This is a genomic window from Nocardia sp. NPDC003726 (assembly GCF_053586955.1).
Genome location: NZ_JBSFNF010000006.1, coordinates 114,344 through 170,531, shown reverse-complemented (window position 1 = coordinate 170,531; position 56,188 = coordinate 114,344). Strand labels below are relative to the sequence as shown.

General features: G+C 67.2%; 55 protein-coding genes and 3 tRNA genes (2 of these 58 cut by a window edge). 31 read left to right on the top strand and 27 right to left on the bottom strand.

Annotation, left to right across the window (positions count from 1 at the left end; all coding sequences use genetic code 11):
• Positions 1-1,157 carry the 5' portion of a long-chain-fatty-acid--AMP ligase FadD32 gene (fadD32, locus tag ACWDMM_RS10760; protein WP_195079747.1) on the bottom strand. Its footprint begins 772 nt before the window's first position, so the window shows 1,157 of its 1,929 coding nt (coding positions 1-1,157); its start codon is at positions 1,155-1,157; its stop codon lies off the left edge, out of view.
• A 108-nt stretch (positions 1,158-1,265) separates the two neighbouring features.
• On the bottom strand, positions 1,266-2,516 hold the full coding sequence (locus tag ACWDMM_RS10755) for a KasA/KasB family beta-ketoacyl-ACP synthase (RefSeq protein ID WP_195079746.1): 1,251 nt from the start codon (positions 2,514-2,516) through the stop codon (positions 1,266-1,268).
• Positions 2,517-2,850: 334 nt separating this feature from the next.
• Between ACWDMM_RS10755 and ACWDMM_RS10750 the strand changes: the two genes are divergently transcribed.
• The 6 genes from ACWDMM_RS10750 to ACWDMM_RS10725 all read left to right on the top strand — a co-directional run bounded on the left by ACWDMM_RS10750 (position 2,851) and on the right by ACWDMM_RS10725 (position 8,043).
• The gene (locus ACWDMM_RS10750; RefSeq protein ID WP_195079898.1) at positions 2,851-3,984 is read left to right on the top strand and encodes a DNA cytosine methyltransferase; all 1,134 of its coding nucleotides are present in this window, start codon (positions 2,851-2,853) and stop codon (positions 3,982-3,984) included.
• Entirely contained in the window at positions 3,981-4,409 is a 429-nt protein-coding gene (locus tag ACWDMM_RS10745; protein WP_195079745.1) for a very short patch repair endonuclease, read from the top strand. Before ACWDMM_RS10750 ends, ACWDMM_RS10745 begins: the two co-directional genes overlap by 4 nt.
• Before the next feature lie 218 nt (positions 4,410-4,627).
• Positions 4,628-5,317 carry a DUF998 domain-containing protein gene (locus ACWDMM_RS10740; RefSeq protein WP_449937071.1) on the top strand — a complete coding sequence of 230 codons (690 nt, stop codon included), beginning with the start codon at positions 4,628-4,630 and terminating at the stop codon, positions 5,315-5,317.
• Between the two features lie 575 nt (positions 5,318-5,892).
• Positions 5,893-6,285: a RidA family protein gene (locus ACWDMM_RS10735; RefSeq protein WP_449937069.1), complete on the top strand. Its 393-nt coding sequence runs from the start codon at positions 5,893-5,895 to the stop codon at positions 6,283-6,285.
• Positions 6,286-6,838: 553 nt separating this feature from the next.
• Positions 6,839-7,555 carry a maleylpyruvate isomerase family mycothiol-dependent enzyme gene (locus ACWDMM_RS10730; protein WP_357108694.1) on the top strand — a complete coding sequence of 239 codons (717 nt, stop codon included), beginning with the start codon at positions 6,839-6,841 and terminating at the stop codon, positions 7,553-7,555.
• 89 nt (positions 7,556-7,644) lie between these two features.
• Positions 7,645-8,043, top strand: coding sequence for a YunG family protein (locus ACWDMM_RS10725; protein ID WP_449937066.1), 399 nt, complete (start codon positions 7,645-7,647; stop codon positions 8,041-8,043).
• A gap of 49 nt (positions 8,044-8,092) precedes the next feature.
• On the opposite strand, the gene ACWDMM_RS10720 is transcribed toward ACWDMM_RS10725, so the two are convergent.
• Complete coding sequence (locus ACWDMM_RS10720) at positions 8,093-9,298, bottom strand: helix-turn-helix domain-containing protein (RefSeq protein ID WP_449937063.1); 1,206 nt, start codon at positions 9,296-9,298, stop codon at positions 8,093-8,095.
• 154 nt (positions 9,299-9,452) lie between these two features.
• On the bottom strand, positions 9,453-10,049 hold the full coding sequence (locus ACWDMM_RS10715; protein ID WP_357108704.1) for a pentapeptide repeat-containing protein: 597 nt from the start codon (positions 10,047-10,049) through the stop codon (positions 9,453-9,455).
• Positions 10,050-10,678: 629 nt separating this feature from the next.
• Between ACWDMM_RS10715 and ACWDMM_RS10710 the strand changes: the two genes are divergently transcribed.
• Complete coding sequence (locus tag ACWDMM_RS10710) at positions 10,679-11,593, top strand: hypothetical protein (RefSeq protein WP_357108707.1); 915 nt, start codon at positions 10,679-10,681, stop codon at positions 11,591-11,593.
• Between the two features lie 572 nt (positions 11,594-12,165).
• Positions 12,166-12,612, top strand: a complete 447-nt coding sequence (locus tag ACWDMM_RS10705; protein ID WP_449937061.1) for a tyrosine-type recombinase/integrase — start codon at positions 12,166-12,168, stop codon at positions 12,610-12,612.
• A gap of 24 nt (positions 12,613-12,636) precedes the next feature.
• On the opposite strand, the gene ACWDMM_RS10700 is transcribed toward ACWDMM_RS10705, so the two are convergent.
• The 3 genes from ACWDMM_RS10700 to ACWDMM_RS10690 form a co-directional block, all read right to left on the bottom strand.
• Positions 12,637-12,709, bottom strand: a tRNA-Arg gene (locus tag ACWDMM_RS10700).
• A 34-nt stretch (positions 12,710-12,743) separates the two neighbouring features.
• A tRNA-Ser gene (locus ACWDMM_RS10695) sits at positions 12,744-12,833 on the bottom strand.
• An 88-nt stretch (positions 12,834-12,921) separates the two neighbouring features.
• Entirely contained in the window at positions 12,922-13,626 is a 705-nt protein-coding gene (locus tag ACWDMM_RS10690) for a dienelactone hydrolase family protein (RefSeq protein WP_357108714.1), read from the bottom strand.
• 117 nt (positions 13,627-13,743) lie between these two features.
• On the opposite strand from ACWDMM_RS10690, the gene hisC reads away from it, so the two are divergent.
• Positions 13,744-14,817 carry a histidinol-phosphate transaminase gene (hisC, locus tag ACWDMM_RS10685; protein WP_357108718.1) on the top strand — a complete coding sequence of 358 codons (1,074 nt, stop codon included), beginning with the start codon at positions 13,744-13,746 and terminating at the stop codon, positions 14,815-14,817.
• On the opposite strand, the gene ACWDMM_RS10680 is transcribed toward hisC, so the two are convergent.
• Both ACWDMM_RS10680 and ACWDMM_RS10675 read right to left on the bottom strand, forming a co-directional pair.
• On the bottom strand, positions 14,814-15,887 hold the full coding sequence (locus ACWDMM_RS10680) for an alpha/beta hydrolase (RefSeq protein WP_195079738.1): 1,074 nt from the start codon (positions 15,885-15,887) through the stop codon (positions 14,814-14,816). The two genes, hisC and ACWDMM_RS10680, sit on opposite strands and share 4 nt — an antisense overlap.
• Positions 15,888-15,947: 60 nt before the next feature.
• Entirely contained in the window at positions 15,948-16,979 is a 1,032-nt protein-coding gene (locus ACWDMM_RS10675; RefSeq protein ID WP_449937059.1) for a HoxN/HupN/NixA family nickel/cobalt transporter, read from the bottom strand.
• A gap of 513 nt (positions 16,980-17,492) precedes the next feature.
• On the opposite strand from ACWDMM_RS10675, the gene ACWDMM_RS10670 reads away from it, so the two are divergent.
• The gene (locus tag ACWDMM_RS10670; RefSeq protein ID WP_449937057.1) at positions 17,493-18,566 is read left to right on the top strand and encodes a nitric oxide synthase oxygenase; all 1,074 of its coding nucleotides are present in this window, start codon (positions 17,493-17,495) and stop codon (positions 18,564-18,566) included.
• 403 nt (positions 18,567-18,969) lie between these two features.
• Here ACWDMM_RS10670 and ACWDMM_RS10665 read toward each other — a convergent pair.
• The 3 genes from ACWDMM_RS10665 to ACWDMM_RS10655 form a co-directional block, all read right to left on the bottom strand.
• A tRNA-Ser gene (locus ACWDMM_RS10665) sits at positions 18,970-19,054 on the bottom strand.
• 24 nt (positions 19,055-19,078) lie between these two features.
• On the bottom strand, positions 19,079-19,579 hold the full coding sequence (locus tag ACWDMM_RS10660; RefSeq protein WP_397069289.1) for a MarR family winged helix-turn-helix transcriptional regulator: 501 nt from the start codon (positions 19,577-19,579) through the stop codon (positions 19,079-19,081).
• A gap of 41 nt (positions 19,580-19,620) precedes the next feature.
• Complete coding sequence (locus tag ACWDMM_RS10655) at positions 19,621-20,799, bottom strand: alpha-hydroxy-acid oxidizing protein (protein ID WP_357108727.1); 1,179 nt, start codon at positions 20,797-20,799, stop codon at positions 19,621-19,623.
• A gap of 117 nt (positions 20,800-20,916) precedes the next feature.
• Here ACWDMM_RS10655 and ACWDMM_RS10650 point away from each other — a divergent pair, with 117 nt between their 5' ends.
• Positions 20,917-21,906 carry an NAD(P)H-quinone oxidoreductase gene (locus tag ACWDMM_RS10650; RefSeq protein ID WP_195079734.1) on the top strand — a complete coding sequence of 330 codons (990 nt, stop codon included), beginning with the start codon at positions 20,917-20,919 and terminating at the stop codon, positions 21,904-21,906.
• Between the two features lie 7 nt (positions 21,907-21,913).
• On the opposite strand, the gene ACWDMM_RS10645 is transcribed toward ACWDMM_RS10650, so the two are convergent.
• Entirely contained in the window at positions 21,914-23,116 is a 1,203-nt protein-coding gene (locus ACWDMM_RS10645; RefSeq protein WP_195079733.1) for a cysteine desulfurase-like protein, read from the bottom strand.
• Between the two features lie 252 nt (positions 23,117-23,368).
• Between ACWDMM_RS10645 and ACWDMM_RS10640 the strand changes: the two genes are divergently transcribed.
• From ACWDMM_RS10640 to ACWDMM_RS10610, 7 genes are all read left to right on the top strand, one after another.
• The gene (locus ACWDMM_RS10640) at positions 23,369-23,971 is read left to right on the top strand and encodes a bacterial proteasome activator family protein (protein WP_195079732.1); all 603 of its coding nucleotides are present in this window, start codon (positions 23,369-23,371) and stop codon (positions 23,969-23,971) included.
• Between the two features lie 225 nt (positions 23,972-24,196).
• On the top strand, positions 24,197-25,078 hold the full coding sequence (gene wzm, locus ACWDMM_RS10635; RefSeq protein ID WP_195079731.1) for a galactan export ABC transporter permease subunit Wzm/RfbD: 882 nt from the start codon (positions 24,197-24,199) through the stop codon (positions 25,076-25,078).
• Between the two features lie 10 nt (positions 25,079-25,088).
• Positions 25,089-25,928, top strand: coding sequence for a galactan export ABC transporter ATP-binding subunit Wzt/RfbE (wzt, locus tag ACWDMM_RS10630; protein WP_195079730.1), 840 nt, complete (start codon positions 25,089-25,091; stop codon positions 25,926-25,928).
• A gap of 220 nt (positions 25,929-26,148) precedes the next feature.
• On the top strand, positions 26,149-27,156 hold the full coding sequence (glfT1, locus tag ACWDMM_RS10625) for a galactofuranosyltransferase GlfT1 (RefSeq protein ID WP_323124459.1): 1,008 nt from the start codon (positions 26,149-26,151) through the stop codon (positions 27,154-27,156).
• Between the two features lie 243 nt (positions 27,157-27,399).
• A complete protein-coding gene (rsgA, locus tag ACWDMM_RS10620; protein WP_449937050.1) occupies positions 27,400-28,446 on the top strand; it encodes a ribosome small subunit-dependent GTPase A in 1,047 nt (348 codons plus the stop codon).
• Positions 28,447-28,502: 56 nt separating this feature from the next.
• Positions 28,503-29,216 carry a hypothetical protein gene (locus ACWDMM_RS10615; protein ID WP_449937048.1) on the top strand — a complete coding sequence of 238 codons (714 nt, stop codon included), beginning with the start codon at positions 28,503-28,505 and terminating at the stop codon, positions 29,214-29,216.
• 143 nt (positions 29,217-29,359) lie between these two features.
• Positions 29,360-30,211, top strand: coding sequence for an SDR family oxidoreductase (locus ACWDMM_RS10610; protein WP_357108735.1), 852 nt, complete (start codon positions 29,360-29,362; stop codon positions 30,209-30,211).
• A gap of 60 nt (positions 30,212-30,271) precedes the next feature.
• On the opposite strand, the gene ACWDMM_RS10605 is transcribed toward ACWDMM_RS10610, so the two are convergent.
• Together ACWDMM_RS10605 and ACWDMM_RS10600 are read right to left on the bottom strand one after the other, a co-directional pair.
• The gene (locus tag ACWDMM_RS10605) at positions 30,272-32,188 is read right to left on the bottom strand and encodes a glycosyltransferase (RefSeq protein ID WP_449937046.1); all 1,917 of its coding nucleotides are present in this window, start codon (positions 32,186-32,188) and stop codon (positions 30,272-30,274) included.
• A gap of 134 nt (positions 32,189-32,322) precedes the next feature.
• Positions 32,323-32,859 (bottom strand): GtrA family protein, encoded by a 537-nt coding sequence (locus ACWDMM_RS10600; RefSeq protein ID WP_449937043.1) that lies wholly within the window; start codon positions 32,857-32,859, stop codon positions 32,323-32,325.
• A gap of 144 nt (positions 32,860-33,003) precedes the next feature.
• Here ACWDMM_RS10600 and ACWDMM_RS10595 point away from each other — a divergent pair, with 144 nt between their 5' ends.
• Positions 33,004-33,972: a glycosyltransferase gene (locus ACWDMM_RS10595; protein WP_195079725.1), complete on the top strand. Its 969-nt coding sequence runs from the start codon at positions 33,004-33,006 to the stop codon at positions 33,970-33,972.
• On the top strand, positions 33,969-35,561 hold the full coding sequence (locus ACWDMM_RS10590; protein WP_449937039.1) for a DUF2142 domain-containing protein: 1,593 nt from the start codon (positions 33,969-33,971) through the stop codon (positions 35,559-35,561). The genes ACWDMM_RS10595 and ACWDMM_RS10590 overlap by 4 nt, the downstream gene beginning before the upstream one ends.
• A gap of 18 nt (positions 35,562-35,579) precedes the next feature.
• Here ACWDMM_RS10590 and rfbB read toward each other — a convergent pair whose 3' ends face one another.
• On the bottom strand, positions 35,580-36,596 hold the full coding sequence (rfbB, locus tag ACWDMM_RS10585; RefSeq protein WP_195079723.1) for a dTDP-glucose 4,6-dehydratase: 1,017 nt from the start codon (positions 36,594-36,596) through the stop codon (positions 35,580-35,582).
• 306 nt (positions 36,597-36,902) lie between these two features.
• On the opposite strand from rfbB, the gene ACWDMM_RS10580 reads away from it, so the two are divergent.
• Complete coding sequence (locus tag ACWDMM_RS10580; RefSeq protein WP_195079722.1) at positions 36,903-37,610, top strand: hypothetical protein; 708 nt, start codon at positions 36,903-36,905, stop codon at positions 37,608-37,610.
• Positions 37,611-37,898: 288 nt separating this feature from the next.
• Here ACWDMM_RS10580 and ACWDMM_RS10575 read toward each other — a convergent pair whose 3' ends face one another.
• Complete coding sequence (locus ACWDMM_RS10575; protein ID WP_195079721.1) at positions 37,899-38,888, bottom strand: alpha/beta hydrolase; 990 nt, start codon at positions 38,886-38,888, stop codon at positions 37,899-37,901.
• Between the two features lie 225 nt (positions 38,889-39,113).
• Between ACWDMM_RS10575 and rfbA the strand changes: the two genes are divergently transcribed.
• Both rfbA and ACWDMM_RS10565 read left to right on the top strand, forming a co-directional pair.
• Positions 39,114-39,986 carry a glucose-1-phosphate thymidylyltransferase RfbA gene (rfbA, locus tag ACWDMM_RS10570; protein ID WP_195079720.1) on the top strand — a complete coding sequence of 291 codons (873 nt, stop codon included), beginning with the start codon at positions 39,114-39,116 and terminating at the stop codon, positions 39,984-39,986.
• 2 nt (positions 39,987-39,988) lie between these two features.
• Positions 39,989-40,537 (top strand): dTDP-4-dehydrorhamnose 3,5-epimerase family protein, encoded by a 549-nt coding sequence (locus ACWDMM_RS10565; protein WP_195079895.1) that lies wholly within the window; start codon positions 39,989-39,991, stop codon positions 40,535-40,537.
• Positions 40,538-40,683: 146 nt separating this feature from the next.
• Here ACWDMM_RS10565 and ACWDMM_RS10560 read toward each other — a convergent pair whose 3' ends face one another.
• The gene (locus tag ACWDMM_RS10560; RefSeq protein ID WP_195079719.1) at positions 40,684-42,150 is read right to left on the bottom strand and encodes an MFS transporter; all 1,467 of its coding nucleotides are present in this window, start codon (positions 42,148-42,150) and stop codon (positions 40,684-40,686) included.
• A gap of 85 nt (positions 42,151-42,235) precedes the next feature.
• Between ACWDMM_RS10560 and ACWDMM_RS10555 the strand changes: the two genes are divergently transcribed.
• Positions 42,236-42,664, top strand: coding sequence for a MarR family winged helix-turn-helix transcriptional regulator (locus tag ACWDMM_RS10555; protein ID WP_357207065.1), 429 nt, complete (start codon positions 42,236-42,238; stop codon positions 42,662-42,664).
• Positions 42,665-42,686: 22 nt separating this feature from the next.
• On the opposite strand, the gene ACWDMM_RS10550 is transcribed toward ACWDMM_RS10555, so the two are convergent.
• Both ACWDMM_RS10550 and ACWDMM_RS10545 read right to left on the bottom strand, forming a co-directional pair.
• Positions 42,687-43,562: a helix-turn-helix domain-containing protein gene (locus tag ACWDMM_RS10550; RefSeq protein ID WP_449937037.1), complete on the bottom strand. Its 876-nt coding sequence runs from the start codon at positions 43,560-43,562 to the stop codon at positions 42,687-42,689.
• 202 nt (positions 43,563-43,764) lie between these two features.
• A complete protein-coding gene (locus tag ACWDMM_RS10545) occupies positions 43,765-44,328 on the bottom strand; it encodes a DUF4282 domain-containing protein (protein WP_195079716.1) in 564 nt (187 codons plus the stop codon).
• Positions 44,329-44,747: 419 nt separating this feature from the next.
• On the opposite strand from ACWDMM_RS10545, the gene ACWDMM_RS10540 reads away from it, so the two are divergent.
• The 3 genes from ACWDMM_RS10540 (at position 44,748) to ACWDMM_RS10530 (ending at position 48,507) form a co-directional block, all read left to right on the top strand.
• Complete coding sequence (locus ACWDMM_RS10540; RefSeq protein ID WP_323124457.1) at positions 44,748-45,266, top strand: hypothetical protein; 519 nt, start codon at positions 44,748-44,750, stop codon at positions 45,264-45,266.
• Between the two features lie 189 nt (positions 45,267-45,455).
• Positions 45,456-47,642, top strand: coding sequence for a molybdopterin-dependent oxidoreductase (locus tag ACWDMM_RS10535; protein ID WP_449937032.1), 2,187 nt, complete (start codon positions 45,456-45,458; stop codon positions 47,640-47,642).
• Positions 47,643-47,874: 232 nt separating this feature from the next.
• Positions 47,875-48,507 (top strand): pyridoxamine 5'-phosphate oxidase family protein, encoded by a 633-nt coding sequence (locus ACWDMM_RS10530; RefSeq protein WP_449937030.1) that lies wholly within the window; start codon positions 47,875-47,877, stop codon positions 48,505-48,507.
• 21 nt (positions 48,508-48,528) lie between these two features.
• Here ACWDMM_RS10530 and ACWDMM_RS10525 read toward each other — a convergent pair whose 3' ends face one another.
• Complete coding sequence (locus ACWDMM_RS10525; RefSeq protein ID WP_357207071.1) at positions 48,529-48,969, bottom strand: MarR family winged helix-turn-helix transcriptional regulator; 441 nt, start codon at positions 48,967-48,969, stop codon at positions 48,529-48,531.
• A gap of 87 nt (positions 48,970-49,056) precedes the next feature.
• On the opposite strand from ACWDMM_RS10525, the gene ACWDMM_RS10520 reads away from it, so the two are divergent.
• On the top strand, positions 49,057-49,467 hold the full coding sequence (locus ACWDMM_RS10520; RefSeq protein ID WP_195079712.1) for a nuclear transport factor 2 family protein: 411 nt from the start codon (positions 49,057-49,059) through the stop codon (positions 49,465-49,467).
• Between the two features lie 248 nt (positions 49,468-49,715).
• Complete coding sequence (locus tag ACWDMM_RS10515; RefSeq protein ID WP_195079711.1) at positions 49,716-49,919, top strand: hypothetical protein; 204 nt, start codon at positions 49,716-49,718, stop codon at positions 49,917-49,919.
• A gap of 175 nt (positions 49,920-50,094) precedes the next feature.
• Here ACWDMM_RS10515 and ACWDMM_RS10510 read toward each other — a convergent pair whose 3' ends face one another.
• The 5 genes from ACWDMM_RS10510 to ACWDMM_RS10490 form a co-directional block, all read right to left on the bottom strand.
• Positions 50,095-50,721 (bottom strand): DUF3558 domain-containing protein, encoded by a 627-nt coding sequence (locus tag ACWDMM_RS10510; RefSeq protein WP_195079710.1) that lies wholly within the window; start codon positions 50,719-50,721, stop codon positions 50,095-50,097.
• Positions 50,722-50,742: 21 nt separating this feature from the next.
• Positions 50,743-51,192 carry a hypothetical protein gene (locus tag ACWDMM_RS10505; protein ID WP_323124456.1) on the bottom strand — a complete coding sequence of 150 codons (450 nt, stop codon included), beginning with the start codon at positions 51,190-51,192 and terminating at the stop codon, positions 50,743-50,745.
• 17 nt (positions 51,193-51,209) lie between these two features.
• Positions 51,210-52,457, bottom strand: coding sequence for a type VII secretion target (locus tag ACWDMM_RS10500; protein WP_195079708.1), 1,248 nt, complete (start codon positions 52,455-52,457; stop codon positions 51,210-51,212).
• A 12-nt stretch (positions 52,458-52,469) separates the two neighbouring features.
• Positions 52,470-53,297: a hypothetical protein gene (locus ACWDMM_RS10495; protein ID WP_195079707.1), complete on the bottom strand. Its 828-nt coding sequence runs from the start codon at positions 53,295-53,297 to the stop codon at positions 52,470-52,472.
• Positions 53,298-53,549: 252 nt separating this feature from the next.
• Positions 53,550-54,482, bottom strand: a complete 933-nt coding sequence (locus ACWDMM_RS10490; protein ID WP_195079706.1) for an AraC family transcriptional regulator — start codon at positions 54,480-54,482, stop codon at positions 53,550-53,552.
• A gap of 182 nt (positions 54,483-54,664) precedes the next feature.
• On the opposite strand from ACWDMM_RS10490, the gene ACWDMM_RS10485 reads away from it, so the two are divergent.
• Positions 54,665-55,492: an alpha/beta fold hydrolase gene (locus ACWDMM_RS10485; protein ID WP_195079705.1), complete on the top strand. Its 828-nt coding sequence runs from the start codon at positions 54,665-54,667 to the stop codon at positions 55,490-55,492.
• Positions 55,493-55,503: 11 nt separating this feature from the next.
• Here the strand turns inward: ACWDMM_RS10485 and ACWDMM_RS10480 are convergent, their stop codons facing one another.
• Positions 55,504-55,959: a GtrA family protein gene (locus ACWDMM_RS10480; RefSeq protein WP_244891846.1), complete on the bottom strand. Its 456-nt coding sequence runs from the start codon at positions 55,957-55,959 to the stop codon at positions 55,504-55,506.
• A 118-nt stretch (positions 55,960-56,077) separates the two neighbouring features.
• Between ACWDMM_RS10480 and ACWDMM_RS10475 the strand changes: the two genes are divergently transcribed.
• Positions 56,078-56,188, top strand: the 5' end (the start) of a protein-coding gene (locus ACWDMM_RS10475; protein WP_449937021.1) for an FAD-binding protein. Its footprint extends 1,377 nt past the window's final position; 111 of the gene's 1,488 nt are visible here — the first part of the coding sequence; its start codon is at positions 56,078-56,080; its stop codon lies beyond the right edge, outside the window.

Genomic DNA, 56,188 nt, shown 5'->3' with positions numbered 1-56,188 from the left:
GCGTTGTCGGCGTCCGCGGCGACCTGAACCATGCGCCCCGCGTTCAGCTCGGCCCGGTCGACATGAACGACTTTCGCCTTGTCCTGGGCCCTGGTGGCGGAGACGAACACCGTCGCCTCTGCCATCCCGTAGCACGGCTTGATCGCCGTCTCCGGCAAGCCGTACGGCGCGAACGCCTCGTTGAACTTCTTCATCGACGACACCGACACCGGCTCGCTGCCGTTGATCAGCCCGATCACATTCGACAGGTCCAATTCCTCGCCCGGCTTCGGCTTGCCGCGCGCCGCCGCGTGCTCGAACGCGAAATTGGGTGCGGCGGCGAAAGTGCCCGCGCCGTCCGAGGCGGCGGCCAGTTCCTTGATCCAGCGATAGGGACGGCGCACGAACGCGCTCGGCGACATGATGGTGATGAATCCGCCGCCGACGGTCGGCAGGATCACGGCCAGCAGACCCATGTCGTGGAACAACGGCAGCCAGGTGACCCCGCGCGAATTCTCGGTGACGCCGATCGCGTCGATCATCTGCAGAAGATTCGTGCCCACCGCGCGGTGGGTGATCGCCACGCCGGCGGGGGTCCGGGTGGAACCCGAGGTGTACTGCAGATAGGCGATGCTGTCGATGTTGATGTCCGGGCGCACCCAGGATGCGCCGACACCGTCCGGGATCGCCTCCACCGCGATGATGCGCGGACGCTCCTGCGGTGGCAGGTGCCGGAAGAATTTCCGCACCCCGCCCGCCGCCGAACCCACCGTGAGGATCACCGCGGGCTTGCAGTCGCCGAGCACCGCGTGCAGCCGATCGGTGTGCCCGTGCTCCTCCGGATCGAACAGCGGAACCGCGATGTTGCCCGCGTACACCGCCGCGAACAGCGAAACGACGTAGTCGAGTCCTTGGGGCGCGAGAATCGCCACCCGGTCACCCGGCCGTGTGACCTGTTGCAGCCGGGCCGCCACCGCACGCAGACGCACGCCGAACTGCCGCCAGGTCAGTTCGTGGTATTCGCCGTCCCGCTCCCGGGAGTAGTCGATGAAGCGGTAGGCGAGGTCGTCGCCGTTCTCCACGCTGTGCTTGTCGACGAAGTCGATCAGGGTCTTGTCCCCGGGAATTTCGATATTGCCCTGATCGTCCAGATAGTCGTCGAAGGTTTCGTCGATCATCGCCTTATCCTTTTCCAGCGCACAGACACTCCGGCCGTGCAATGACACCGAACACAGGTCGATAACGAAGCGTCGGGAAGGCTAGCAGGTGTCCCGGCCACCTGGCGGTCAGTACCGGCCGAAGGCGAGCGCGACATTGTGCCCGCCGAATCCGAACGAATTGTTCAACGCGTAATCGATACGGCCTTGCCGCGGGCTGCCGTGCACCACATCCAGATCGATCTCGGGATCCTGGTTATCCAAATTCAGTGTCGCGGGCACGATTTCGTCTCGCACGGTGAGCACCGTGAGCACCGATTCGAGCGCGCCGACCGCGCCGATGGAATGACCCAGAGCCGATTTCGGGGCGTAGACCGACGCGTGCGTACCCACGGCAGCGCCGATCGCGCGCGCCTCCGCCGTGTCACCGATCGGAGTGGCGGTCGCGTGCGCGTTGACGTGCGTGACATCGGTCTTGGCCAGCCCGGCGGTCCGCATCGCCCGGGTCATCGCCCGCGCGGCGCCGGCGCCACCGGGATCCGGCGCGACCAAGTGGAAGCCGTCGGAGGTGACGCCCGCGCCCATCAGCCTGGCGTGGATGGTCGCGCCGCGCGCTTTGGCGTGCTCCTCGGTCTCCAGCACCATCAGCGCGCCCGCCTCGCCGAAGACGAAGCCGTCGCGGTCGGCGTCGAACGGACGCGACGCGCTCTTCGGCTCGTCGTTGCGGGTGCTCATGGCCCGCATCATGGTGAACGCCGCGATCGCGAGGGCCTGGATGGAACCCTCGACGCCGCCGGTGACCATCATGTCGGCGTCGCCCATGACGATCGTCCGCCACGCGTTGGCGATCGCCTCCGCGCCCGAGGAACAGGCCGACACCGGCGTCGACACCCCGGCCCGCGCGCCGAGCTCCAGCGCGACGCAGGCCGCCGCGCCGTTCGGCATCACGGCCTGCACCGTGTACGGCGACACCTTGCGATAACCCCCGTTGTGCAGCTTGTCCCTGGCGTGCACGATCGCCTCCGCGCCGCCGAGCCCGGTGCCGATGGACACCCCGAGACGGCACTTGTCCACCTCGGGGCTGCCCGCGTTGCGCCAGACCTCACGCCCGAGCACGACGGCCAGCTGTTCCACGTAGGAGAGCCGATGGGCCTCCACCGCGTCCAGATACACGGCGGGCGGGACCTTCAGATGCCCGCCGATGCGGACCGGCAGCTCGAACGTCTCGATGAAATCGTCCTCCAGTACGTCGATACCGCTGTCGCCGTTGAGCAAGCCTTTCCACGTGGAATCCACGTCACCCGCGATCGCCGTGGTCGCCGCGAGGCTGGTGACCACGACCGAGGGGAACTGTCCGTTTCTGGTGGAAGGCATCTGCATGTTTCGCTCACTTTCCCTAGCGTCGCTCTGGAACTTCGTCGAGCAAAAGCACTGCGAGCGCGCCACCAGGATCGTGGGCGGCCCGCACGGATGGCACTGGAGCGCAGGCGGATCAGCCGGTCATCACGTCCCGGTGCGACCACCCTTGTGCATTATTGGAAAAGCGCATCGATCGCACGGCGTGACACGCGGACCGTACCAGGTGCGGGGGGCGATGGTCGCGTTGTTCGGGGATCGCCTCGGACGACTCGAGTAACCTGCTCCCCGGGCACGGGGCGCGCGGGCGGCGTCCGGTGTGGACGCGAGAAAGGGAAGGGCGTTGACGGGCGCGCGGATGGTCGGGCTGTTCGCCGGGATCGGCGGGCTCGAGCTCGGCCTCGGCAGGCACGGCTGGCACACCGAGCTGTTGTGCGAGATCGAGCCGGGGGCCCAAGGCGTGCTCGCCGCCCGTTTCCCCGACGTGCCGCTGCACGCCGACATCACCCGGCTGCGCGCGATTCCGGCGGGAACGGAGCTGGTCGCGGCGGGATTCCCGTGCCAGGACCTCTCCCAGGCCGGGCGCACCGCCGGCATCACCGGCACGCGTTCGGGTCTGGTCGACGAGGTGTTCCGGCTGGTCCGCCGCAAGCGGGGCCCGCGCTGGCTGTTGATCGAGAACGTGCCGTTCATGCTGCAACTCGGCCGCGGCGCGGCCATGCGGCACATCACGAGCGCGCTCGACGACCTCGGCTACACCTGGGCCTACCGCGTGGTGGACGCCCGCGCGTTCGGCCTGCCGCAGCGCAGGCAGCGGGTGCTGATGCTGGCTTCCCGCACCGAGGACCCGCGCGGGGTGCTGTTCGGCGAGGACGCCGGGCCACGCGCGATCGGCGACCCCGAGATCGATCCGTGCGGCTTCTACTGGACCGAGGGAGTGCGTGGACTGGGCTGGGCGGTGAACGCGGTGCCGACGCTGAAAGGCGGCTCCGCGCTCGGCATCGCCAGCCCGCCCGCGGTGCGGCTGCCGTCCGGGGAGATCGTCACGCCCGGCATCGCCGACGCCGAACGTCTGCAAGGTTTCGACGCGGGCTGGACGGCGCCCGCGACCGAGATGCCAGGCATCAGGAAAGGCCACCGCTGGAAACTGGTCGGCAACGCGGTGAGCGTGCGGATGGCGGCCTGGGTCGGGTCGCGGCTGGCCGCGCCGCTCGAACCGGTCTCCGGCGATCAACCCCTGGCGCCGGGTACCCCGTGGCCGGTCGCCGCGTGGGGCCACAACGGCGCCGCCTACCGGGTGCCGGTCTCCACCTGGCCGGTGCACGAGCCGTATGAGGATCTGGCCCACTTCCTCACCGACGCGCAGCTGCTGTCCGCCCGCGCGACGGCCGGATTCCTGCGCCGCACCACCATGGGCAGTCTGCGTTTCCCGCCCGGCTTCCTGGCCGACGTGGAAAGCCATCTCGATCGCATGGGTGGATGGGCGGCATGAGCGGCAGGCCGGAGACCGACGCGGCCACCAGCGCGCGGATGTCGCGCCAGCGGCGCACCGGAACCGATCCTGAGCTGGCTCTGCGCCGGGAACTGCACCGGCGCGGACTGCGCTATTTCGTCGACCGCGCACCGATCCGGGGCCAGCGCAGGCGCGCCGACCTGGTGTTCCCGCGCAGGCGCGTGGCGGTCTACGTGGACGGGTGCTTCTGGCACCGCTGCCCGCAGCACGCCACCGATCCGAAGAACAACGCCGAATGGTGGGCGGCCAAACTGGCGGGCAACGTGGCCAGGGACCGCGCCACCGACGCGGCGCTCATCGCCGCCGGGTGGCGCGTGGTCCGCGTCTGGGAGCACGAGGATCCCGTGCGTGCGGCCGACCGCGTGCAGGCCGAGCTGTCAGCGGTGACGCACCCGCACCAGTGAACGCGGAGCGTGCGCGGCCAGATAACCGGACACCACCATCACCGTCATGACGGCGATTCCGGCGGCGGCAGTCGCGAAACCGAGCATGGGGACCTCCTCGAGTTGCAGCTGTCGACCAGCGTGGCGGGCGAAGCTGACAAGACCCTGTGTGCCGGATGGTAATGACGTGTGCGGCCCGCCGCTGTCCGGCGCGCTCGGGCGACCAGCAGAATGAAGGCGTGACGAGTGGCCCGAAGATCTCCGTTCGGCGCCTGCGGCCGGCGACGGTGCTGGTCGCCGCGGCGATCGCGATCGCTGGGCTCTGCTACTCGTCCTGGGTGCTGCAATTCGTGTTGAGCATCGACCTCGACCCGGTCGATACGTTCCTCAGCGAATTGGACGCGGAGGGCAAGCCGTACCGGGAGGTGTTCGCGACCGCCGATCTGATCGTCGGCGTGGCGCTCGTGCCCGCGGCCCTCGCCGGGCTGCTGCTGTTCCCACGCCGCAGGCTGACCGACGTCGGCTGGATCGCGCTGTTGTGCTTCGGCGCGGCGACCGTCGCCGACGTCCTGCTGCCGCTGCACGACTGCGTCCCTGGTGAGAGCGGGTGCGGCGGTCCGAGCGAACTTTTCCCGCAACTGCATCAGCCACACGCGCTGACGAGCACGCTCGCGGTGACGTCCATCGCGGTCGCCGCCTTCGCTTTCAGCCTCGCCGCCTTCCGCTACCGGCGCTGGCGGGTACTGCGCGAGTTCGGCCTGGTCGTGCTGGTGATCGGCTCGGTAGCGACGGTGTGGATGCTGGTCGCCGACAATCTGCCAGGCAACTATGCCCTCGGCATCGCCCAGCGCATCCAGGTGGGGGCGATGTCGCTGTGGTTGATCGCGCTGGCCGCGGCGGTGATCGTGGAGGGACGGGAACCCAGCTGACGCGCCGTCCGAGTGGCGCGATCCTCCCTGCTTTCCAGTCGAGCGTGCCGAACACAAGGAGCCCGCACGACACACGGGGACCATTCGAAGCCAGGCGGCGATCCGTGCGAGCGCCTTCGATGCGACCTTCTGGAGTCGTACCGAACGGAGAGCGATGACGCGTCTCATCAGCCACGGCCGGGCGATGACCACCGACCTGCCCGCGCCTGTCCCCGGAGTGCGGACGCCGTGCGCGCCCGACGCCGCGGTTCGGCAGCACTTCCGCGCTGTCGCGGGGCTGCGGCTGGATGGTCGTCTTGATGATCGGCGGCGCGCGACCCTGCTCGCTTCATCGGCGCACTCGACCACGATCTGCCCACGCGAGACCACAGGTACCGGGAACGCCGTGCGCGCTGCCGCCGCTGATCAGCATCACCTCCGCGCTGTCGCGGGGCTCCAGCCGGACCGATCGGCGGCGCGAAGTTCCCCTCGCTGACAGCGCGCACTCACGTCGCGCCACGGCTACCGCCCGGGTGCCGTCAGCACTGTGCTGTCCACCGAACGACCGCGCCGAGCGCCGTGCGATGCTGTCGCGCATGAGTGATCGCGTGAACATCGCCTCGGGTTCGGAGTTCGAAGACATCGTCGGCTACTCGCGGGCGGTCCGGCTCGGCGATGTCATCGCGGTCAGCGGCACCACAGCGTCGGCTCCCGGCGGCACGGCGGTCGGCGGCGACGACATCGGCGAGCAGACCAGGGAAACCCTGCGACGCATCGCCTCCGCGCTGGATGAGGCCGGCGCGAGCCTGGCCGACGTGGTGCGCACCCGCATCTTCGTCACCGACATCGCCCGCTGGCCCGAGGTCGCCAAGGCGCACGCAGAGGTCTTCGGCGACATCCGTCCCGCGACGGCGATGTACGAGATCAAGGCGCTGATCAACCCGGCACTGCTGGTCGAGATCGAAGCCGACGCGATCGTCGGGGGGTAGGAATTCCGGCTGCCGTGGGTTCGTCCGGAATCAACCGGAAGCCGGTCGTGCGGACCGGACGGATCGTCACGCGAAGCGAGCTGTAGTACCCCGGCCAGCTCAGTCCTTGCGGTTTGTCGCCCTCGACGGGCGGGCGGGATGGTTTGCCGAACCGCCTGTTCGGCGAAACCTGCCGTCGAACACGGCCACAGCGTTGCGGCCGGGATTCGCCTGATGCCTGTATGACACCCCCTGCCGGAACCACGCTTTGTCGCCCCTCGACAGACACACCGGACGGTCCGCCGCACCGCGCCGGACCGCCCGTGCGGCGAAACCCCGCCGCCGAGTGGAACGACGGCACCGCTGCCGGAATCCGTTTGAAGGCCCTGTGGGCACGAAGACGTTCCGAGGCGATGCCATCGGGCAGCCGGAGCCGAACCCATATCCAGCGGCGGCCAGACCGGTGAACGACTGTAGGCATGCGCTCGCAGGGCATGATTTCCACTGGCCTCAATCAGCCGAGCGCGGCTCGTCGTTCGCGGCGGACCGGGCCTTGGCTCGCTAGGGTCGAACCGTGACCACCGCCTCGCAGACCCCCGTGCAAATCGACACCGTCGCCGAGGCGACCGCACGCCTGCTCGACACCATCCGCGGCCTCGACGAGCACGCCGTCACCGAACCCTCCCTCCTGCCCGGCTGGACTCGCGGCCACGTCTTGGCCCACCTCGCCCGCAACGCAGACAGCTTGGTGAATCTCCTGCTGTGGGCCCACACCGGCGTCGAAATCCCGCAATACGCCAGCGCTTTCCTGCGCGACGCCGACATCGAGGCCGGCGCGCCCCGCCCACTCGCCGAGCAACTCGCCGACAACGAGGCCGCCGCGACCCGTTTCCTCGGCCTGGCCCGCTCACTCACCGACGACGCTTGGCGCGCACAGGTCCGCACCCGCCAAGGCCGCCCCATCCCCGCGACCGAAGTCCTGTGGATGCGCCTGCAAGAGGTCGAAATTCACCACGTAGACCTCAACGCGGGCTACACCCCCACCAACTGGCCCGCCCCATTCGTCTCCCGCATCCTCCCCCAAGCCACCGCCGACCTCACCCGCCTCACCACCGAATCGCCCCTCCCCTTCACCATCCAAGCCACCGACACCGACTTCACCACCCCCCTCGGCCCCTCCCCGACCCAAACCATCTCCGGCCCAGCCCCCTCTCTAGCCGCCTGGCTCCTGGGCCGCAGCCCCGGCACCGACCTCACCGGCCCCCTCCCGCCCCTCCCAGCCTGGAAATAACCACGAGTGGCACACCACTGCGGCATCGGCCGAGAAGCCCTCTCGCTGGTGTGCCACTCGCGAGCGCCGGTGCGCGGTACGTTGGGCTGGTGGGTCTTGGAAAGTTGGAGACACTCGCAATCGCGCTGTACGAGTCCTGGGCTGAAGATACGAGCAGTGCTCGAGACTGGACGGGAGGCGACCGTGCGAAAGGTCAATGCGCCGTCACAGCGTGCGTCGTCCAAGACTATCTCGGTGGCGATATTTTGAACACCGTTGCGTTATTGCCCAATAATAAGACGGTGTCGCACTATTTCAATATCGTGGATGGTCGGGCAATCGACCTCACACGCGGGCAGTTTCCCGAGGGGACCACATTTACCAAACCGAAGGCAAAGCCAGGCGGATACGACTCCACGCGCGCGTATTGCCTCTCGTACGAAAGTACCCGCCTTCGATACGAAAAACTACGCAGCCGGGTTGCCGAATATATTGCTGAAAACGAATAACCCACACGTCGGGGTGTAGCCGACCGGCGGCGGCAGCGCTATGGCAGCATCAGTCCGCCATCCACTTTTCCAAGAATGTTCGTGCCTCCGGAACCGACGAGTACGACCGCAACTTGTCGACGATCTTGCCCAGGGCGGTTTGAAGCCGGGTTGATGCGACGGCTCGAAGGCTGTCGAAGTTGGCGGTCAACGTGCCGCAGCCATCGGCGATGGCTCCGGATCGAATCGAGTTCTGTGCTAGGCGAATCTGCCAGGCTGCCAGTTCACGCGGATAACCCGCAGTGCCGTTGACGGCGCATTGCAAGTAGGTGCCGGCTGTCCGGTGATCACCCAGGCGCATAAATGCCAGTCCGGTCAAGCCACTGAGCTGAGCTTCGGGCAGGTGGGCGAGGTAGTCCGGGTCGTGTCCCCTTGTCGACTCATAGGCTCGATGCGAGCGACTCACAGCCGCCGCCATGGCGGTCCGGTCACCGATCACGCTGCGCGCTTCCGCTTCACGAATCGCCGCTAGTGCACGCAACATCGGCCCTCCATTGCGCCGCGCGGCGAGTTGGGCGGCCTCCGCCAGCTGGACACCTTCCTTCGGCCGTGAACCCTCGCGGTGCGACAGCAAGCAAGCGTTGATCCAGGCATGGGCAGCGGCGATGCCATCACCTGCCGCCGTGGCCGCCTGCGCGGCATCGGCGTAGTAGCGACGCGCCTCGGCCCAACGACCCGCGTCATAGTGGACCCACCCTGCGGCAGTCATCATCTCAGCACCAGCGCTGGTCAGCGCCTTGCCGATCTGGTCGGTGTAGCTACCGGAGTCCAACAACTGCTCGGCATGCCGCACTCCGTTGGCAGTGATGGAGCACAACCGGTCGCCTCCGCTTATCAACTGCAACTCATGAATCTGATTGATACTGTCAACGATTCGCTCGACATCTGTTCGACCGACCTTGATGCGCCCGCTTCCAACCGCACCACGAGACAGCCCTCGGCCTGCTGCCATGGCGCCATCAGCACCTACCGCCCCCGTCTTGAAGAACTGACGTCGATTCGCGTCCGCCTCCTGGTCGGACTCCACCGCAAGTATGGAAAGCGGAACCTGCAGCGCTTTTGCCACGCGGCGGAGAACACGGACATCGTAAACCGCCGGGCCGTCGCGCTCCAGGTTGGAGACGGCTGGCTGTGCGAAGTGAATGAGCGCACCGAGTTCCGCCTGTGTCATACCGGCGGACTTGCGTATCCGGCGAATGGTCTCGCCGGTCGTCATGAACACCATCACGTACCCCCAGTTACGCCGCATATTCGTTGTGGACCGGACCTTTGTCTACCATTAATCTTCTGCGGATCGGCACCATATACTGATTTCCATATATTTCAGCGGAGATTACTCGTATGGGTGAGTACCACGAGGATCCATTGGCCTATGCGGGTTGACCAACCTTGACATCCACTGCGCCGTTCGACGTGAACCAACGCAGCAACTCCAATCCATCCAGCAGATGTGGAGAGCCGATGCCGATGTCGACGGGTCCGATCACCAAACCGCTGGCACCGTCGACCGCGCAGCCTGCCATCCGCGCCCCCGAAAGTCTTGTCCGCCCGAATACGCAGTCCCGAAGATTGCCATCACGTAGATCTGATCCCGAGAACGAGGCACGTTGCAGCTGTGCGCCGCAGAGGTCGGCGCTACGGAAATCGGACTGAGCGAAGTCAGATCGTTGCATGTCGGCACCACGAAACTTCGCGCGCGGAGCGTGGCAGCCACGCCCCTGAACCTTTCGAAGATCGGCACCGCTCAGATCAGCTTCCGAAAGCTGAGCCCTGGTGAGCCAAGCGGTATACAGATCGGCTTCGACCAGCAGCACCCGGTTCATGGTGGACTCACTGAGCTCTGCGCCGAGCAGGTCAAGACCGGATAGATCCGAACCCGCGAAATCCAGTCCGTGGCCGTTGAGAAGCGACGAAGTCGTCCGCTCCGCCAACAGGCCTGCGGGCAGCCTTTCCAGGTAATCGGCCAAGGCCCGATAGGCGACCGGATCTTCCGGCCAACGACGGACACACCGTCGGTCCTGACGAGACCTCTCGGGCCTCACCGAAGGGTCCGAACGGTTTGACTTCCCCCATCCCTCACGCCAACGATGCTACGGATCTCGCATGCCGGCCAGCAACGTACCATCTCCGACCCTCCGACCGGCCTTACCGACCACAATGGTCGATAGATGCCAACTGAAAAGTACGGAGGATCCTTTAAAGAGACTGGTGGGGCCTCCGAAAAGTGCGCCCGAGTGGATGCGGACCCTGACCTTCCGCTCCGTAGGCACAGGCGACGTGCGAGACCATCAGGGCCACAGTGGGATTCACACGTTGCGCCCGGCGCCTGAGTGCGCGGATGTCGTCCGTGTTGTCGTCAACCGTGTCGTCACCTTCATAGATCTGGCTGGATTTGTAGGGTGGGCTCCGCATGCTTATGGTCATGAGGCCCTTGGTGGCATCCCTCGCTAGCTGGTAGTCCTGCTTCTCGTCAGCGAATCCAGTGCAACGCGGCATGGCGAGGACTACTCTCTCGCAGAGCTTTTCATTCACGCGCAGGTCTTCGGCAGCTTCGTGCTGGTGAAGCCTCGCAGTCCCGAACCGAAGCGAGGCATCATTGACATCCTCGGAGTTTCCGGCCGTAGATAGCCCGCACCACTATGCACTCCTGATCCGCGAGGGGATACCTCCGGATGAGCCGAAGGTCGTGTATGTGCACGTGCGGCGACTTGAAGACGCCGATGTGCTGCGCTATCGCGAGGCGTACAACACCCTGGACGGCATACTCAATGTCAACGTGTTCACGTATGTCAAGGAGACCTTCAAAGGTTTCATGAATGCGGTTCAAGCTGATGTCCAGGAGCTGCAAGAATCGAAGTATTCACCTGCAAACCCCGACGGCATCATAGCCGTTGGAGTGCGGATGCGGACCGCAGTCCTGAGTATGTGCTCTGCGCTCTATTTTCATCAGGAGCATAATTACAAGCAGATTGTGCGAAAGTTTGGCGAGAACGGTTCTGAACACAATAAGGTTCAAAAAATATTCAACCGATTATTTGAAAGAAGCCCGGAGTATAGGCTGCTGTATCACCTGCGCAATACCATGGTTCACTATGCTTTGGATGTCGTGAGAATCAGTGCTGGCGCGCGACTGGTTGACGAGGTTCCGGTTGGTTGGACTGATCCGAAAGTGGATATTTCAGCGATGATCGAACTCAATACGGAACTCAAAGAGGCCTATCGCCGGCAGCTCCGAGCCATGGCCGAAGATCCAAGCATATTAGAGCTAGTGTCAAAGGCAATGCCGCTCGTATTCGAAGCCAATGAGAAGATTTTACGAGTTATTCACCCGGAGGTGGACGAAGCCTGTCAGGCGGCATCAGAATTTGACGCAATTTTTGCCGATCAAGAAGGCGTTCGAGCGCTGGGCTATTGCGATGGGTCATCGCAATGGAATAAGTGCCCTAAATACACCCCATGGGCATCAAATGTAGTGGAGTATGCAATAAAGAACGCTCCGAGTCGAGGGTGACAGCGGCTGGACTGCTGTGTGGTGGTTTGCGCCCAAAGACGGGCTGGCTGCGCCTGCCCCTTATCGGCCTGCCATCGCGCGTAGAGGCTCCGGGGTCAAGAGTGACGATAGCCATCACGCAGTGACGCCGTAGGCGCTCTTGATGCCCACTGGGGGGCGTGATAGCCCTCGGATCAGTCAGACCGCCGCAGCCGGTGAGGAACTGGTGACCGGCGAGCCTTGTCGGCTGGATGCGGTGACCTCGTTGTGTATCCGGGACCTCGGCGGGACCACAGCCGGTGGACCGGGCAGAGTGCCGGCCGATTCGTGCTCGGCTGCGGAGTAAGTCGGTACGGCTCTCGTCGTGCCCAGCACTGCTTCGGTTGATGCAAAAGCGACCAGACAGGAACTGGGTGCGGCCCGGCGGCCGAGTGTCGCCGACGCGCTCGACGCGCCGCGAGCGACGCCCCATCAGCCGCGCTGCGTGTCGCAGCGCGGCGAGCGGCGCGAAGCGCCGCCGGGGCGCTCTTGATCCTGTATGGCGAAATTCGGGGCAACTCGCACAGTCAAAGCGCGTCAGGAGAACCGATCGTATGACTGGTCTCGCGCTGACGCCGGAGCGTCGAACGCAACTGGCCGAACTGCTCGGCAACGAGTCACGGCTGAAGGCTGAGTACCCAGGGGTGGCTGAGTACCTGGACACTGCGCCGATGCTGTCGGGGACCGGCGATGCAGAGACTGATGCAGCGTTCGATGTCGACCTGGTCGCTGGACGGATTGATCTGGAGAAGGCGCTGTACCGGGTCGGCGGCACCCCGCTCGAACCGCGGAACGTAAATCGGGCTTTCGCTCAGCTGGTGAAGAAGGCAGGTGCCCGGCCGATCCGGTTGCACGATCTGCGGCACTCGTGCGCGACGTTGTTCACGATGGGCGTTGAGGCGGCGACCGTGCAGCGCGACGGGGTGACCGGATGGACGCGCTGTTCGAGTGACATTGTCGTCAATGGTGTCGTCAGAGATGCGAAAAGGTCCCTCCGCTGATTCCGGAGGGACCTTCTACTCGCGTGCGCCCGGAGAGACTCGAACTCCCAACCTTCTGATCCGTAGTCAGATGCTCTATCCGTTGAGCTACGGGCGCATGTGTTATTCAGTTGTACCCGGTTTCCCGGGCGTGGCGGAGGCGAGAGGATTTGAACCTCCGGTCCCCGTGAAGGGACAACTCATTAGCAGTGAGTCCCATTCGGCCGCTCTGGCACGCCTCCTGGAGCCTTCTCTTCGAGGGCACCGGTCCTTTCGAACCGCCGAGCAGAAAGGTTACAGCAGCTACGGACCAGATGACAAAACGGCTGGTCAGCGTAGGTTACTGTCGAACCAATCGAAGATTCTGGTCTGCGAATCGACCGCGTCGCCGTCGTCCGCCTCCGAGGTGTCGGCTCGGTGGTGCAGGCCGGGGTAGGTGACCACGAGGCTGGCGACCGCGGCGCGAGCGGTCGCGTCGCGTAGCTCGTCGACCTGGGCGGGCGGGGTGGCCGGATCGTCCACGCCGAACAGGCCGAGCCACGGCGCCTGCAAGTTGGGGGCGGCGCGCACGAGGGCGTCGGCCTCGGCGGTGAGCGGCTCGGTGATGCCGTGCGCCGCGACGCTCACCGCGGCGCCGATGGGGCGGTTGGTCGCGACGAGGAACGCGGCGGTGCCGGCGGAATCGAAGCCGAGCACGCCGATGGTGTCGGGGAACACCCCGCGCCGGGTGAGCCAGTCGAAGCAGGCGTCGAAGTCCGCGAACAGCTCGTCGCCGAAGACTCCGACGCCGGGGTCTTCGTCCGCCCGATGGAAGAGCTTGGGCGCGACCACGGTCCACCCCTCGCCGGCCAGCGCGTTCATCAGGTCGCGCAACGCGCCGGTGAACTCGCGCGACTCGTGCAGCAGCACGATGCCGCCGCGGGCGTTTCCTTCCGGCTCCACCACAGTGATGGGCACCTGCCCACCGCTGGTCTGCCGCTCGTCTTCCTGGTCGCTCGCCCGCAGCGGGGCCATATCGTCGTAGGTGCCCGACATGAAACCAGCGTAGGGCGAGTTGCTGATCTTCGGTAGAAATTGCACGTGAGGGCCTATATCCAAGAGAATTTCCGGTACGCCGATCGGGCTTTTTCCGGCGCGGATTAGGGTTGGAGTGTGACAGCGCAGATCCGGCCGGACCTCGAATCGATCCCGGCGTACACCCCCGGCCGCAGCAATCCAGGCGCGGTCAAGCTGGCCAGCAACGAGACGACCGTCGGTCCGCTGCCCGCCGCCGCCAAAGCCATCGCCGAAGCGGCCGAACTGGCCAACCGGTATCCGGACAACCAGTCCACCGAGCTGCGGACGGCGCTGGCCGAGTTCCTGGGGGTCGGCTTCGAGAATGTCGCGGTCGGTTGCGGCAGTGTGGCGCTGTGCCAGGAACTGGTGCAGATCACCTGCTCGTCACCGTCGGACGAGGTGCTGTTCGCCTGGCGCTCGTTCGAGGCGTACCCGATCGTGACGAAGGTGGGCAACGCCACCGCGGTGCAGGTGCCGCTCACGGCCGGTCAGGTGCACGATCTGGACGCGCTGGCGGCCGCCGTCACCGAGCACACCAAGTTGATCTTCGTCTGCAACCCGAACAACCCGACCGGTACCGCGGTCGGCCGCACCGAGCTGATCCGGTTCCTGGACGCGGTGCCGTCGCACGTGCTGGTGGTGCTGGACGAGGCGTACTACGAATACGTGCGCCTGGCCGACCACCCCGACGGCGTCGAGATCGGCCGGACCAGACCCAATGTGGTTGTGCTGCGCACCTTCTCCAAGGCCTACGGCCTGGCCGGGCTGCGGGTGGGCTACGCGGTGGGCGATCCGGCCGTGATCACCGCGCTGCTGAAGGTGCACATCCCGTTCAGCGTGAGCAGGCTCGCGCAGGCGGCGGCGGTCGCGTCGCTGGAGGCGCGCCACGAATTGCTGGATCGCACGGATCTGCTGGTCGTCGAACGCGAGCGGGTGCGCGACGCGCTGGTGGCGGCCGGGTACCCGGTGCCGCCGAGTGAGGCGAACTTCGTCTGGCTGCCGCTCGGCGCGCGCAGCGCCGAGTTCGGCGAGGCCAGCGCGGCGGCCGGGGTGCTGGTGCGGCCGTACGGGACCGATGGCGTGCGCGTCACCATCGGCGACCCGCACGAGAACGACCTGTTCCTGAGCTTCGCCGCCGAGCCGGAGGTGCTCGCCCGGTTCCTCGGTTAGCGGACGCCGATCGCGGGCGCGATGGTCGGCCAGGAGAGGGCGAGTTCGTCCTCCCAGTACGGCCAGGAGTGCGTGCCGGTGGCGCGGAAGTGCGCGGTGACCGGGATGCCGAGCGACCGCAGCCGGTCGGTGAGCCGCCGGGTGCAGGCGTTGGTCGCGGCCTCCAGCGGGCCGCCGAAGGTGATGGCGCTGGGCAGGTCGACGTTCGGCGTGCCAGGCACGTCGTGCACGCCGGGCAGACCGCTGCCGACCGAGAGGTAGATCGTCTTGCCCCGCAACGCGTCCGCGTGCAGGGTGACGTCGTGCGCCAGCCAGTCCGGGTCATCCTGCTTGCCGAACATGTTGTCCGGCTCGCCCATGTAGGTGGCGACCACGGCCCGCGCCTGCGCCTGGCCGATGTCGGTGCCCATGGAGAAGCAGCCGCTGTGCGCCCCGATCGCTCGGTAGAGCGTCGGCTGCCGGAAGGCGAGCATCATCGCGGCCTCCGCGCCCATCGAGACGCCCATGACCGCGTTGACGCCGTTGCCGTCGAACTTCGCGTCGATCAGCGGGGGCAGCTCCTTGGTCAGGAACGTTTCCCACTTGTTGGTGCCCAGCACCGGGTCGGGCTGCTGCCAGTCGGTGTAGAAACTGGCCGGCCCGCCGACGGTGAGCACGACGTTGACGTCCTTGTCGGCGTAGAAGCGGTCGGCGTGCCCGAGTTCGGTCCAGTTGTTGCTGTCGGGGCTCGCGCTGCGGCCGTCGAGCATGTAGACGGTGGGGCGCGGGCGCGACTGATCGCGCGGCAACAGCACCTGCACCTCGACCACCCGGCTCATCGCGGGCGAGGCGACATAGACCCGCAGCCAGCGATCGTTGATCGGTTCGATGCGCTCGATCCGCGGGGTCGACGGCTGTTTACTGGTCGGCTCGGCCGGGCCTGGACCGTCGGCGGATCCGGTGTTGACCGGTGGCGTGTTTCCGGGCGCCGCCGTGACCTGTGGAGCACCCAACGACACCACACCGGAGACGAGTGCGGCACTGATCAGGGCGCTGGAAAGCCAACGCCGCACCCCGCGGCGACAGAGCATGCGACCCATCCTGCCAGAGACATCGAGGGCCGACGGAAGGCCGTCGCCGTGTCCGAGAACTCACCGTGCGGCCAGACCGTCCTGCCAGCGCCGCTCCACTCCGGCGAAACGCCACACCGCGACGGCGATCGCCCAGGTGAGCACGAACAGCCCGACGATGATGTACCCGAGATCGCCCAGGTCGAGGTTCCCGATCCAGGCGACGACGCCCGATTCGACCTCCAACCGCTCGGCGAAGATGGAGACGATCTCCTGCCCGCCGATCAACAGCGCCACCGCCACCGACAGGCCGGTGATCACCAGGTTGTAGTAGATCTTGCGCACCGGTTTCGCGAAGGCCCAGTCGTAGGCGAAGCTCATGAACGATCCGTCCAGCGAGTCGAACAGCGCCATGCCCGCCGAGAACAGCACGGGCAGCACCAGGATCGAATACCAGGGCAGGCCGGTCGCCGCCGCGCCGCCCGCGATCACGAGCAGACCGACCTCGGTGACGGTGTCGAAACCGAGGCCGAACAGCACGCCCACCGGATACATGTGCCTCGGCCTGCGGACGAGGCCGAGCACCGGCCGCAGCGCCCGGTTGAGCAGGCCCCGGCTGTCGAGCTGCCGTTCCAGCTGCGCCTCGTCGAATTCGCCGCGGCGCATCTGCCGGAATACCCGCCAGATCCCCACCAGCGAGACCAGATTGAGCAGACCGATCAGGATCAGGAACGTGCCCGAGACGCTGGTGCCCCACAGGCCGGTCCAGCGTTGCAGGGCCGAATCCTCGTCTTCCAAGCTGGACGCCAGCGCCCGCACCCCGAACGCGAGCAACGCCACGAGCGCGAACACCACGGTGGAATGGCCCAGCGCGAACCACAAGCCCACCGTCTGGACCTTCCGCTTGCCGCTCTCCGCCACCAATTTTCGCGTGGTGTTGTCGATGGCGGCGATGTGGTCGGCGTCGAACGCGTGCCGCATGCCGAGCGTGTACGCCGTCACCCCGAGGCCGACGCCGAAGACCGATCCGTCGATCACATAGTGGTTCGGCGCGACGAACAGCAGAAGCGTCCCCCAGCCGAGGACGTGCAGGGCGACGACGGTGACAGTCATTCCGATGACACTGCGCACGAGTGAACCCCTCGACCCCCGAAACGACGACCTGCCAACGATACTCGACCGCGCCGGCACGAGTCCGCTTCTCCGGGCGATCCAGCAAATCCAGCAAATCGTGGCACACCGTCAGCACACCCGCCGTACGCTGAGCGCCGGGCCTTTTCCGGGTATCGAACTAGGACGGGCATGATCACGTATCAACGCCACTGGCGTCGAGGTCACGGCACTGAGCTTCGCCGCTCCGTACAGACCGGCCGCCCGGTTCGCAGCCGCGACGGCCCCGGCGTCTTCTGAGTTGGGCTCGAATGAAAGCTATTTCGTGGCATCTAGCCGGGGGATTTCCCGCGAGGAAAGCGGCGCCCGCTGCGCTTCCCGCGCGTATTCCGCTCGATTCGTCTGTTCCACCGCAGCACTCATGCCCGACCGGAGAACACCGTGAATCCAGTGTCACCCGTTTCGATCGAGAACGTAACGGATACAAAGTCTTCTTCAGCCGATCTGCAACGCCGGATGCGGGAGTGTGACGAGTTCTTCCGGCTGCCCGAATTGGCGCACCTGAGCGCGCAGCGCCGCCGCTGCGCACTGGAGCAACTCGAACAAACCGGCTCCTATCTCCAGACCGCGGAGGAAATCCTGATCGGAGCCAGACTCGCCTGGCGCAACCACGCTCGCTGCGTGGGGCGCAAGCATTGGCGCTCGTTGAAACTGCTCGACGCCCGACGGGTCCGCTCGGCGCGCGATCTGGCCGAAGTCTGCTGGCAGCACCTGCACATGGCGACCAACAACGGCGCCATCCAGTCGATGATCACCGTAGGGCCGCCGCGGCAGCCGGACGGGTGCGAGTTCCGCATCGTCAGCCCGCAGATCATCCGCTACGCGGGCTATCGCAACGGGGACGGCACGGTCACCGGCGACGCCGCCAACGTCGAACTCACCGAACTCGCCATGGAGCTCGGGTGGCGTGGCGCCGGAACGCCTTTCGACATCCTCCCGCTGCTGATCAGTGCGCCGGACGAGCCGATACGCTGGTTCGACATTCCGCCCGAGCTCGCACGCGAGGTGCACCTCGAACACCCGGAGTTCGAGTGGTTCGCCGGTCTGGGCCTGCGCTGGCACGCGCTGCCCGCGGTGTCGAACATGAATCTCGAGGTCGGCGGCATGACGTATCCGTTCGCGCCGTTCAACGGCTGGTATCTGGGCGCGGAGATCGGCGCGCGCAATCTCAGCGACGCCAACCGCTACAACATGCTCCCGCTGATCGCGGAGATGATGTGCCTGGACACCCGGGCGGAGCGCAACCTCTGGCGCGATCAGGCTCTGGTCGAACTCAACCGCGCGGTGCTGCACAGCTTCCGCAAGGCGGGCGTGTCCATCGTCGACCACCACACCGTCGCCAAACAGTTCTGCGATCACGTCAAGCGCGAGGAGGCCGCCGGCCGCGCCTGCCCCACCGACTGGTCCTGGATCAACCCGCCGATCTCCTCCGGCCTCACCCCCACCTTCCACCGCTACTACGACCCACCCGACCTCGACATCCGGCCCAACTTCGTCCGCAGGGACTTCCGCACCGACGCGGCCCTGTAACCAGCGCGGATTCGAAGCGAACGGTGCCGAACCATATTCGGCCCACCCATCAGCGAAAGTCCTGACGACAGAAGGCCCGGCCATCGGCAGGTGACCGCACCGCAGACCAGCGGCCGGGCCATCGGAAGTGACTCGACTGCCGGCCAAAGGCCCAGCCATCGGCAAGTGCCACCCATCAGCGGGCAAGCCCAACCACCAGCAGGCAAACCGACCCCAGCGGAAGTACAACAACCAGCAGGTGGCCCGACCACCAGCGGGAAGCCCAACGGCGAGCGGCCCGACCATAAGCGGGGGTCCGGGGGCGAAGCCCGCCGGGCGGGGTGCGGGGGTTGCACCCCCACAAAACATTGCGAAACGAGCCCCGGCTCATGCTCCATGAGCATGGCTCACCCAGCGAGTGGAGCGGAGACGGAGGGATTTGAACCCCCGGTCGCTCTCGCGACGCTCGCTTTCAAGGCGAGTGCATTCGGCCGCTCTGCCACGTCTCCAGGGACCTGATCGTAGCGGACGGCTCAGCCGGAGTGCTTGCCGATTTCCTCGTCGACGCGGCCGAAGACGTCGGCGATCACCTCGAGCTGGGCCGGGGCGAGTAGATCGATGAAATGGCTGCGGACGGCCTCGACGTGTCCTGGCGCGGCGGCTTGCAGGCGGCGCAGGCCCTCGTCGGTGAGTTCGGCCAGCACGCCGCGGCCGTCTTCGAGGCAGGTGTTGCGGCGGACCATCTGCTGCGCCTCCAGCCGCCGGATCTGATGGGTCAGCTTGCTGCGCGAGGACAGCACGCCGTCGGCCAGCTCGCTCATCCGCAACGAGCGGTCGGGCGCTTCGGAGAGCAGGACGAGGATCCGGTATTCGGCGACGGTCAGGTCGCTGTCACGTTGCAGCTGACGATTCAGTGCCGTCATCAGGCGCTGATGGCCGTCCATGTAGGCGCGCCATGCGCGCTGCTGGGCCGGGGTGAGCCAGCGCGGCTCGGCCACGACGCGACCGCTCGGTTCGGGATGCACGGTGGTCATTCTATGCGCGGCGAACTGCGGAAATGGGCAACTTCCGCAGGTCAGCGCACCGTGGACAGCAGTGCGCGGTTCACCGCGGCCGGGTTCGTGCACCCGGCGAGCCCGAGCGCGGAGTCGAAATCGGCGAGCAACGTGCGCAGCGCGTGCGTTACCCCCGCGGCGCCCGCCAGGCCGAGTCCGTAGGCCCACGGCCGCCCGTACAACACCGCCTTCGCGCCCAGAGCCAGCGCGACCAGCACGTCGGACCCGGTGCGCAGCCCGGAGTCGAACAGCACGTCGGCGCGGTCGCCGATGGTGGCCACCACCGCGGGCAGCGCGTCCAGCGCCGCGATCGAGCCGTCCACCTGGCGGCCGCCGTGATTGCTCACCACGACCGCGTCGGCGCCCGCGTCCACCGCCTGGCGGGCGTCGTCAGGGTGCAGGATGCCCTTCACCGCGATCGGAAGGTCGGTCCATTCTCGCAGCAGCGCGAGGTCGGCGAGCCGTAGCGCGTGATTGCCGAACAGTCCCACCCAGGTGAGGATGGCCGCGCGCATCGCCTCCTCGCTCTCCTCCGGCGCGGCGGGCAGCTTGGCACGGAACACCGGATCGGACAGATAGTTGGCGATGCCCTTGCCGTGCAGGAACGGCAGGTGCGCCTGTTCCAGGTCGCGCGGCCGCCACCCCAGGACCGGAGTGTCCACGGTGACCACGATCGCCGAAGCACCGGCCCGCTCGGCGCGCCGGACGAAAGAGCAGGCCAGTTCCTCGTCCGCGGGCCAGTACAGCTGGTACCACCACGGCCCCGCCGCCGCGCCGACGTCCTCGATGGTCGAGGAAGCGGCGGTGGACAGCACCGTGCCGATGCCGAGTTCCTTCGTCACCTCGGCGACGATCACCTCGCCGTCTTCGTGCAGGAGTTCCAGGACGCCGATCGGCGCGGTGAGCACGGGTGCGGCCAATTTCGTTCCGAGCACCTCGACGGACAGGTCCCGCGCGCCGGGGCCGGTGGAGCCGCGCAGCATCCGAGGCAGGATGCGGTAGCGGTCGAAGGCGGACCGATTTGCCGCGGCGGTGCGTTCCGCCGAGGCGCTGCCCGCCACGTAGGCGAACGCGGCCGGATCCAGCCGTTGCTGCGCCAGCGACTCCAAACCCGCTGCGGTCATGGGCAATTCGGGTGTCACGCCACCCAGGCCGCCGAGGTAGATCTCGTTCTGGAAATCGATGAAGCCGCCACTCACCAACCGAACGGTAGTCCGTGACGCCGGTCACCGCAGGCCGCTTGCCGGATCGGTCCGGAAACGCCGGCTCGGGGGGCCAGCGCGCGGGTGTCGTTCCGCGCGGAGCACTATGGCACGGTGCGCGCGATTGATCTGAACGGTGCCGGCGGTCCCGAGGTCATGGTCTTGTCCGAGGTGCCGGAACCGAAACCGGGACACGGGGAAGTGCTCATCGAGGTGGCCGCCGCGGGCGTCAACCGGGCCGACCTGTTGCAACGTCAGGGTTTCTATCCGCCCCCGCCGGGCGCCAGCCCGCTGCTCGGCCTGGAATGCTCCGGCGTGATCGCCGGAATCGGCGACGGAGTACGCGACTGGGCGGTCGGCGACCGCGTATGCGCGCTACTGTCCGGCGGCGGCTATGCCGAGCGGGTCGTAGTGCCCGCCACCCAGGTGCTTCCGGTCCCGGACGGTCTCGATATCGGGGCCGCTGCCGGGCTGCCGGAGGTGGCGGCCACCGTGTGGTCGAACTTGGTGATGACGGCGGGTCTGCGGGCCGGTCAGCTGGTGCTGATCCACGGCGGCGGCAGCGGGATCGGCACGCACGCCATCCAGGTCGCCAAAACCATCGGCGCGCGCGTCGCGGTGACCGCTGGATCGGCAGAGAAGCTGGCGCGCTGCGCGGAGCTCGGGGCGGACGTGCTGATCAACTACAAGCAGGACGACTTCGTCGCCGCCGTGCGCGCCGAGCGCTCGGGCGCGGACGTCATCCTCGACAACATGGGCGCGGCCTACCTGGGACGCAACGTCGACGCGCTGGCCGAGCACGGCCACCTCGTGGTGATCGGCATGCAGGGCGGGGTGACCGCCGAACTGAACCTGGGCGTGCTGCTGCGCAAATGGGGCACGGTCCACGCGACCAACGTGCGCGCGCGGCCCGCGACCGGCCCGGGCAGCAAAGCCGAGATCGTGGCCGAGGTGCGCAAGCAGCTGTGGCCGTTGATCGCCGACGGCACGGTGGCGCCCGTCATCGCGGCCGAAGTGCCGATCGAAGAGGCCGCCGAAGCACACCGGCTGCTGGATTCCGGCGAGGTGTTCGGCAAGGTGGTGCTGCGAGTAGCCGACCTGTGAGCGGCGCTCACTCCAGCGCCAGCAGCGCCCTGCCGAGCTGATCGATCTCGAACTTGGTGGTGTAGGGCGCGAGGCCGATGGTCACCGCGCCGCCCTCGTCGTTGACGCCGAGCGCGTCCAGCAGCCTGCTGCCGCCGTGCACGCCGCTCACCGTGCCGATCCGGTTGTCGGCGAGCTTCGCCGCGACCTTCTCCGCCTGCATGCCAGCGAGGGTGAAGCTGACCGTGGGAATGCGGGTGGACGCACGGCCGATCACGGTGAGACTGGGGATCGAGTCGAGCACGCTCATCAAGTGCTCGAACAGCTGGTCGTGGTAGTCCTGCAACGAGGTGATCGACATCTCCAGCCGCTCGCGCCGGGTGCCGTGCGCCCGCTCGTCCAGCCCGGCCAGGAAGTCGATCGAGGTGGTCAGGCCGGCGAGCAACGCGTACTGGTGCCCGCCGACCTCGAGCCGCTCGGCGCCCTTGGCGTAGGGGTTGAGCGACATGGACGGGATCCGGTCCAGGAACGCGGGGTCGCGGAAGACCAGCGCGCCGATCTGCGGACCGCCCCATGCCGGGGCGCTCAGCGCGACGACGTCGGCGTTCAGTTCCTCGATGTCGATCAGCGCGTAGGGCGCGGCGCCGAACGCGTCCGCCACCAGCAGGCCGCCCACCTCGTGCACCCGGTCCGCGGCCACTCGCACCGCGGGCGCCGAGCCGACGATGGGCGAGGCCGCGGTGAGCGCGACCAGGCGCGCCGTCGGTCCGATCAGCTCTTCGAACTGCCAGGACGGCATCTCGCAGGTCTCGATCTCCACCTCCGCCCAGCGCACGTGCGCGCCGTAGCGGTTGGCGATGCGCAGCCACGGCGCGACGTTGGCCTCGTCGTCCAGCCGGGAGAGCACGATGCCGGTGCCGAGGCCGAGACGGGAACTCAGGGATTCGGCGAGCCAGGCCAGCAGCACCGCGCGGTCGGGGCCGAGCACGACACCCGCCGGGTCGCCGCCGACCAGGTCCGCCACGGCTTCGCGAGCCGCGTCCAGAATCGCCGCGCTGCGCACGGCCGCGGCGGTTCGGCCGATATGGGAGAAAGAAGAGGTTCGAAAACCCGTGGAAACCGCTCGGGATACCGCGTCCGGGACCAGCATCCCCGCTTGCGGGTCGAGATGGATCCAGCCGTCGCCCAGGGACGGTATCAGGCCCCGAACCCGCGCGACGTCGTAAGTCATGCTGGCCACTCTAAGGGCAGCGGGCGAGCCTGTGTAACCGCGTTCCCCTCCACATCGTGGCGAGAGCACAGCGACCTGGGACTCAGCATGGCGACCGACTTTCGACAAATCCGAACCACACGACCCGAACAGAATAGAACGCCGGCTCGCACGGCGGTGCGTACCGGCGACACGCGCCGCACCCTGCCCGGTGCGCCCGCCCGCGGAGCACCGGCTTAGCGCGTTCCGAGCGAACACGACATGATAGGGACCATGACGCACTCGGACGAGGCACCGGACCACATCGTCGTTGTCGGACCCGACGGCAGGCCGTTGGCCATCCCCGCCGCTGCCGGATCGGAGGCGCCCTTCACCGCGCAGGTGGTGACCGACGATAACAAGGACAAGAAGGACGACCGGGACGACGCCGGCGAGTCGCTCGCCGACATGGTCGAGCAGCCCGCGAAGGTCATGCGGATCGGCACCATGATCAAGCAGCTGCTCGAGGAAGTGCGCGCCGCTCCGCTGGACGAGGCCAGCCGCAATCGCCTCAAGGAGATCCACACGTCCTCGGTGCGTGAGCTGGAGCAGGGCCTGGCCCCCGAACTGCGCGACGAGCTCGAGCGGCTCACCCTGCCGTTCACCGACGACGCCGTACCTTCCGACGCCGAGCTGCGGATCGCGCAGGCCCAGCTGGTCGGCTGGCTGGAGGGCCTGTTCCACGGCATCCAGACCGCGCTGTTCGCCCAGCAGATGGCCGCCCGCGCGCAGCTCGAGCAGATGCGTCAGGGCGCGCTGCCGCCCGGACTCAATGCCGCCGACCCGCGCGGCGGCCAAGCCGGTCACGTCACCGGCGGTTCCGGCCAGTACCTGTGAGACCGGCGACGCGCGTGTGCCACACGTGGGCGGGAAGCCGCCGGGGTAGTCTCGTGCACCGTGCCCGCCGCTGCCGCTCGCTCCGACTCGGTCTCCGAACCGGGTGCGGTGCGTCCTGAAGAGAGCTCAGTTGGTTCCGATGACCAAGCGCGTTCAGATGACAGCTCGCCGACCCCATCGGGCGAGCACACGGGTCCGTCCGGCGACGACGCACCGGAGGCCGCGGTGAGCGCGGCCGCACCGGAGACGCAGACCCTGCACGCCGGTGCCACCGAGGCGAAGATCGTGCCCGACTCGCAGACGTTCCGGCGCGCGTTCCAGGACTTCGCAGGCGGCTTCGCCCAGCGGGAGTTGTGGCTGTCGCTCGGCTGGCAGGACATCAAGCAGCGCTACCGCCGCTCGGTGCTGGGGCCGTTCTGGATCACCATCGCCACCGGCTTGCAGGCCGTCGCGATGGGTGTGCTGTACGCGGCGCTGCTCGGCCAGCCGCTGCGCGAGTACCTGCCGTACGTGACGGTCGGGCTGATCATCTGGAATGTGATCAGCGCGAGCATCCTGGAGGGTTCGGAGGTCTTCATCGCCAACGAGGGCCTGATCAAGCAGCTTCCCTCGGCGCTGAGCGTGCACGTCTACCGGTTGGTGTGGCGGCAACTGCTGTTCTTCGCCCACAACATGGTCATCTACCTGGTGATGCTCGCCGCGTTCGGGGTGTGGCGCCATCTCGGGGTGGCCAGCCTCATGGCGATTCCGGCGATCGCGCTGATCTTCCTGAATTCGATGTGGGTGTCGATCGTGTTCGGCATCTTCAGCACGCGTTACCGCGACATCGCGCCGATTCTCGGCAGCACAACACTCATGCTGTTCGTGCTGACCCCGGTCATGTGGACGACCAAGACGCTGCAATCGCAGATGGGCAACGGCGACCGCGCGAAGCTGGCCGAACTCGTGCCGACGTTCCACTATCTCGAAATCGTCCGGGCGCCCCTGCTCGGCGAACCGCAGGAACCGCGGCACTGGGTGGTGGTCGGCGTGATCACCCTGCTGGGCTGGATCGTGGCGATCCTCGCCATGAAGCAGTTCCGTTCGCGCGTACCGTACTGGGTATAGGAGCGCCCCGATGAGTCGTGTGAGTATCGAGACCCAGGAGGCCTGGGTCGAATTCCCGATCTTCGACGCCAAATCGCGGTCGTTGAAAAAGGCGTTCCTCGGCAAGGCGGGCGGCGCGATCGGACGCAACAAATCCGACGTCGTCGTGGTCGAGGCCCTGCGGGACATCAACCTGTCGCTGAAAGAGGGCGACCGGGTCGGCTTGGTCGGGCACAACGGCGCGGGCAAATCGACGCTGCTGCGCCTGCTTTCGGGGATCTACGAGCCCTCGCGCGGCAGCGCGCGCATCCGCGGACGGGTGGCGCCGGTGTTCGACCTCGGCGTCGGCATGGATCCGGAAATCTCCGGGTACGAGAACATCATCATCCGGGGGCTGTTCCTCGGGCAGACTCGCAAGCAGATGCTGTCGAAGATCGATGAGATCGCGGATTTCACCGAGCTCGGCGAATACCTGTCCATGCCGCTGCGCACCTATTCCACCGGTATGCGGGTGCGTCTCGCGATGGGCGTGGTCACTTCGATCGATCCGGAGATCCTGCTGCTCGACGAGGGCATCGGTGCGGTCGACGCGGAATTCATGAAGAAGGCCCGCAAGCGGTTGCAGTCGCTGGTGGCGCGTTCGGGCATCCTGGTCTTCGCCAGCCATTCCAACGAATTCCTTGCGCAACTGTGCGATACGGCGCTGTGGATCGACCACGGCCAGATCCGGTTGCGTGGCGGCATCGAAGAAGTGGTGCGAGCCTATGAGGGGCCGGAGGCGGGGAATCACGTCGCGACCGTGCTGCGCGAGATGGAAGCCGAACGGGCCGAGAAGTCGGACGACCGAGAATTGGAGCGGAACCAGGCATGAGCGGTCAGGCCCGGAGGCGGCAGCGAAGCGTAACCACGCAGCGCCCCGCTCATGCCGACAACCGACACAGTATGAGCGGTCAGGCCCGGAGGCGGCAGCGAAGCGTAACCACGCAGCGCCCCGCTCATGCCGACAACCGACACAGCATGAGCGGTCAGGCCCGGAGGCGGCAGCGAAGCGTAACCACGCAGCGCCCCGCTCATGCCGGAAAGGCCGCAGCATGAGTGAGCCGACCGGGCAGGACACCCCGATCGACGAAGGGGCGCAGGCCCGGATCGGCTCCGTGCCGGAGGATGTCGTCGAACTCGCCGCGAAGTCCGTAGCGGCGGAGCCGAACGCACAGCAGCGCATCGTGGCCGTCGTGGTCACGCACAAGCGCCGCGAACTGCTCGCCGAGTCGCTGAAGGTCGTCACCTCGCAGACCCGGCCGGTGGATCACCTGATCGTGGTGGACAACGGCAACGAATCCGAGGTCGCCGATCTGGTGCGCGACCAACCGGTGGAGTCCACCTACCTGGGCTCGGCGCACAATCTCGGCGGCGCGGGCGGGTTCGCGCTCGGCATGCTGCACGCGTTGAGCATCGGCGCGGACTGGGTGTGGCTGGCCGACGACGACGGCAGACCCGAAGGCCCCGACGTGTTGTCCACGCTGCTGGACTGCGCGAGCCGGCACGGTTTGGTCGAGGTCTCACCGGTGGTCTGCGATATCGACGAGCCCGACCGTCTCGCCTTCCCGCTGCGCCGCGGCGTGGTCTGGCGCAGGCTGCGCTCGGAACTCGGCGACGACGATTTCCTCCCCGGCATCGCCTCGCTGTTCAATGGCGCGCTGATCTCCGCGCAGGCGGTGGACGTGATCGGCGTGCCCGACCTGCGCCTGTTCGTGCGCGGTGACGAGGTGGAGGTGCATCGCAGGCTGGTGCGCTCGGGGCTGCCGTTCGGCACCTGCCTGCAGACGGCGTATCTGCATCCCAACGGCGCCGCCGAGTTCAAGCCGATTCTCGGCGGGCGGATGCACACGCAATACCCCGACGATCCGGTGAAGCGCTATTTCACCTACCGCAATCGCGGCTACCTGATGTCTCAGCCCGGTATGCGAAAGCTGCTGCCGCAGGAGTGGATTCGCTTTTCCTGGTTCTTCCTCGTCACCCGCCGCGACCCGGCGGGCCTGCGCGAATGGTTCCACCTGCGCTCCCTCGGCCGGCACGAGCAGTTCGGCAAACCGGACTGAGGCCGGGTAGCGCATCGGCTCGATGCGCGAGGCCCGAAATTCGGTTGCGAGCGGCGGGGGGCGGATGCGAAGGTGATGGGGACTGCGAGAGAGGTAAGGAGGTGTGGACCGTGACGAGGAACGTTCGGGTTGCCGTGCTCAGGCGCGCTGACGTCCGTCATGCCGCCACACGAAACTCCCCCTCATTCTCCGCTCGCTGAACCCTCCGTCGGGTTCGGCGCCCGACGAAGGATTCCTTCCATCATGGTCGACCACGACCTTCTCGTCCCTTACGGCTGGACCGAAGCCGTCGCCTCGCATTACGCCTCGATGATCGAGGAAGACTGTGTGCCCGCGCGTGTGATCCGGATGGATCGCAGTGAATGCGACGTCGCCACGCCGAACGGGCTCACCCGCGCCCGTTGCCCGCGCCCCGATTCCGAGGTCGGCGGACTGTGCACCGGCGACTGGGTGACCATCGATGCCGGCTCCGCGGTGCGCCGGTTGCTGCCGCGCCGGTCGGCGATCACGCGGTCCTCCGCATCCGGCCGATCGCATGGCCAAGTGCTCGCCGCCAATGTCGACACCGTGCTGATCTGCACCGCCGCCGACGGCGACGTGGATCTCGGCCGCATCGAACGCATGCTCGCGCTCGTCTGGGAGAGCAACGCCCAGCCGATCGTGCTGCTCACCAAGGCCGACGCGGCCGAAGACCTTCCGCTCGCCCAGGTCCGCGCCGCGGCACCTGGCGCAGCCGTGCTCGAGGTGAGCGCGAGCACCGGCCTCGGGCTCGACGTGCTCACGGCGCTGCTCGACGGCACCGTCGCGCTGCTCGGACCCTCCGGCGCTGGGAAGTCCACCCTCGCCAACGCGCTGCTCGGCGCGGAGGTCTTCGCCACCAACGCGGTCCGCGACACCGACAAGAAAGGCAGGCACACCACGGTGCACCGGGAGCTGCGCCCGCTGCCCGGCGGCGGCACCCTGATCGACACCCCCGGGCTGCGCGGCGTCGGACTGTGGGACGCGGGCGAAGGCATCGAGAAGACCTTCAGCGACATCGAAACCCTTGCCGCGCAGTGCCGTTTCGGCGACTGCGCTCACCACGGCGAACCGGGGTGCGCCGTGCGGGAGGCGATCGACAACGGCGAACTCACCCAGCGCAGGCTCGACAGCTACGACAAGCTGGCGCGGGAGAACGAGTGGATGCTGGCGCGCACCGACAAGCGGCTGCGAGCCGAACGCGAGCGAGCCTGGCGGGACATCACCAAGCACCACCGCAAGATGTTCCGGGAACGGAACTCGCGACGCTGATCGAGCGGGGGCACGGTAGGGTGCCCCTCGCATCGTTCGCTATCTGGGAGGGATAGATGAGTCAGCCCGGCGGGTACCCGCCACCCGGTCAGCAGCCCGGCCAATGGCCCGGACAGCCGACATTCGGTCAGCAGCCGCCAGTCGGCCAGTACCCGCCGCCGCAGGCGCCCGCGCAGTACGCGCCGCCCGCGGGGCAGCATCCGAGTCAACCGCACCTCGCCCAACCGCAGCCGGGCCAGCCGCCGTACGGGCAGCCTGCGCCCCAATTCGGCCAGCAGGCACCGCAGTACGGGCAGCCGCAGCCCTACGGGCAGCCGCCGTATGGCCAGCCGCAACCGTACGGTCAGCCGCAACAGTTCGGTCCGCAGGGCTACGGCGCGCCCGCTGATCCGCCTGGCATCACCATCGATGCCTCGTATTCGCTCTGGACGTTCATGCTCGCGCTGACCAAGCCGAAGATCTTGGTCAACGGGCAGCGTGTGCCCAACACCCGCTGGGGCGCGAACCACATTCCGGTCGGCCCCGGCCAGTACCACGTCCGGGTCACCACCCCCTGGTTGTTCGACATGGGTCCGGCCAACGTGACCGTGCCGATCGCCGAGGGGCAGGCCACCCGGTTCTACTACAAGGCGCCGGTGGTGATCTTCCTCAACGGCGCGATCGGGCCGGTTCCGCAGAAGGCGCCGGGCATGCTGTTCCTGTACATCGTGTGGGCCCTGGTCGGCCTGATGTTCCTGCTGAACATCGTGCTGATCGCCGCGACGGCCTGAACCGAGAGAGGGCACCGGCGCGCCGGTGCCCTCTCTTCGCACCTGCTATGCAACTGGTTGCATAGCGAGCGGGTTTACGATTGGTCTGCAAGCGCGTACAGCCGCGGGCTGCTGCCTGCGGCGGAAACGAAGGAGCAGGTCAGATGACGGAACCGGGATCCAAGCCGCTAGCGGGCCGGACGATGATCATGTCCGGCGGCAGTCGCGGCATCGGGCTGGAGATCGCCAAGCGGGCCGCGGCCGACGGCGCGAACATCACCCTGATCGCGAAGACCGATCAGCCGCATCCCAAGCTGCCCGGCACCATCCACACCGCCGCCGCGGAACTCGAGGCGGCCGGCGGGCAGGTGCTGCCGTTCGTGGGCGACGTCCGCGTCGACGAGTCGGTGGCCGAGGCCGTGCGCCGGACGGTCGAGCGGTTCGGCGGCATCGACATCGTGGTGAACAACGCCTCCGCGATCGACCTGTCCCCCACCGACGCGCTGCCGATGAAGAAGTACGACCTGATGCAGGACATCAACTGCAGGGGCAGCTTCCTGCTGTCCAAACTGAGCATCCCGCATCTGCGCGAATCGGCGAAGGCCGGGCGCAACCCGCACATCCTGACGCTGTCCCCGCCGCTCAACCTGGACCCCAAGTGGGCGGGCATGGCGCTGGGCTACACCATCGCCAAGTACGGCATGTCGCTGACCACGCTGGGGCTGGCCGAGGAACTCAAGGGCGACGGCATCGGCGTCAACTCGCTGTGGCCGCGCACCACGATCGCCACCGCGGCGGTGAAGAACCTGCTCGGCGGCGAGGAGATGATCTCCACCTCCCGCACCCCCGACATCTACGCCGACGCCGCCTACCTGGTGCTGACCTCGCCCGGCAAGGAGACCAGCGGCAACTTCTTCATCGACGACGAGGTCCTGGCCGCGCACGGCATCACCGACCTGGACAAGTACCGCGTCACGCCCGGCGACGGCGAATTGACCACCGACCTCTTTCTCTGACGCGCGCAAGATACGGGCATGCCCCCGGAACCGGTCAACGCGGTTTCGGGGGCACTCGGATCAGGCGCGCCGAGCGCCGGACTTCTCGATCCCGTACAACCGTTCCCAGTTCTCGCGGCTGGTCAGCTCCGGCATGGCGGCGCGGTACTGCGCCTGCAGGGCGGGCAGCTCCCGGCGCAAGCGCCGCAGCACACGCACCATGCGACGCAGCAATCGCAGCGCGCGGGCCTTGTCGCGCTGACGCACACGGACGCCGGATTGCGAGGCGTCGGTGACCACCACGTGGTCGAACAGCGAGACATGCCACCAGTAGGCGTCTTCCCTGGTGACGCCGATGATGCCGTGCTGGGTGCGGCCGAGCCACTGATTGATCGCGCGCTTGATCAAGACCAATTTCGCGCGACTGGGTTCGCCACCGGCACGGCGCAGCTGGATGTCCGCCGAGCGGACCGGCGGGGTCGCGGCCGGATGCTTGATCGTCTCCGGGTAGTCCGCCCGGCTGCTGCGCGCGGCGGCCAGCGCTTCGATCCCGCCGTCGTGCAGCACCTTCGGGCCTTTCAAGAAGTCTTCGATGCCTTGCAGCGTGGTGTGCACCAGGCCGTATTGCATCGCGACCAACTGCTCGGCCATCTCACGGAACAGCCTGCCCGCGATGTCCTTACCGTCCAGCTCGGTGTGCAGCGAGCCGACGATCAGCGAGTTGCGGGTGCTGAAGTAGCGCGCCCAGTCGTCGTAGTCCTTCCAGTAGAAGTCCGCGTGCCAGACCGCGGCGTTGGGCAGCGTGACGGTGACGAAACCGTGCTCGCGCGCCCGGATGCCGTATTCCACGTCGTCCCACTGGAAGAAGATCGGGATCGGCAGGCCGATCTTCGCGACCACCTCGGCCGGGATGAGGCAGGTCCACCAGGCGTTGTAGCCGGCGTCGACGCGGCGCTCCTGGTTCTTCTTCAGCATGCTGGTGTTGCGCAGCGCCTTGGGCACCTTCTGGCCGTGCCGCAGCCGGTTCAGGTGCACCTCCTCGGCGCCGACGTTGAGGTAATCGGGGTTGAGCAGGAACAACATCTGCGCGCCGACCAGAGTTGGCTCGACCGTCAGGTTGGCGAACGCGTTCAGGCGCAGCACCGTCTCCGGTTCGCACAGGATGTCGTCGTCCATCAGGATGACGTCGGCGTGCTCGTTGACCGCCGACACCTCGTAGAGCCCACGGGTGAAGCCGCCCGCGCCGCCGAGGTTCGGCTGACGCAGGTAGCGCAGCTTCTCGCCGAAGACCGGCGCGACCTCCTGGTAGCGCGGCCGGTTCTCCACCAGATCGGTGCCCTGATCGACGACGTACACCGCATCGATGGCGGCCAGCACGGTCGGATCGGAGGACAGCGCCGCGACCGTCTCGGCGCAGTCGGCGGCCCGGTTGAAGGTGCAGATCGCGATGGCGACCGGGCGGACGCGTTCCGGCGCGACGGCGCTCCAGGCCAGCTCCGCGATGCCGAGCGCGCCGCCGACGGCGTCGAACTCCAGCCACAGCGCGCCGCCGTCGACGTACTGGTCGAGCGGGGCGGTCAGGGTGACCGAACCGCTCGCGGCGACCCGCTGGGTGTCGATGATCCTGCGGTGACCCGCGATGTCGGAGGCCACCAGGCGGATGTTCGCCTTGGCGGCGACGTCGAGCACCATGGTGACCCGCACCTCGGTGACCGTGGTCCAACGCTGCCAGTAGCTGGCGGCGAACCGGCCGAAGTAGGTGTTTGTGTGCGCGCTCGCGCCCTTGTCCAAGCGCAGGGTCTGGCGGTCGCGGTGCGCGCCACCCTTCACGACGGCGTACAACTCGTCGCTCACCTTCGCCGAAGGACCGGTGAAGATACCGCGCTGGAGCACGAGCCGGTCCGGCGCCCGATGGTCGGCGCGCAGCGCGGCAGGCGCCTCAGCGGCCGTCGAGCGATCGTTTGTTTCGGTAACGGCCTCGATAGCCGACTGATCCATGAAATCCTCGAAATTCTCATTGTGCCGGACGGGACAGACACGCCCCTCGATGCCTTCACGGCGGGGGTGAGGATATCAACCGCCCTGTGCGGTTGCCCGCCGTACAGCCACGCCGACGTGTGCACGAAGCATTGCTAAACGTTCGCCGATTCGTTGTCGGTGGCGCCGCCATCGCCCGCGCGCGCTCCGGTGAAGACGAACTTGTCGTAGGCCCAGTACCGGAAAATCACGGCCACGATCTGCCCGATCAACGTACCGGAGATGTTGTCCGACAGCGGGCTCGACAGGTCGAGCACGTAGCGGGAGAAGCCGAGACAACCGAGTTGCAGGCCGATCGCGATCACGTTGAACACGGTGTACAACAGGTACTCGCGCCCGGGGTTGTCGGTCTGTTTGTGCGCGAAGGTCCACCATTTGTTGCCGAAATAGGTCACCACCGTCGCCACCGCGATCGCGATGATCTTGGCAGGCAGTGGGTAGTGATAGAGCACGCCCTCGCCACCCCAGAAGACCAGGAGGTTGTACGTGCCCGCGTCGACCAGGAAGCCGACGGCGCCGACCACCAGGAAGGCCCCGCCTCGGCGCAGCGCGCTCAGCACCTTGCCGACGACCGCTCCGGTCTCCTGCGTCACTGGCTCGCCCGCTGGCGCGGTGGACTCACTGGATGGCACGGCCCGACGGTACCGCAGGAACACCCGAGCCCCCGCGCGGGGAAATTCCGCTCCCGCGGACGGTGAGGTCGGCCACGCGCAAGCTGTGAGTTCCCTGTACCCTCCCCGTGTTCCCACATTCACCGATCGCGAGGATTGACCCGGGTGGACTCCACCGAGCTCCGTATTGCCGCCGTGGTTCCGTGTCACAACGAAGAGGCCTCGGTCGCCAAGGTCGTGGCCGATCTGCAGGCCGCCGTGCCGGGAATCGTCGTCTACGTCTACGACAATCTGAGCACGGACAAGACCGCCGAGCGCGCCCGCGAGGCCGGAGCGATCGTGCGGTACGAGAACACCAAGGGCAAGGGCAATGTGGTGCGCCGCGCCTTCGCCGACATCGAGGCCGACGTGTACTTGATGATCGACGGCGACGACACCTACGAGGCGTCCGCCGCGCCGATGATGATCAAGACGCTGCTCGACGGCCCCTACGACCATGTGCTCGGCGTGCGCAAGCAGGACGAGGGCGCCTCGGCCTACCGCGCTGGGCACGAGACCGGCAACAAGGTGCTCAACGGCGTGGTCGGGAAGGTGTTCGGCGAGAACGTCGAGGACATGCTCTCCGGCTTCCGGGTGTTCTCCCGCCGCTTCGTGAAGAGCTTCCCCGCGGTGTCCCGCGAATTCGAGATCGAGACCGAGCTCACGGTGCATTCCCTGCACCTACGGGTGCCGCAGACCGCGGTGCCGGTCGGCTTCCGCGACCGTCCCGCTGGCAGCGAGAGCAAGCTGCGCACCTATCACGACGGCTTCAAGATCCTCGCCTTGATCATCGGACTGGCCCGCCACGAGCGGCCGGTCGCGTTCTACGGCCTGTTCGGCACGCTGAGCTGGCTGGTCTCGATCATCCTGACCATCCCGATCATCGTGGAGTTCTACAACAGCCACACGGTGCCGCGGTTCCCGACGCTGTTCCTCGGCTTCACCTTGCTGCTGCTGGGCAGCCTCGCCTGGACCGCGGGCCTGATCCTCGACGGCATCCGGCGCTCCAGGCACGAGGCCGCGCGCCTGGTCTACCTGCGCTACCACGCGGTGGGTGCGGAGGACCCGCACGGCAACGGCGGAGCCGAACGGTGACGACCTCGGCGGATCGAACCGCCACGCCGGAAGAGAATCCGGTCGAGCCATCGGACACCGCACCGCTACCCGCGACCGACACCGCACCGCTTCCCGCGTTGGACGCCGAAGAGGCGGCCAACGGCTCGGACCGGTCCGCGAAAGGCCGGGCGGCGCGCGTGGTGACGCGCTTGGGCGCGGCGACGATCGCCTTCACGCTGCTCGCGACCATCTTCGGCGCGCTGTTCACCGTTCTGGCCCCGCCGTTCTGGGGACATGACGAGATCACCCAGTTCGGTCGCGCCTACCAGGTCGCCCACGGCGGATTCCTGCCGCAGCGGATCCACGACGATCGCGGCATCGCCTACGGCGGAGACGTCCCGGCCAGCATCACCGAGCTGATGGGCTACGCCCTGCGGGACTACACCACCAACCCCGAAGAGCCGGACCCCATGGTGGCCGACCCGGCGCGCTACGACCAATTGACCGGCGCCGCGGTCTCGGACGCCACCGAACCGGTGTGGTTCACCAACACCGCGGCGTACTCGCCGGTGCCCTACATCCCGGCCGCCATCGGCATCCGCCTCGGCGAGCTCTTCGGACTGAACGTGGGCGGCCTGCTGCTGCTCACCCGGTTCGCCGGGCTGGCGGCCTACCTCGCCGTGGTCGGATTCGGCCTGTACGCCTTGCGCGCGCACCGGGTGCAGTGGCTGGCGTTCACCGTCGCCGTGCTGCCGATCGCGGTGTTCCAGGCGGGGACGGTCACCGCGGACACCATGACCAACGCACTGGCCATCCTGGTCTCGGCGCTGCTGGTGAAGGCCGTGTTCCTCGGCGAGCGCCTGAACCGGGCCGAGATCGGCGCGCTGCTGGCCGCGACGATCCTGCTGCCGGTGAGCAAGCCCACCTACGTGCTGCTCGCGCTGCTGGTCGCCCTGGTGCCCGCCGATCGGTTCGGGTTCAGCGGATGGCGGCGCTGGATTCCGTGGGTCTTCGCGGCGGCCGGAGCGCTGGCGTTCGCGGTGTGGATGAAGATCGCCGCGCCGACCGGCGACGGCATGGGCCTGATGCGGCCGCCGCACCAGTGGCATTCGGTGCGGCCAGGCGACCAGCTCAGCGGCATCCTGCGGGATCCGCCGGAGTTCGCGCACGTGTTCGGCGAGAGCATCGCCCTGCGTGACCAGCGCTGGTTCAGCCAGTTCTTCGGCGAACTCGGCTTCGCCTACGTCGACGTGCCCGCCCTGTCCATGCTGGCCTGCCTGCTGGCGTTCGCGGTGAGCATCGGCGTCGCGGAGCGGATGACCGCACCGGCTTTCCGCCGCACCCTGATCGTCGCGCTCACCATGGCCGCGAGCGTCGCGATGATCTACGTGACGCTCTACATGTCCTTCACGCCGGTCGGCTACTACATCATCGACGGCGTCCAGGGCCGCTACTTCGTTCCGCTGGCGATCGTCACGCTGGCGGTGCTGCTGCGCTGGCTGCCGTTGCGGCTGACCGACGCCACCGGAAAGACACCGTCGGTGGGCCCGGCCGTCACGGTGCTGGTGGCGACGACCGTGGCGCTGGTCGCGGCGGCGGCGAAGTACTACACCATCGTCTGGGGCTGAGCGGCGCGCCGCGCGGCTTCAGTCTCCCGTCGCGCTCAGCGTCCGCTCGCCCGCGTCGGCGTAGGCCCGCTCGGTAGCGGCTTTGTGCGGACGCCACCAGGATTCGTTGTCCCGGTACCACTGGATCGTCGCCGCGAGTCCGGCGCGGAAGTCCGCGTAACGGGGGCGCCAATCGAGTTCGGAACGCAGCAGCGTCGCGTCGATCGCGTAGCGCTGGTCGTGGCCGGGCCGGTCGGTCACGTGGTCGAAGTCCTCGGGGTCGCGGCCGAACTCCGCGAGGATCATCCGCACCACCGACTTGTTGTCGAGTTGACCGTCGGCGCCGATCAGGTAGGTCTGCCCGATCCGGCCCCGGTGCAGGATCTCCCATACGGCGCGATTGTGGTCGTGGACGTGGATCCAGTCGCGCACCTGATGTCCGGCCCCGTAGAGCCGGGGGCGCACCCCATCGATCAGATTGGTGATCTGGCGCGGGATGAATTTCTCCACGTGCTGGTAGGGGCCGTAATTGTTACTGCAGTTGGAGATGGTGGCGCGCACGCCGAACGAGCGGGTCCACGCGCGCACCAGCAGATCGCTCGATGCCTTGGTGGCCGAGTACGGGCTGGACGGGTTGTACGGGGTGGTCTCGGTGAAGGCCGGGTCGTCCGGGGCGAGGTCGCCGTACACCTCGTCGGTGGAGACATGGTGGTAGCGCACGTCGTGCCTGCGCACGGCCTGGAGCAGGGAGTAGGTGCCGACGATATTGGTCTGCACGAACGGCCACGGCTCGGCGAGGGAGTTGTCGTTGTGCGACTCCGCGGCGAAGTGCACCACCGCGTCGGCGCGGCCGACCAGGTCGTCCACCAGGCCGAGGTCGGCGATGTCGCCGTGCACGAACTCGATGCGGTCGGCCACCGGGTCGAGGGAGGCCCGGTTCCCGGCATAGGTCAGGGCGTCGAGGACGGTGACGGACGTATCCGGGTGGTCGGACACGGTCTGCTGGACGAAGTTCGCGCCGATGAAACCGGCGCCACCGGTGACGAGCAATCGCACCCCATGACTGTACGTGGGGCCACGCCGCCCGGGCGACGGACTCGAAACGCGGTGTCGTCTAACCGATCTCCATGGTTCCGATCTGTGACGTTCGTCTCATTGACTTCCCAGCGTTTGGAACTCCCGGATTTGTTCGCTATCGAAAAGGCCGGTCAGCACCCCTATTTCCGCGACCCCACCACGCCGTGGGTCGCGACGGTGAACAAAATTTGAATAAACAGTCACAAAGGGTTCACCACGCGTTAGCTGCTCTAGATTTTGCTCGTCTAGTCCCCTCCGAACGCTTCAATAGAGGTTCCAAACAAAATGCTGATGAGGAAATTCGCCGCGACGTCGGCGCTGCTGATCGCCGCTCTCGGCGTCACCGCCGGCACCGTCAACGCGGCTCCGGCCTCCGAGGCCGACGGCGCGGTGAACTTCACCGCGCACGCGACCGACACCCAGTCCATCATCACGACCGATGCCGGTTCCATGGTCGTCGAGGACGGCACGTTCAAGGTCAAGGCCGCCAACGGTGACGTGCTCACCGGCATGCCGCTGACCTTCCGGGTGGACGACTTCGAGTTCCCGATCGCTGCCGAGATCGCGGACCGCACCGCCACCCTGACCCCGCAGTTCGACATGGCGCACGCGACCTACAAGCCGGTCGCCCTGCCTTTCGAGGACAAGGCGCCCTGGAAGAGCGAGTACGACCGTGAGCAGGCCGCCTTCAACCGCATGAAGGACACCATCTCCACCGGCGCCACCATCGGCACCCTGGTCGGCGGCATCGGCGGCGGCGCCGTCGGTTGCGTGCTCGGCGGCATCGCGGGCGCGACCGTCGCCTCCGCGGCCATCGTCGGCCTGTTCGGCGCGTTCATCCCGGCCGCGGCCATCGGCTGCCTCGGCGGCATCATCGCCGTCGGCGCCCTGGGCACCCTGGCGGGCCAGCTGCTGATCACCGCCCCGGTCGCCATCGGCGCCGCGATCCAGTACTTCACCACCATCAACCAGCCGTTCAACGCCCCGAAGTAATCCGCGGCCGAACGCACACAACTGAATCCATCGGAGGCCCCGCTCGCGCGTTCGCGCCGAGCGGGGCCTCCATTATTCCGTCGACGGCCGCGAAGTGAACAAATACTGAACAATATGGAACTTACAAACTTCGCCGGGTGCTGACCTGCACTATCAAGAGCGAATAACTCTCAGGTGGAATCAATTTCGTCCAGCGCGGGCCGGCGCGGAATAGCTGAAAACCCGCACAGGACGCGAGCCCCGTCCCGGCCGAGTGCGGGGCGAGGCTCGCCTGGAAAGGCCGGACGGTCAAGCCGTCCGCGCCTGCTGGTCGTCCGCGATGCGGGCCCGCACGAACCGGGCGACCCGCGCCAGCGCCGCCCTGCTCTCCGGCAGATTCGGCGCGATGCTCATGAAGGCGTGTACCTGGCCGCGCCACAGTTCCAGCGCGTTCGGCACGCCCGCCGCGGTGAGCCGCTGCGCCATCAATTCCGAGTCGAAGCGCAGCACCTCGTCCTCCGCGGCGATCAGCAGCACCGGAGGAAGCGCGGACAGCACCGCGTTGACCGGCGACAGAATCGGATCGAGCGCCCCGTCGACCTCCGCGCCGATGCGCACCACGGCTTCCAGCGCCGACAGCGGGATGTAGGGATCCCGCGCGACGTTGACGTAGTCGCGCTTCGCCCCGTAGTCCAGGTCCAGCAACGGGCTCAAGCCCACCAGCCCGGCCGGCGCGGGCAGCCCCGACTCCAGGGCCAGCAGCGCGGTCGCGAAGGTGAGGTACCCGCCCGCCGAATCACCCGCGAAGACGATGCGCGCCGGGTCCGCGCCATGGCGCAGCAGCCAGCGGTAGGCCGCCAGGCAGTCTCCCACCGAGTCGCTGATCCGCGTGCGGGGCAACTGGCGGTACTCGACGTTGATCACGGGCAAGCCGGTGCGGCGGGCCAGGCTCGCCGCGACCGGGCGGTGGCTGCGGGTGTTGCAGATCGCGAAGCCGCCGCCGTGCATGTAGAGCACCGCACCGTGGCGCAGCGCGCGCGACGCCCCCGCCGGACGGATGATCTCCAAGCGCATGCGGTGCAGCGTGACCTGCTCCCGGTCGATGCCGTGCGGCCGGGGACGCAACCTCGCCAGCCCGTCGACGGTGGCCGCGCCGAGGGGAATGGTCGCCTTGGTGACCGGGAGGGTGCGCAGCACCGGCCGGACCACGCCCATACAGGTGGCCAGCAGTAAGCGCGATTGCGCACTGGGTCCCCTGGGATTCATCACCACGCCGGGCTCGCCGTCTCTGGCCGTCATCGCGCACCTACCTCACAACTGGCGCGCCGAATCACGACCGGACCGAGCCCAGGCGAGCTGTCGGCGCTGACATCTCACACAGTGTTTTTTCAGAACACCATGCGCATCGTGACCTACGCAACAGAATCGCTCCAACCCGGCCGCGGCGAAACGCCCGTAACCGAATCGAGGACTACTCGGAACCTCACCGAATCCCGGAGCCGCGAAACTGGCAGACTCCATGGCATGCGCGGAATCATTCTGGCGGGCGGCACCGGCTCCCGGTTGCACCCGATCACGCGCGGGGTGAGCAAGCAGCTGGTCCCGGTCTACGACAAACCCATGGTCTACTACCCCCTTTCCACGCTGATGCTCGCGGGGATCAGGGACATCCTGGTGATCACCACGCCCGACGACGCGGCGGCGTTCCAGCGTCTGCTCGGCGACGGCACGCAGTTCGGGCTGTCGCTCAGCTACGTGGTCCAGCCCGAGCCGGACGGCCTGGCCAGGGCCTTCGTCCTCGGCGCCGATCACATCGGGGGCGATTGCGCGGCACTCGTACTCGGCGACAACATCTTTCACGGTCCCGGCCTCGGCACCAGCCTCAATCGCTTCCACGGCATCGACGGCGGCGCGGTGTTCGCCTACTGGGTGTCGGACCCGACCGCCTACGGCGTGGTCGAGTTCACCGAGGGGCGTGCGGTGTCCATCGAGGAGAAGCCCAAAACGCCGCGGTCGAACTACGCCATTCCCGGGTTGTACTTCTACGACAACGACGTGGTGGAGATCGCCAGGTCGCTGCGGCCGTCCGCGCGCGGCGAGTACGAGATCACCGATATCAATCGCGCCTACCTGGAACAGGATCGCCTGAGCGTGGACGTGCTCGCCCGGGGTACCGCCTGGCTGGACACCGGTACCTTCGATTCCCTGCTCGACGCCGCCAATTACGTGCGCACCATCGAGGAGCGGCAGGGCCTCAAGATCGGCGTACCCGAGGAGGTGGCCTGGCGGATGGGCTTCATCGACGACGAGCAGCTGTGCGCGCTGGCCGAACCGCTGGTCCGCTCCGGTTACGGACGCTATCTGCTCGACCTGCTCGAGCGCGGACGGGACTGGTGAGCATGGAGTTCCGGGAACTCGCGGTGCCGGGCGCGTGGGTGATCACGCCGCGCCAGCACGGTGACGATCGCGGCATGTTTCTCGAGGGATTCAAGGCCTCGGAGTTCGAGAAGGCGACCGGGCGGCCGTTCGATCTGCGGCAGGTCAACTGCTCGGTGTCGGCGGCGGGGGTGCTGCGCGGCATCCACTACACCGAGGACCCGCCCGGACAGGCGAAGTACGTGACGTGTGTGCGCGGCGCGTTCCTCGACGTGGTCGTCGACCTGCGTCCCGGCTCGCCGGCCTACGGCCGCTGGGACAGCGTGCTGCTCGACGACGTCGACCGGCGCTCGGTGTTCCTGTCCGAAGGGCTCGGCCACGCGATCCTCTCGCTGGAGGACGGCTCGACGGTCACCTACTTGTGCTCCCTGGAGTACCAGCCGGAGTTCGACCACGACATCGACGCGTTCGATCCCACGCTCGGCATCGAGTGGCCGAGGGTCGGTCGCGACGGCCGGGAGCTCACCTTCATCCGCTCCGCGAAAGATTCTGTGGCCCCGCCGTTTTCGTGAGCCGAACGAGCGAGCCGAACGTGATGCCGCTCTGAACAGAGCAGCCCGGCGCATCCGCCGGAATCCTCCGGTCCCACGGAATCAGCCGCATACGTCGAGCGCCGCCACCCGATGCTGGGTGACGGCGCTCGGTGTCGACCACTCGGTCAGCCGACGAGTTGCAGTTCCTTCTCCTCGTCCGCCGCCCGCTCCTGGCCGCGGAAGCGCGGTGCGAAGGCCAGCATGGCGACGAGCGCGCCGACGATGGACACGCCCGCGGCGAACTCCAGACCGGGACGGTAGGTGTCGAGCATCCCGGTGGCCGAGATGTCGGCATGCGCGCCGGAGGCGATGATCGCCGTGGTCACCGCGAGCACGATGGCCGCGCCGACCTGCATGGACGTTTGCAGCACTCCGGCGGCGAGACCCTGTTCCTCGTCATCGATGCCGTTGGTGGCCTGGATGTTGATGGCCGGGAAGCCGACCCATCCGATACCGATCAGCAGCACCGCGGGCAGCAGCATCGTCAGGTAGGAGGGCGCGGTGTCCAGCCGCAGGAAGAGCAGGTAACCGACGGCCATCACGGTCATGGTCACGCCGATCACCGGCCCCGTGCCGAAGCGATCGACGAGCTTGTCGGAGAAGAAGGCCGACAGCACGACCAGCAGTCCGACCGGCAGCAGCGCCATGGCCAGCTTCAGCGGCGACCAGCCGAGCGTGTCCTGCAGGTACAGCGTCACGATGAACTGCCAGCTGAAGTAGGAACCCGCCACCGCGACGATCGCGAGACTGGCCCGGACCAGCGAGGACTTGCGCAGGATCCCGAGGCGAACCAGCGGGTAGCGCACCCGCTTCTCCACCGCGACGAACCCGGCGAACAGCGCGGCGACCGCGACGAACGAACCGATGGTGCGCACCGACGCCCAGCCGGCTTCCGGCGCGGCGACCACGGTGTAGACCAGCAGCAACATGGCCGCGGTCGACAGCAGCGCGCCGAGCAGGTCGTGTCCGCCTTCCTCGGCGGGCTTGTCCTTCGGCACCAGCACGAAGGCCGCGGCCAGCGCGGCGAGTGCGATCGGCACCGGAAGCAAGAACGTCCAGCGCCAGCCCACACCGGTCATCAGGCCGCCGAACAGCAGGCCCATGGAGTAACCGCCCGCGCCGAACACCGTGTAGATGGACAGCGCCTTGTTGCGGGCGGGGCCCTCGGCGAAGTTCGTGGTGATGATGGACAGGCCGGTCGGCGCGGTGAACGCGGCGGCGAGGCCCTTGACGAAGCGGGTGAGGATCAGCAGCGGGCCGGAGCTGACCAGACCGCCGGCCAGCGAGGCGACCGCGAAGACCGCGAGCGCGATCAGGAAGACCTTGCGCCGCCCGAGCAGATCGGCGGTGCGACCGCCGAGCAGCAACAGACCGCCGTAGCCGAGGACGTACCCGCTGACCAGCCATTGCAGCGTCGAGGTTGACAGATCGAGTTCCGCGCCGATGGACGGCAGCGCGACACCGATCATCGAGACGTCGAGGCCGTCGAGGAACAACACGATGCACAGCGTGATCAGCATGCCCCAGAGCCGGGCTGACCATCTGGCCGGATCGCTCGCCTGAGCGGCCGTGAGCGTTGCTGGTGAAGTCATGCGGGGAACATTACATGCGCGTGCATTAAATGCCAACACATTTAATGCAGTTGCATGGACATGCTGGGCCCACTAAGATGGGGCCATGTCGAAGCCGACCACCGTGAGCACAGCCCAGCGCGCTCCCGCGCAGGCCGGGCTGGTTGGAGAGTGGCGCGAGCTGCTCGACCGGCACGCCGCGGTGAGTTGTGCGCTCGAGAAGGCGCTGCAGAACGGTCACCACATCGGGCTCAGCGAATTCGAGACGCTGGACCGGCTGGTCGACGCCAACTGCGGCGACTACCGGATGAGCGACCTCGCCAACGACATCTATCTCAGCCAGAGCGCGCTGTCGCGGGCCGTGGCGCGCCTGGAGCGCGACGGTCTGGTCCGGCGCACCATGTGCGAGCAAGACCGCCGCGCCGTGTTCGTCTGCCTCACCGAGAAGGGCCGCGAGGTCTACGAGCAGGCCCTGCCCACGCACCGTGCGGTCCTGAGCGACACCTGGGCTCTGCCGGGGCCGCCGAAGTGCTGACCAGCGTGGATGCGGTGGCCGGTCAGAGCGCCTTCCGCGCGTCCTCGATGCGTTCGCGCGCGTCGACCGCCGCCGCCTCGACGCTCGCGAAAGCCGCTCGGAAACGGGCGATCTCCTGCCCTTTGTCCAGGTAGACCGGCCCGGTGAACATCTCCAGGTAGACCACCGGCGGTTCCGGCCGCGCGTCGGAACCCGTCTCGGCGAACTCCAGCAGCACGAACCGGCCCGACGCCATGCCGTCGTGATAGCCGCAATCCGCGGGCACCACCCGGAGCCGAACGTTCGGCAACTGCGCCATGTGGAGCAGGTGGTCGAGTTGCCCGGCGGTCACCGCCGGGTCGCCGATGCGCCGCCGCAGCACCGCCTCGTCGATCAGCGCGTCCAGCCGCAGCGGAGCGTCGGCACGGGTGACCAGCGCCTGCCTGGCCTGACGTAAGCGCACCCTGCGATCGATCTCGTCGGCGGACAGCTCCGGATGCGCCGCCGCGCACACCGCGCGGGTGTAACCTTCGGTTTGCAGGAGGCCGGGGACGAGTTCGTTCTCATAGGTGGACACCCGGGTGGCCGCTTCTTCCAGCCCGATGTAGACGTCGAAGCCCTCGGGGATGACGTCGCCGTAGGCCGTCCACCAGCCCTTGGCCTTGGTGTCGCGTGCCAGCGCACGCAGCGGTTCGAGCAGGTCGGGCGGCGCGCCGTAGACCTTGCACATCGCCTCGACATCGAGACCGCGCAGCGAGGTCTGACCGGTCTCGATCCGCCAGATCTTCGCCTCCGACCACTCCAGCTGCTGCGCGGCCACCCGCGTGGTCATCCCGGCCCGGTTGCGCAGATCACGCAGGTGCCTGCCGAGTTGCCGTCGCGGCATGGTCGATCCGGTCGTTCCCTGCGGTAAAGCCATGCTTCCCCCCTGCTCGCCGTATACCGCCGCGCCGTGAACCCTGCTCGGTCGGCGGCGCGGCACGCCCTCGGACACCCGAGGTGGATGCCGGGTATCCGAACAGCATTGTTCACAGTGAAACTCGCAGCGGTCACGGCGCGTGTCTCAGCCAGGCCGATGACTCCTGCGAGTCAAACCACTTCCGCCCGCCGCGATTTTCGCTCTACCTGCGCTGGTTCCGCTTGCGGAAGCGCCAGAACTGCACGGCCCGTACGTCTTCGGACAGCTGGTTGACCGGCTCGGCGACGTCCGACAGCGCCTGGAACAAGTCGTCGGCCAGTTCGCTGATGTGCTCCACCCGCGTCGCCAGACGGGAGGCGTTCACCAGGAACTCGAGCATCAGGCGGACGGCGGCGGCGATGGTCAGGCCGAGCGGTACGCCCAGCACCGCGGCGAGCACGCCCAGCAGCGCCGACACCCGCCATGCCGAGACCGTCAGCGTGATGGGCACCGCGAAGGCGAACACCAGCCCCAGGATGTAGGCCAGCGGCAGGAGGGTGCGGGTGGCCGGGCGGTGGAACTGCACGTCGATCAGGGCGCGCGCGGCCGCGGCGCTCCACTGCGCGAACGCGCGCGGGCTGCCGAACGGCTCGGCGGGTTGCTCTTCCTCGGGAGCGGGGCCGGAGACGCGCGCGGCCATCGATTCTTTCCAGGTGAGCCAGCGCGACTCGGCCTGGTACTCGCCGACGTCCTCGGGGGCTTCGGTTTCGTTGGGTTCGTCACTCATGCCGGGCTCTCCTGCCTGCGTCACACGAGCCTGCACCAGGCCACATGCTCGTGCCGAATCCCGCTGCGGCGAGCATCCGTTCTCGGCGGATACGCCGGCTGCCCGCACCAGGTCCGATGTTCATGCCCAGAATCCTTCCTGCCCAGGGCGGGACGCATCCAGCCGGAAACGCACACCGCCGGTATGTTTTCGCACCCGCAACACCCAGCGCGCCCCGTCCACAGCGACCTCACAGCTCCGGCGCAGCGAGCGGCCAGCTCCACGACCGAAAGTAGCTGCGTGGCAAGCCTGGCGAGCCACCTCGGGATGCCCGGAGGAACACGGACGAACCTCTCGGAAATGAGACGTAGGCGACACTCCGGAAATTCTTTCGGAGAACCCGTAACGCCGACGGCGTCCCCCGCCGATACGACCCATGAATGCAGGACCCAGAGATCTACCGGGGAATGGAGAAGACAGTGCGCACCACGTTTCCGACTTCCGTCACGGCGGCCGAGCTGACCGCCGCTGCGCAGGACTACAACCAGCGCGGGTGGACGGTCGCCGAAACGGCCAACGGTCTGAACCTGATCACCGACGACAACGTGTCCGGCATCGAGGTCACCGGCGAACTGGCCGGCGAGGTCCGCCGCTTCCTGCGGGCGAACAACCTGTCCGGCGCGGTGATCGAGTTCCCTGGCACGGAGCGGCGCGAGATCCACCTGGTCACCGGTGTACGCAAGGCCGCGATGGCGCTCGAGGCGCTGCGCGAGGCCGGCGCCACCGTGTACACCGACGGCGCGGGCATCCCGCTGCCGCCCACCCACCTGTCGGCCGGTTCGGCCTGCTGGGGCGTCGCTCCCGCCGAGGCCCGCTGGATGCCTCCGGTCGTCGCGATCGCCGCCGCCGTGCGCGCCGCCACCAGCTCGCGCCGCGCCAAGCTGACCATCGCCTGCTGAGCAACGCGCCCCTGATCGAGTTCACCTGCTGATCGCGGGCCGGGGCCGCGCTACCCGGCCTGTTTGCGACCGGTATCCGTCCCGGCGCTCCGGATCCCCACCCCGGAGCGCCGCCGGGTACCGGTCGTTCGGCGTTGCCGATATCAAGCGTTCTCTTTTCAGTTTCGCCGCCGGACGCCAAGATGGGGTATGGCCCCGATCACGCAATCGCGCAATCTGCTGCGGACCTGCCCGCTCTGTGAGGCGGTCTGCGGCCTGGAAATCACCCTCGACCCGGACGACCACGTGACCTCGGTGCGCGGCGACCGCAGCGATCCCTTCAGCAAGGGCTTCATCTGCCCCAAGGGAGCCAGCTTCGGCCATCTCGACGAGGACCAGGACCGGGTGACCGAGCCGCTGATCCGTGATCGCGCTACCGGCGCCTGGCGCGCCGCGACCTGGGACGAAGCCTTCGATTACATCGCCGAGCGTTTCCCCGCCGTCGTCGCCGAGCACGGCGCCCAGTCGGCCGCGGCCTACCTGGGCAACCCCAATGCGCACACCGTGGCCGGCACGCTGTACGTGCCCGCGCTGCTGCGCGCGCTGGGCACCAAGAACATCTACTCCGCGAGCACCGCCGACCAGATGCCCAAGCAGGTGGCCAGTGGGCTGATGTTCGGCGATCCGCTCACCGTGCCGGTGCCCGACCTCGACCGCACCGATTACCTGCTGATGCTGGGGGCCAATCCGCTGGAATCCAACGGCTCGCTGTGCACCGCACCGGATTTCCCTGGCAGGCTGAAGGCGCTGCGCGGCCGGGGCGGCCGCTTCGTCGTGGTGGATCCGCGAGTGACCCGCACGGCGAAACTCGCCGACGAGCACCTGTTCATCCGGCCGGGCAGCGATGCGTATCTGCTGTTCGGCATCGTGCACACGCTCTTCGCCGAGCAGTTGACCGATCTGCGCGTCGAGGTCACCGGCCTGGACGAATTGCGCACGGCCGCCGCCGCGTTCGATCCGGATACCGTTGCCACGCGCACCGGCGTACCCGCGTCGACGATCGTGCGGCTCGCCCGCGAACTCGCGGCGGCGCCGACCGCCGCGGTGTACGCCCGGATCGGCACCTGCACCGCCGAATTCGGCACGATTACGCAGTGGCTCGTCGACGCGATCAACGCGCTGACCGGCAACCTCGACTCCCCCGGCGGCGCGATGTTCGCCACCGCCGCGGCCGGCGGGATCTCCCGCACCAGGCCGTTCCGCCCCGGACGCTGGGCCAGCCGGGTGCGCGGGCTGCCCGAGGCGATGGGCGAGCTGCCCGTCGCGACGCTCGCCGACGAGATCACCACGCCGGGCGAAGGGCAGATCCGCGCCCTGGTGACGGTCGCGGGCAATCCGGTGCTGTCCGCGCCGAGCGGCGCACGGCTGGACGAAGCGTTCGCCCAGCTCGACTTCATGGTCAGCGTGGACAGGTACGTGAACGAGACCACCAAGCACGCCGACGTGATCCTGCCTCCGCCGCGTCCCACCCAGTCCCCGCACTACGATTTCGCGCTGCTGCAATTCGCCGTGCGCAACTACACGCGCTACTCGCGTCCACTGGTGCCGCTGGGTGACCGGCCCTCCGAGCCCGCCGTCCTCGCTCGTCTCGCCGCCGCGCTGACCGGCAGGCCGCACGACGGCTCCGACGGGATCGACCCGCTCACCGCCGTGGACGAGCTCGTCATCGCGGGCATGCTGCACAAGGCCGGGATCCCCGAGCGGCGCGGCGATCTTATCGGCGAGAACAGCACCGAGCAGCGGATCGATCTGATGCTGCGCCTCGGGCCGTACGGCGAATGGAACGGCGGCACGCTCAATTTGCAAGTGCTTCTGGACAACCCGCACGGCATAGATCTCGGCCCGTTGCAGCCGCGGCTGCCTGGCGTGCTGCGCACCGCGAGCGGACGGGTCGACCTCGCCCCGCAGCCGCTGCTGGACGACGTGGAGCGGATGCGAGCGCGGCTGTCCGACGCGGCGCCGGAGATCGTGCTGATCGGCCGGCGGCAGCTGCGCTCGAACAACAGCTGGATGCACAACATCGCGACGCTGGTGAGCGGGTCGAATCGGTGCACGCTGCACATCAATCCGGCCGATGTGGCGCGGCTCGGGCTCGGCGATCACGCGGTGGTGAAATCGGCCGCGGGAACGCTGACGGTTCCGCTGGAGCCGACCGAGGCCATCATGCCCGGCGTGGTGAGCCTGCCGCACGGGTGGGGTCACGGCGACAGCGCGCAGACCGTGGCGCGCACGCACGCGGGCGTCAATGCCAATGTGCTCACCGACGATTCGGTGGTCGATGTCCCCTCCGGCAACGCCGTGTTCAACGGTGTTCCGGTGACGCTGACTCCGGCCTGAGCCCGGACGAACAGATCCCGCAAATCCCGACCGGCCGGATATTATTCCGGCCGGTCGGCTTTTAGCTAACCGCGAGAAATACTTGCGCCACAGCCGAATCCGAGGCATCCTCGACGGGGATTTCGACGTTTTGCCGGGCGGTTCTCATCTAAACTGAACGCGATCTCGATACGACCGCGGTTCAACGTCGAGCCTGGTGGAATCCGCATTTCGGCGACCAGAGGGGGCGGCGATGCCCGGTGGACACAACGGCAGCGATGGCGAGCGTGAGCTGCAGGAACGGTACGGAACACAGGATCGAGCGGAGCGCTTCTACGACGACCAAGTGCTCGATCGACTCAATCCGGCGATGATCGACTTCCTCGGCCGGATGGATATGGCGTTCATCGCCACGGCGGACAAACGTGGCGAATGCGACGCCAGTTTCCGAGCCGGACCAGCCGGTTTTCTTCATGTGATAGACGACCGCACCATCGCCTATCCGGAATATCGTGGCAACGGCGTCATGGCCAGCCTCGGCAATATCCTGGAAAACCCGCACGTCGGGATCCTGCTCGTCGATTTCGTACGCGACCTCATCGGACTGCACATCAACGGCTCGGCCCACATGGTGCCCGACCACGCGCTTCGCGCCACCGTGCCCGACCTGCCCGTCAATCACAAGGGCCGCGTCGCCGAACACTGGGTGGTGGTCGAGGTGGAAGAGGCGTACATCCACTGCCGCAAGCACATTCCACACCTGATCCCCGCCGCGCGCGAACAACGCGAATGGGGCACCGACAATGTCCGCGCCAAGGGCGGCGACTACTTCGGAGCCAAGGCGGAGAAGAGCGAGCTGGCCGACACGGCGATCAGCGGTTCCTGAAACCCTGCCGCGGACGGGCGCTCATCCCCGCTGATGGTGCGCGAGCAAGCGAGCGAGCAGCCGGGTCAGGTCTGCCCTGTCCTCGGCCGAGAGCGGTCCGAGTAGGTCGTCCTGCGCCTTGTCGAGCGCTCGGTCGATGCGCCGCAGTTGCCGCTCGCCCGCCTCGGTGAGGGTCACGATATTGCGCCTTCGGTCGTCCGGATCCGGCGTCCGCTCGACGAAACCCGGCCCGGCGAGTTCGTTGATCGCCGCCACCACATCGCTTCGGTCCATGTTGCACCGGCGACCGAGGTCGGCCTGGCTGGCCGCCCCGAACTCCTCCAGCGCGGCGAGGATGCGGAAGTGATACCCACGCGCGCCGGCCTCGGCGAAGCTGTCGGACGCCAACCGGTGGGCGTGTACGGCCAACTGGGTGAGCAGCCAACTCGGCTTCGCGGTCAGGCGTGCGGGTGTGTTCTCCACGACAGCAACCATACATCGTTGGCACAGCCAACCATTTGGCATATAGTTGGCCGGGCCAACATTGGCAGAGCCAACGAAAGGACCGTCATGTCCACGGATACCGCGATCGCCGACCGTATCGAGATCGCCGACCTGTTCACCCGCTTCGCACGCCTGCTCGACGAGGGACGCTATGCGGACGCCGCCGCCATCTACACCGACGATGTGGAGGTCGACTCGCCGCGTATCCGAGTCCGCGGCATCGACAAGGTCGTCGAGTACATGCGACAGGCCGAGGTCGAGGGCGAACACACCCAGCACACGACCACTGATCTCCTGGTGACGCTCGACGGCGACCGAGCCGCCTCCTCGGCGAACTCGCTGGTCTACTACTACCGCGACGGGCAACCACCGCACCTGACAAGCGGCCTGCGCCTGACCGCCACCACCGTCCGCACACCCGCGGGCTGGCGCCTGCGTAAAATTCGGATCACGCTCGCTTGGACGCGCAAGGAGTGATCCCCCTCCACGTGATCAGCGGTTGGGCGGCGGCCCAGGCTCGCGCCTGCCCACGAGTGGCACACCATGGAGACCTCTTCTCGAAAGACGCCGCAGCCGTGTGCCACTCGCATTGATTCGTCCGGCGATGCGGCAGGGTGGAAGGTGGTGGGGGGCAATGAGGTTCGTAACGGGGTGCGTGGTGCTACCGATCGGTCAGGTATGCGGCGATACGAGCCGCCATCCACAGCCACAGAAGAGGACACGTGATGAAGAAGCTCGTCGCCGTTACCGCCGTGATCGCGGGACTCGTCGCTCCGGTGGGTTCGGCCGCAGCGGAACCTGTCTCCACGCCCGTCGCCGCGACGCCGGCCGCGGCTCCCGTTGGTTCCTGGTCGGAGGACCTGTTCTGCGCCGTCATCGAATTCTTGAAGGGTGGCTGGGCGGGCCGTCCCACCGACTGCTCGTTCTGACGAGCCTGTCGAGATCACTGCCCTGACCCGAATCCCGCGGTGCGGCGGCCGATCGAGTCGCCGTCCTCCTCTGCCACAAACGACGACGCGGCCAGTTCAGTCAGCCGCATGACGCCCACCCGCCGCCGGATCGCTCTGCCGTTCGTGAAAGCTGAGTTGCCCATCGGCGTACGTCCTACTTGCCGCCGAGCGCTGTTGCGAAAATTGTTGCGACTTCGCGAATTTGATCACACGCGGCCGGAACCGGAGCAGCGCCCGGGATCGCGGTCAGCGAGACTTCTAGAGTTCCGTCGGCGCTGCTGATTGCCGCATAGCAGCTACCGGGAAGCGCGGCCACTGTGTACAGAGCAGCCGCTCGTCCGTTGACAGCGTCGGTATTGAAAACGGCGTACTTATCTGTGCTCTTGATCTGATCCAAGGGTGAGTTCGTGGAATGCACTGTGACATTTCCCGTGATGGTCTTCTGGCCGTCGATGACGGCGATGCGACGGAAGGAGCATCCAACAGCCGTCAGGAGATCGGTGACGATCTCTCCAGATGAACGCTGGCGCGTAGCCGGATCGAACCCGGCCTCGGCGACGAGATCGTCGCTCACTTCGAAACAAGGATCGAACCGCACCAGCTTCTTCGAGTCCGGTTGCGCTGGCGCCGGGGGTACAGAGGCGGCCATCGACGGGGTCGGGTGGACCGAAGTCGATGGCAGCCGGCTCGTCGTGGTGTCATCCGAATTGTCGGCGGAACAGGCGGCAAGCGATGTGACCATGGCAATGAGCGCGAAACCCGTGGTCAGAACTCGCTTCATTCGGCGCATCCCCTTTCGGTATCAAACCAACCATGACTTCCCGGAGGGGTAGTCGTCGAAGTCGTCGGGCCAGTCACTGGGGCCGACCACGTTGTCACGTGCAGAGGTGCGTCGCAGCGGCGGCGGGGTAGTCGGTGGCGGCGGTGGTTCAGGGTCCCACTTCCACTCGAACTGGGGAGAGTTCTTGAGCTCCGTGACCTCCGGCGGTACCGGCCTCGCGAGTTGTTCTATGTCAGACCATCGGCACTCGCCCGCACGGACGCGTTCGGCGTATGCCAGTAACGCGTCGGATGCCCCTGGAGCGGCCGCGAGGTTCGACATGAATTCCTCGGTCACCTCGGTGACTTCATGCAGCAGTGCCTGTACGTCGAGGTTTTCCAATTGGATACGCGCGGTCCGCAGTTCCTCCACTGCACCCATGACGCTGCGGACCAGAGCTTCGACAGCTGGGTCCAGGTTCGGCTCGCGCATGCTTCCCCACCGCGATGTCATGCGTCCTCCCAAGGCTGCCCGCCCGATCCGACCTCATAGGATTCCTTGGGGCGGTCCAAGGTGGAGTTGACCTGAGCTATCTTCGATATATCGGTGGCCACGGCGGTGGCCTTGGAGGCCTTCTCCAGCTTCTCGGTGAACGGCGCGATAGTCTCCTTCAATTTCTGTTCGGCGCCTTCCTTCAATTTACCGATCGGATCTTTTATGTACTCGAGTAGCTTCTTGACCTGATCGACCAGCTTCTGAATCTCGACTACCAGATCTATCGCTTTCTTCACGATATCGAATATCTTGATACCCAAATTAACGATCTCATAGACCTGCCCTACGACCGGTATTTTTCTGGCGATAGTCTTGAAGATTCCTTCGATACTTGTGAACTTGATCTGGTCGTTGAGGATGTCCCACAGCTTCGTCAGGATAGTTTTGACGGCTTGCCGGATCTCGTCGGCGACCACTCCGAGCACATCACTGATGATCCGGCCCACCGGGCCTTCCCATTTCATCGCGGAAATCTGCCGGTTCGCCCAATCATTGAAGGACAGCGCGGCCTTGCCATTCCAGTGCGGATCGACTTTCTTCAGGCCCGCTTCCAGATTATCTCCGCAGGCCTCCATTCCATTTCCGGCTGCCTTGTATGCCTCGCCGATCCGCCGAACCTCGCTCCAGTTACCGGGAATCGGCTCCAAGCACTTGCCGAGGGGGTCGATTTCATTTCCAGCCGTGCGGGTGATGCTTTTGATCGACTCGTTCACCTCACCGAGGATCGGAGCCACCTCGCCGATAAGGGCGACAGTATCTTCCTTGTTCGACTGCGGTTCCTGTAGTTCGAAGGATTTCGCCTTCGAATAGTCAGCCGAAGCAACGTATGCCGCCGTGGTTCCTTGAACCTCGATGTCGGCACCGACGGGGGCACCCGGTGCTACCGGGCCGTTGAAGGTGTTCTGATTCAACGCCGTATAGTTCTTTTGGTCCCGGTCGTGATACATCCATGCCGCTTTGTTGAGCTCGGTACCGGTGGATGATGTAGTGGTAGCAATGGAGGCCATGCGCTGCTGCGTTGCCGCGGCCGCGTCCTTGACCGGCGCCACCAACTGATCGATGATCGGCCCTTGCAGCCAATCGGCGGGCATGCATTGTTTGCCGGCGAATTCAGCAGCCTTCGCAGCATCGGCGCCGATCTCGGAGACAAGTCTGCCGAAACCCGCGATCTCACCCGGTACCGCCAGCAAATTCTCACCCAAAGCCCTACATCCTCACTTTGTATTTGTCTTGCCGATCGACTGTATTATCTTTTCGACCTCGTCGCGAGACAGCGACTCCGCCGAGTTCGTATAGTGCTGGATCATGAATATTGCCACTTCAGCCGAGGCATATGCCGCAGTCGCAACGATATCGAATTCCGCCGTTACCGGATCACACGAGGATTTTTTCGGAATATCGGTGACCACAGCGGTGTAGCGCGATGCAGGTCGGCCCGATATCTCGAAGGTGATCGGACCACGCAGCTGCACGGCGGGCATGTGATTCGTCTTCCTGTCCCCGAAGATTCGACTCGCCTTATCGACTTCATCGCGTGCCGCGGTGTCGATGTCGATTCCGTTGCGGCCGTCGACACCGACACTCGCCAGGACCGATCCCTCGGTCTGGCGGCAGTAGCCGATCCCATAGCGACTGACCGCTTCGTAGGAGGCGATAGTCGTGTGATCGATTTCGTCGTTCCACGCCATGATCGCATCGTTCGACGGAGACCAGCCGTCCGACGGAACGGTGTAAGTGAGACCGTATCGAGTGGGGACCGGCTGAAGCTGTCCATTGCCCACCTTCACCAACGGCGGCGGGAACTCCATCGACGGGAATCCTGAGGGAAGCGAAGGTTCCGGCGGTCCGGTAGGGCGCGGAGGCGGGTGCCACGACGAGGCCGCCGCCTCAGGCGGCTCAACCGCGTCCTGGTACGGATTACCGATCCACGTCGAGAGGGTGAGCACCGCGACCGCCGTGCAGAGCAGGAGTGCGATCTTGCCCAACTGGGTCAGGATGCCGTGTCGATAGAGCAGCCGGACAGCGCGATTCAGCCGGTCCACGAATGCGGACCCAGCCACGACCGGCGGTCGGAGAACGCCAGAGCTGTTGCCCTGCACAGTCTTGTAATAGACGATCGTGTACTCATCGCGTGCGGCACAGTGATTACTCCCCTCCTGGTACTCCCGGGCTGGGATGCTAGGGCGGCTGAAAACGACTGTCAATCGAGGCGTCGCGCTCCACCCGCCTCGGCTGACGAGATCGTTGCGATGAACCAGTCGGTTGCCAGTTCGAAAGATCTCGATGTTCGGACGTCAGCGTGGTCGGACGTCTTGCGGGGTCACGCCGAATCGCGCTTTGAAGGCGGAGCCGAAGGTGCTGAGGGAGCGGAAGCCGCTGGCGTAGGCGATTTCGGCGATGGTTCGGGAGGGGGATTCGCGGAGGCGGCGGTGGGCGCGGTCGAGGCGGGCGCCGCGGATCAGTTCGCTTGGCGTGGTACCGGTGTGGTGCAAGGCCAACTGGACTTGGCGCAGGGACCAGCCGAGGGTGCGGGCGATCTCGGTGGGGGTCAGGTCGGGATCGTCGGCGTGCCGGAGGACGTGGGCGCGGACGGCGGCGTCCACCGTCGCCAGCACCGTCGGCGGCGCGGCGTGGCGGCGCATGCGGAGACGGAGCAGATCGACGATCGTGTCGCACGCGGAGGCGAATTCGGGTCCGTCGACGGCATCACGCTGCTTGCCGAGTTCGGTGATCATGCCGACGAGGACCGAGCCGAGTCCCTCCCGCAGGTCGATCAGCGCGGGTCCCTCGCCGAGTTGGAGCGGCAGGGCGCCCGCGGGGACGTTCATCACCCATCCGCGCGCAGCGGCGGGTTGGCCGAAATCCACGGGACGCGTCTTGGTGACCACCGCGCCGTGCCCCGGCAGCACTTCGGCGGTGGTGTCGTCCTGCCGGATGCGCAACGCGCCGGATACCGGGATCATCACCCGCAGGCTGTCGTCGCCGTCGTGCCGGATGTCGGCGCGCGTCCTGGCGTAGACGACGCGGTCCGACCAGAAGTCGATCAGCTGATAGCCCGCGTATCGCTGTACGGCCGTGGCTCCGGCGAACGGTGACCGGCTGTCGAAACGGCATTCCAACGTGCCCTGGTTACGACAAACATGCTCGGCCCAGAAGTCGGCCGATTCGCGGGCCGCGACGGCGGCGGTATCGACCCGTTCCACCAGGTACGGCTCGGCGATCGACACCGGCAACCTCCCGATCGGCGTGCGCGTTTCCGTCAGACCCGTGCGCGTATCAGGTCGAGCGCGCATCGGTCCGCGTCCTAACGTGATCCCGATCGTACCGATCACAGCCCGTCGCGCCGGTGTGTTGCTCAGCCATGGTCGAGGCTCGTGCGGCGCGGGCCCACTCGCGAGGAAGCACAGTGATGAAGCGGACGCATACCCACGTACAGACCCGGCTCGGGCTGCTGCATGTCGTCACTGCCGGAAGCGGCGATCCGATCGTGATGTGGCCGAGCCTCCTGCTGGACGCCGCGCTCTGGGACGCCCAGGTCGACCACTTCGCGGGGAACTACCTGACCATCGCGGTGGACCCGCCCGGTCACGGCAGGTCGAGCCGCCTCGAGCGGCGCTTCACTTTCCAGGAGTGCGCGGGCTGCGTGGTCGACATCCTCGATCACCTCGGGCTGCGGCGAACGCATTTCCTCGGGAACTCGTGGGGCGCCATGATCGGCGGCACCCTCGCGGCCGAATTCCCCGATCGCGTCGAATCCGCCGTGCTGATGAATGGCACGGCATCCTCGGCTCCGCTCGCCCAGCAATTGCAGTACCGGACGCTGCTGATGGTGATCCGGATGCTGGGCGGGATTCGCCCGCCACTCACCAAATCGGTGGTGCGGGCTTTTCTCGGACCGACCACCGAAAGCACCCGCCCGCAGGTCGTCCGGCAGGTCGTCGACATCGCCCGGGGCAATGATCCGGAGTCGATCGTGCACGCCGTGCGATCCGTGGTGATCGATCGGCCGGACCAACGAGACCTCTTCGCCTCGATCACCTGTCCCACGCTGATCGTCGGGGGTCGCGAGGACCGCACCTTCCCCGTGCCCGAGCTCCGGGCCATGGCGGAAGCCGTTCCGGGCTCTGAACTCGTGGTCATCGACGGGGCCGCACACCTCGCGGCCGCCGAGGTCCCCGACGAGGTCAATCGTCTGGTCGGGAACTTCCTGGCCGAGCACGCCGCGACAAGTGATTAGCCCGGCACCGCTCAGCGGAGCTTGAAGATCACCAAGCGCTGGACGATGAAGTTGATGACGGTCGCGGTGCCCTGGGCGACGATGAAGGCCAGCGGCTGACGCCACCACTCGTCGGCCAGGGCGAAGTACAGCAGGTTGTTGATGCCGACCTGCACCGCGAAGGTCACCGCGTACAGCGCCACCACCGCGAGGAAGCGGGCGCGGCTCGGCGGGGCCTGGAAGGTCCAGCGGCGATTGATCAGGTAGGCCGTTGTGGTGCCCGCCACGAAGCCGATCGACTTGGCGACCCCGACCGGCAGGCCGACCAGGTTGAGCAGCAGGCTGTAGAGCCCGTAGTCGACGACGGCCGAGAACCCGCCGGTGAGGGTGAACCGGATGATCTGCGTCTTGAGGTCGACCTCGGTGCCGCCCGGCTCGTCGACCAGGGGCAACTCGGCCGGAAGCGGCAGGTGTGGTTCGGCTTGCACGCCGACGAGCGTAGCGTCGAACGCGGCATCACCGGGATCCGGTGCTGAACCGACACGTACGTCACTACCCATGGGTAGAGCGACCCCGCTCCCATCTGGCGTCATACCTGTAGCCTCTATGCCGATGTCCACGAAAGCTCCGACCGCCACCAAGACAACCGGGAACGACGAAGGCGCCGGCGTCGCGAACGACGGCCCGGCCGCGGGCACCGCGTTCACGCTTCCGACG

Bases quoted from the DNA above. Each gene is read 5' to 3' on its own strand.
- ACWDMM_RS10755 (WP_195079746.1), bottom strand. From the start codon at position 2,516: ATGCAGATGCCTTCCACCAGAAACGGACAGTTCCCCTCGGTCGTGGTC.
- ACWDMM_RS10750 (WP_195079898.1), top strand. From the start codon at position 2,851: ATGGTCGGGCTGTTCGCCGGGATCGGCGGGCTCGAGCTCGGCCTCGGC.
- ACWDMM_RS10745 (WP_195079745.1), top strand. From the start codon at position 3,981: ATGAGCGGCAGGCCGGAGACCGACGCGGCCACCAGCGCGCGGATGTCG.
- ACWDMM_RS10735 (WP_449937069.1), top strand. From the start codon at position 5,893: ATGAGTGATCGCGTGAACATCGCCTCGGGTTCGGAGTTCGAAGACATC.
- ACWDMM_RS10720 (WP_449937063.1), bottom strand. From the start codon at position 9,298: ATGACGACCGGCGAGACCATTCGCCGGATACGCAAGTCCGCCGGTATG.
- ACWDMM_RS10705 (WP_449937061.1), top strand. From the start codon at position 12,166: ATGACTGGTCTCGCGCTGACGCCGGAGCGTCGAACGCAACTGGCCGAA.
- ACWDMM_RS10690 (WP_357108714.1), bottom strand. From the start codon at position 13,626: ATGTCGGGCACCTACGACGATATGGCCCCGCTGCGGGCGAGCGACCAG.
- ACWDMM_RS10680 (WP_195079738.1), bottom strand. From the start codon at position 15,887: ATGCTCTGTCGCCGCGGGGTGCGGCGTTGGCTTTCCAGCGCCCTGATC.
- ACWDMM_RS10675 (WP_449937059.1), bottom strand. From the start codon at position 16,979: ATGACTGTCACCGTCGTCGCCCTGCACGTCCTCGGCTGGGGGACGCTT.
- ACWDMM_RS10670 (WP_449937057.1), top strand. From the start codon at position 17,493: ATGCGGGAGTGTGACGAGTTCTTCCGGCTGCCCGAATTGGCGCACCTG.
- ACWDMM_RS10660 (WP_397069289.1), bottom strand. From the start codon at position 19,579: ATGACCACCGTGCATCCCGAACCGAGCGGTCGCGTCGTGGCCGAGCCG.
- ACWDMM_RS10645 (WP_195079733.1), bottom strand. From the start codon at position 23,116: ATGACTTACGACGTCGCGCGGGTTCGGGGCCTGATACCGTCCCTGGGC.
- ACWDMM_RS10640 (WP_195079732.1), top strand. From the start codon at position 23,369: ATGACGCACTCGGACGAGGCACCGGACCACATCGTCGTTGTCGGACCC.
- wzt (WP_195079730.1), top strand. From the start codon at position 25,089: ATGAGTCGTGTGAGTATCGAGACCCAGGAGGCCTGGGTCGAATTCCCG.
- glfT1 (WP_323124459.1), top strand. From the start codon at position 26,149: ATGAGTGAGCCGACCGGGCAGGACACCCCGATCGACGAAGGGGCGCAG.
- rsgA (WP_449937050.1), top strand. From the start codon at position 27,400: ATGGTCGACCACGACCTTCTCGTCCCTTACGGCTGGACCGAAGCCGTC.
- ACWDMM_RS10615 (WP_449937048.1), top strand. From the start codon at position 28,503: ATGAGTCAGCCCGGCGGGTACCCGCCACCCGGTCAGCAGCCCGGCCAA.
- ACWDMM_RS10610 (WP_357108735.1), top strand. From the start codon at position 29,360: ATGACGGAACCGGGATCCAAGCCGCTAGCGGGCCGGACGATGATCATG.
- ACWDMM_RS10605 (WP_449937046.1), bottom strand. From the start codon at position 32,188: ATGGATCAGTCGGCTATCGAGGCCGTTACCGAAACAAACGATCGCTCG.
- ACWDMM_RS10580 (WP_195079722.1), top strand. From the start codon at position 36,903: ATGCTGATGAGGAAATTCGCCGCGACGTCGGCGCTGCTGATCGCCGCT.
- ACWDMM_RS10575 (WP_195079721.1), bottom strand. From the start codon at position 38,888: ATGACGGCCAGAGACGGCGAGCCCGGCGTGGTGATGAATCCCAGGGGA.
- rfbA (WP_195079720.1), top strand. From the start codon at position 39,114: ATGCGCGGAATCATTCTGGCGGGCGGCACCGGCTCCCGGTTGCACCCG.
- ACWDMM_RS10565 (WP_195079895.1), top strand. From the start codon at position 39,989: ATGGAGTTCCGGGAACTCGCGGTGCCGGGCGCGTGGGTGATCACGCCG.
- ACWDMM_RS10560 (WP_195079719.1), bottom strand. From the start codon at position 42,150: ATGACTTCACCAGCAACGCTCACGGCCGCTCAGGCGAGCGATCCGGCC.
- ACWDMM_RS10555 (WP_357207065.1), top strand. From the start codon at position 42,236: ATGTCGAAGCCGACCACCGTGAGCACAGCCCAGCGCGCTCCCGCGCAG.
- ACWDMM_RS10550 (WP_449937037.1), bottom strand. From the start codon at position 43,562: ATGGCTTTACCGCAGGGAACGACCGGATCGACCATGCCGCGACGGCAA.
- ACWDMM_RS10545 (WP_195079716.1), bottom strand. From the start codon at position 44,328: ATGAGTGACGAACCCAACGAAACCGAAGCCCCCGAGGACGTCGGCGAG.
- ACWDMM_RS10540 (WP_323124457.1), top strand. From the start codon at position 44,748: ATGCAGGACCCAGAGATCTACCGGGGAATGGAGAAGACAGTGCGCACC.
- ACWDMM_RS10535 (WP_449937032.1), top strand. From the start codon at position 45,456: ATGGCCCCGATCACGCAATCGCGCAATCTGCTGCGGACCTGCCCGCTC.
- ACWDMM_RS10530 (WP_449937030.1), top strand. From the start codon at position 47,875: ATGCCCGGTGGACACAACGGCAGCGATGGCGAGCGTGAGCTGCAGGAA.
- ACWDMM_RS10520 (WP_195079712.1), top strand. From the start codon at position 49,057: ATGTCCACGGATACCGCGATCGCCGACCGTATCGAGATCGCCGACCTG.
- ACWDMM_RS10515 (WP_195079711.1), top strand. From the start codon at position 49,716: ATGAAGAAGCTCGTCGCCGTTACCGCCGTGATCGCGGGACTCGTCGCT.
- ACWDMM_RS10510 (WP_195079710.1), bottom strand. From the start codon at position 50,721: ATGAAGCGAGTTCTGACCACGGGTTTCGCGCTCATTGCCATGGTCACA.
- ACWDMM_RS10505 (WP_323124456.1), bottom strand. From the start codon at position 51,192: ATGCGCGAGCCGAACCTGGACCCAGCTGTCGAAGCTCTGGTCCGCAGC.
- ACWDMM_RS10485 (WP_195079705.1), top strand. From the start codon at position 54,665: ATGAAGCGGACGCATACCCACGTACAGACCCGGCTCGGGCTGCTGCAT.